This is a genomic window from Streptomyces sp. BK340, from assembly GCF_007827595.1.
GTDB lineage: Bacteria > Actinomycetota > Actinomycetes > Streptomycetales > Streptomycetaceae > Streptomyces.
This window is the reverse complement of record NZ_VISR01000010.1, coordinates 171,701-226,834: the sequence shown is the minus strand read 5'-3', so window position 1 is coordinate 226,834 and position 55,134 is coordinate 171,701. Positions and strand designations below refer to the sequence as shown.

Below are 55,134 nucleotides of genomic sequence, written 5' to 3'. Positions count from 1 at the left end.
GCAGAACCTGCGGTTGCGGTTCTTCTCCCTCAACCCGGCCTCCGCCCGGAAGGCCGCCGAGCGGGTAGCGAGGGGCGATCGTCCCGGCTACCGCGGGCTGGCCGCCGAGTGTGACGGACGGCTCGTGGGGCTGGCCGAGTACGAGGTCCTGCCGGGCGGCAGCACGGCGGACATCTCGGTGGCCGTCGCCGACGACTGGCACCACCTCGGTGTGGCCACCCTCCTGCTGGAACACCTCGCCGACGCCGCGCGCACGGCGGGCGTCACCGCCTTCAGCGCCGACGCCCTGGCCGAGAACCACGACGTGCTGAAGGTCTTCCACGACCTGGGGCTGCGCGTCACTCGCCACTTCGACGGACCCGAGGTGCACTGCACGGTCGAACTCACCGAAGACGAGACCTACTTGAGCGCCGTGGAGTCCCGCGGCCGACTGGCGGACATAGCCAGCCTGCGGCCGTTGCTGCGCCCCGGCACCGTCGCGGTGATCGGCGCTGGCCGCAGACCTGGGTCGGTCGGGCGCGTGATCCTGCGGAACATCCACAACGGTTCGTACGCCGGGCGGCTGTTCGCCGTGCATCCTGAGGCGGTCGCGGTCCCCGGGGTGCACGCCTGCCGGACCGTCGCCGACCTGCCACAGGTGCCGGACCTGGCTGTGATCGCTGTTCCGGCCGCGGCCGTTGCCGAGGTGGCCGAGGAGTGCGGGCGGGCCGGCGTGCGCGGCCTGCTCGTAGTGTCCGCGGGCCTGGACGTGCACCAGAGTGGTGCTCTGATGGGCGCGTGCCGACGTCATGGCATGCGGCTCGTCGGCCCGAACTGCCTCGGCCTGGCCAACACTGAGGACGGCGTCCACCTGGACGCCACCTTCGCCGCCCGGCACCCCGGGCCCGGCACAGCCGGGGTCGCCGTGCAGTCCGGCGGTGTCGGCATCGCGCTGCTGGACGGGCTGGCCCGGCTCGGCATCGGGGTGTCGACCTTCGTCTCGCTCGGCGACAAGTACGACGTCAGCGGCAACGACATGCTCCAGTGGTGGGAGGACGACGGCCATACCGACCTGGCGCTGTTGCACCTGGAGTCCTTCGGCAATCCCCGCGCCTTCTCGCGCACCGCCCGCCGCCTGGCTCGCATGATGCCCGTACTGACCGTGGACGCCGGCCGGTCCGAGGCCGGACGGCGGGCCGCCGCCTCACACACGGCGGCGGCAACCCCGACCATGACCCGGCAGGCCCTGTTCACCCAGGCCGGCATCACCGCCACCCGCACCATCGGTGAACTCCTCGACACCGCCGCCCTCTTGCACGCCCAGCCGCTGCCTCACGGTACGAAGATCGCCGTCGTCAGCAACGCGGGCGGGGCGGGCGTCCTGGCCGCCGACGCGTGCGTCGAAGCCGGGCTCGTCGTCCCGCGGCTCGCTGCCAACCTGGTCGAGGAACTCCTCGCCCTGCTGCCCGAGGGCGCCACCGCAGCCAACCCCGTGGACGTCACCGCGGCCGTCGGCGAGGAGCAACTGAGGGCATGCATCGGCCTTCTGGCCCGGCACGGCGCAGTGGACGCGGTTCTGGTGAGCCTGGTCCCTACGGCGGTCGCGGCGGCCACTGGCGAGGACCTGGTGCGCGCTCTGACCTCGGCCCCTGGCCCGCTCGCCCGCGCGGTCGTCGGGGTGCTGCCCGCGCAGGCGGCACGTGTCGAGCTGCTGCCGACCGCCGGCGGGGGCAGCGTGCCCGCGTATTCCGATGCCGAGGACGCCGCCCGTGCCCTGGCCCACGCCGCGGCCCGCGCCGACTGGCTCGCCTGCCTGCCAGGCACCGTACCGGAGTTGCCAGCAGTGGAGACCGGGCGGGCAAAGAGCCTGACCGCCGCGTTCCTGGACGGGCATCCGGAGGGAGGCTGGCTGGATCCGCAGGCGACAGCCGCGCTCCTCGACTGCTACGGCATCCCGCAGATCCCCTGGTCCTGGGCCCGGGACGAGGACGAGGCGGCCGCCGCGGCCGAGCGGCTCGCCGGACCGGACGGACGGGTCGTCATGAAGGCGTACTGGCCCGGTCTGCTGCACAAGAGCGAGCAGCACGCCCTTCACCTCGATCTTCAGAACCCCTCCCAGGTCAGGGCGGCCCATCGCGACCTGGTCACCCGGTTCGGCGACCGGATGACCGGAGTGGTCGTCCAGCCGCTCGCCGAACGCGGCACCGAGTTGTTCGCCGGGGTCGTCCAGGACGAGGTCTTCGGGCCGCTCGTGGTGTTCGGCCTCGGCGGTACCGCGACCGAACTGCTCGCCGACCACGCGGCCCGTCTCGCCCCGCTCACCGACCTCGACGTGCACGACCTGCTCACCTCGCCGCGCTGCTCCCCGCTGCTGTTCGGCTACGCCGGCAGCCCCGCAGCCGACCTCGGCGGCCTGGAACAGCTGCTGCACCGGCTGTCCCGGATGGCCTCCGACCTGCCCGAACTGACGGAAGCCGACCTCAACCCCGTGCTGGCCGGGCCGCACGGCGTCACCACGCTCGACGCCCGCGTCCGGCTCGTGCCGCGCCACCCCCACGATCCGTATCTGCGCCGCCTGCGCTGACGGGTCCCCTCCACCGAGGGAGGTCAGCCATGAAACCCACCAAGGTCGGCGCCGTCATGACCGACGACGTCGTCACGGTCCGCTACGGCACCCCGTTCAAGGAGGTCGTACGCCTACTCCGCGAGCACCGCATCAGCGGCCTGCCGGTGATCGACGAGGACGACAAGGTCATCGGGGTCATCTCCGAGACCGACCTGATGCAGCGCCAGGCCCGTCCGTCGGAGTCGGGCGGCCGTCTCGGCACCTGGCTGCGCAGGCTGGGCCACGGTGCCCGCACGAGCGCCGCCCGCAGCCGGGCACGCACGGCCGGCGGGCTCATGTCGGCACCGGCCGTGACCGTCCCCGCGGAGGCGGCCCTGCCGGAGGCCGCCCGGCTGATGGCGCGACACGGCATCGAACGGCTGCCGGTGGTCGACGAAGAGGACCGGCTGGCCGGCATCGTCACCCGCCGCGACCTGCTCCAGGTCTTCCTGCGCTCCGACGAGGAGATACGGCACGCCGTGCAGCACGAGGTGTTCGCCGACGCACTCTGGCTCAGCCCGGACATCGCCGAAGTCGCGGTGTACGACGGTGTGGTCACGCTCACCGGACAGCTGGAGCGTCGCAGCGACGCCGCCCTCGCGGTCGGCCTGACGCGCCGACTGGACGGTGTCGTCGACGTTGTGGACCACCTCACCTACCGCTTCGACGACAGGCACGCGCAGCCTGCCGGACCGGCCGACCGCGGCGTGGCCGACGGCTGGCTGGGCCGACCGTGAGGGGCTGAAGCACACGCCACCCCTTGGCTTGATCGACTGAGAGGCAACTGAGAGTTTGCTGTGCCAGGCTGACGCGCCCCTTACCCCCTCAGGAGCGCCTGAATGAGTCTGATCAACGGTCTGCCCAGCCATGTCCTGCTGGTCCATGTGGTTGTCGTGCTGATACCCCTGACCGCTCTGGCCCTGGTCGCGGCCGCGCTGTGGCCGCGCGCCGCCCGGCGGCTGGGTCCGCTGCTGCCCCTTCTCGCACTCGTAGCCCTGGTCAGCGTGCCGCTGACCACGCACGCCGGCGAGTGGCTGGAACGGCACGTGGACGACGATGCCCTGGTGCGCCGGCACACCGAGCTGGGCGACGGCCTGCTGCCGTGGGCGTTGGGCCTGTTCGTGCTGGCGGCGGTCGTGTGGTGGACGGGGCGGCGCGCTCCGGCGGAGCCTGGACAGGGCGGCGGCACGCGCTGGTCCGCACTGCCCGTACGGATCGCCGTGGGCGTGCTCTCACTGGCCGTTGCGGTAGGGGCGGTGGTGGACGTCTACCGGATCGGCGACTCCGGGGCGAAGGCAGCCTGGCACGACTCCTACTCGAAGACGGCGACAGGATCAGAAGGCGGCTCCTGAACCGGCGCGGGCCCGCTTGCCCGCGTCGCGGGGCAGAACGCGCCAGTTGTGCGGGCGCGGGTCGGCGAGGCTTCGGAAAAGGCCGCGGTCGAAGAGGATGCCGGCGTGGTCGCACTCGACCAGGAAATGCGCTGTCGGTGACCGTGCCTACGCGCCGAGGAAGTTGAGCAGGGCTGGCCGGGTCCGGTTGGGCGGCCGGTCCGAGAGACCGGGAATCTCGGTCGTCATGTACCCGGACTCCTCGTTCGTGTCGCCGTATTGGGGCCGATCGGCACTGGTGGCCCGGCGGTTCCCGTGGTGTGCTGGAGGTGGCGGGAAGGACCCGTTGGAGACGCGGGGAAGCGGCCCGCAGCCGCGCACCGCGCAATCCGGATCCACGAGAAGCGGATGGCCCTTCCCGCCCTGTCATGCCGTGGCCGGGTCGGTGGTGCCGCGTGCCGCGGCGACCCGGTGCCGGACGATCTCGTCCTCGACGCGTTCGACGAGGGTGTCGACCGCGGCGGCGACGGACGGGGACAGTCCCGGTCCGAGTGAGGCGTCGGCGACCTCGACGGCGTACGCGACCAGGCGGCCGGGCAGCCGGTCCAGCTCCCACGCCACCTCCAGGGCCTCGCCGAGTCCACGCGGGTGGAGCTCGTCGGGCCGGGCCAGTCGGCGGGCGTCCAGCTCGAGGCGGTGGATGCGGCCGGGGTGACTTGGCCGGGTGTGCGCCGCTTCGAGTACGACGGTCAGGTCGGTGTGGTCCCACAGCTGGATCAGCCGCCCCGGATCGAGGTCGCACTCCGCCAGGACGGTGCCGGGAGGGAAGGGCCTCTCCACCGCCCGTTCGCGCAGTCGGGACAGTACGGCCCGGCCGACACCGTCGTCGTGCCGGGACGGGTCGCCGACCGCGATGATCGCGATTCGCGTAGAGGTGCGCATGGTGTGTCTCCCTCCACTGCGGGTACCTCCAGCCTGCGGTGCGACCGACGGGGTGCCCATGAGCCGAAGGTCCCCGGACGGGCCCGCGCGGCCCGTGGTGAATGGCCGGTGACGCGCGCACGCTGGGGTCAGGAACCATGAAGGGAGCCGGTGCGATGACCTCCGCCACCACCATGAACGCGGCGCTCCCCGCCGAGTACCGCGAACGGCTGATGCGCCTCGCCCGCGAGGTCTCCTTCGAGGCCGGGAGCCGCCTGTTCGAGGAGGGTCGGCACGCCGACCGCTTCTGGATCGTCCGAACCGGCACGGTCGCCCTCGACCTGAACGTGCCCGGCCGCCGCCCCGCCGTCATCGAGTCGGTGGGTCACGGCGAACTGGTCGGCTGGTCCTGGCACTTCCCGCCGTACTCCTGGCACCTGGGCGCCGAGGCAATGAGCCCGGTGCGGGCCTGGGAGTTCGACGCCGAGGCGGTCCGGGCGATGTGCGCCACCGACGCCGACTTCGGCCGGGCGATCGCCGTCTGGGTCGGGCAGGTGGTCGCCCAGCGGCTGCACGCCTCCCGGATCCGGCTGCTCGACCTCTACGCGCCCTACGGCAGCGGGGGCCTGACATGACCTCCGGGCCTGGCCGGCGTTCCGAGGAGAAGAGCATGCCCGGCGGTCCGCACCGGGTGAGTGACGTGATGACGCGCGCCGTCGTGGCGGTGGGCCGCAAGGCTCCGTTCAAGGACATCGTCGAGCACATGGAGCAGTGGCAGGTCAGCGCTGGTTGTCGACGGTGTCGCGACAATGACCGGGCGGGTCCGGGACGCCGCCCGGATCCCGCTCGCCGCCCGCCTGGCGCGGGGCGTCGAGGGCGTGGTGGGCGTGGACTGCCGACTCACCGCGGTCGGCGAGGAGTGAGACTGCGGGGGGCGCCAGACACCGCGCATGCGGCCGTCGGCGACGAGCCGACGGCCGCACCCGCTCGGTGTTCAACCTCTGCCTCCGCTCAGGTTCCCCCACTGGGGTCCGATCTGCTTCCACTCCGCGTCCCATTCGGCCAACCGCCGCCGGATGAGCCGGGTGCGGACCACCCATCCGGCGGCCCAGACCGCGGCGCCGGCCGGTGGGGCGACGAGGGCACCGGTCATGGCCGCCTGCAGCGTCGCCGCGGCACCGGTGACGGGTGCGGACACCACCCGGTCCGTTCGGTCGGTCCACACGGTGACCCGGGTGCCCGCCGGAGCGCCCGGGAAGGCCTTGGCCTGGCCGGTGTGCACCGAGCCATCCGAGTCTGTCCAGCGCACGGCGGCCCACACCCGCCCGTGGTCGTATCCGCCGGTGGTGTCTGAGGTCCTCGCCGCGTCGTCGGTGAGTACGGCTGACACGGCGTGCACTCGGGCCGCCCGCGCCGAGAAACCGGATTCGACGGCCTGTGCCGCCACCACGCCCGTCAGAACTCCGGCGAGAACCGCGACCGTCCAGGTGACGAGCACGATCCAGGCCTCGACGACATCGCTGTGCCGCCGCAGCGGGTTCCGTCGCCAGCGCCACAGCCTCGCCGTGGGGCGCTTCCGTGCCATCATCGCCGCCTCCTGTCCCGTGCCGACGGCTCTGCCTCACGACGTGGGGGCCCGACTGGGGTCCGGAAGGTCGGGGTCGAGGTCCGGGTGGCGGCGTGGGCCGGTCAGCGCACATCGCACGTCGACCACGCCGGCTACGGCCCGGGCAAGCCGGGTGGCCAGCGGAATCAGGACGGTTGAGTGAACCCGGCCGGCGAGAGTGACGACACCGTCGTGCACCTCGACCCGGAGCGCTCGGGGGTGCGTGCCGAAGAGCCGTACGACGACCTCGCGCCGCACCTCCTCGGCGATGTCCTTGTCGTCCCGCAGGAAGACCTTGAGCAGGTCGGAGCGGCTGACAATGCCCTTCAGAGTTCCCCCCCGGCCGACGACCGGCAGCCGTTTGACCCGGTTGCGCGCCATGATGCGGGCAGCGTGGGCGAGGCTGGCATCGGGCGCCACGGTGACGGCGGGGGCGTTCATCAGCTCGCCTGCGGTCACCGCGTCCGCTTTGCGGACCTCGTTGAGGTCACACATCTGCCCATGTCGCACGACGTCTCCGTCGCTGTACTCCTCTTTGGGCAGCAGATCGGCCTCGGAGACGACGCCGGCGACGTGCTCGGCGTCGTCCAGCACCGGAAGGGCGCTGACCCGCCACTCGCGCATGACCTTCACGATGTCCTTGTAGGCCGCGCCGGTGCGCAAGGCGACGACCCGGTGGGTCATCACGTCGTTGACGACGGTCGGAGTGCCGTTCATGGCGTCCTCCATGGGCTCGGCTGCCGCCATCGGACACCTTCAGGCTGCGGCCTCGGGCCGTCCCAGTCATGGGCCGAGTGGGCCCGACAGGCTACCCCCGACGGCCCCCCCCACCCCGCCGAGAGAACGCCTACTTCGCGGGCAGCGGGACGTGCCACTCCAGCGTGGCACCCCCGCTGTCGGGACTGGTCACCTCCAGCAGCCCGCCGAGCTGTTCCGCTCGCTCAGCCATGTTCCGCAGCCCGCTGCGGCGGCCGTCGGCCGGGATGCCCACACCGTCGTCCGAGATCTTCAGGCGTACCTCGCGGCCGTCGGTCGTCAGTCCCACGTCGGCCCGGCCGGCGTGCGCGTGCCGCGCGATGTTGGCCAGTGCCTCGGAGAGCACGGCCACGACATGGTCGGCGATCTCGCGCGGCACATCGGTGTCGAGCAGGCCCTCCATGCGCACGCCGGGCGCGACGCCCAGGACCGGCGCGGCCTCGCCTACCACCCTGACGACCCTGGCCCGCAGCCCGGTGCCGGTGGCGTCCTGGCGGGTCCGCAGGCCGAAGATCGCCGACCTGATGATCTTGATGGTCTCGTCCAGGTCGTCCACGGCTCGCAGCACCCGCTCGGAGGCCTCCGGGTGCTCGATGAAGCGGCCGGCGCTCTGCAGCGTCATCCCGGTGGCGAACAGCCGCTGGATGGCGAGGTCGTGCAGGTCCCGGGCGATCCGGTCGCGGTCCTGGAGGACCGCGATCTGCTGGGCGTCCTGGCGGCGCTCGGCCAGTTCCATCGCGATCGCCGCCTGCGCGGCGAAGCCCAGCAGCATCTCGGTCTCCTTGCCGGAGTACACCGGCCGGCCGGCCTCGCGGGCCAGCAGCACCACCCCTCGCACGCCGCCCTCGCCGGTGCCGATGGGGACGGCCACGGCGGGTCCGAGCCCGTGGAAGCGCGGGGGTTCGGGAGAGACCCGGTCGTCGTGGGTGACGTCGTCGCTGGTGACCGGGGCGGCAGCGGAGAACGCCAGTCCCATCAGGGTTTCGTCCAGTGGCAGCACCAGTCCCCGGTGCGCTTCCGCGTCCACTCCGACGGCGATCTCCACGCTGAGCGACCGGCTGCCCCCCAGAGGCATCGCGACCGCGGCCAGGGCCGAGCCGGAGATCTCCCGGGCGCGTTCGGCGATCAGGTCCAGGGCCTCGGCGCGATCACTGCCGGACATCAGGCTGTGGGTGATCTCCGCGTTCGCCCTCAACCAGCGCTCACGCAGTCGGGAGTCCGCGTACAAGCGGGCGTTGTCGATGGCGACGCCGGCGGCCACGGCCAGCGTGGCCAGCACCGACTCGTCCTCCTCGTCGAACTGCAGTCCGCCGCGCTTCTCGGTCAGGTACAGATTGCCGAAGACCTGGTCGCGCACGCGGATCGGCAAGCCCAGGAAACTGTTCATCGGCGGGTGATGGGCCGGGAAGCCGTACGAGGCCGGATGCTGGGACAGCTTCTCCAGACGCAGAGGTTCCGGGTTGCGAATCAGCTCGCCGAGAATTCCGTGACCCTCGGGAAGTGAACCGATCGCGGCGATCTGCTGCTCGGTGACACCGACAGTGTGGAACGCCGACAGGGTCCTGCCATCGGGTCCGATGACGCCGAGGGCCGCGTATTCGGCGTCCACCAGGGTCGCGGCCGCCTCCACGATGGAGCGCAGGGCCTGCTCCAGGTCCAGTTCCCGGCCGACGGAGAGAATCGCCCCCAGCAAGCTGTGCACACGGTCACGGGTCCCTCGGGCAGCGTCGATCCTGGCCTGGAGCTCCTCCAGCAGTTCGTCAAGCTTCAGCTGTGGCAGCAATTCGCGGAGCTGCTCCGGGGTTCCCACCGTGCTCCTCCCGGTCCCTCGGCTCCTCCCGGGCCCTCGGCGTGCGGGCGCCCGGCACCGGAGGCTCGTCTCCACGGTATCCCTGTCCCGCGGGGGACGACATGCCGAAGCGGCAACCGGCCACCCCGCCCAAACGGCCCGGTGCCCTCGACCGGGCGCGGGGGCCGATCGGCCCCGTCGTGGGGACCGTGGGCACCTCCCCGACGGTGCGGTCCCGGCCGACGCTGGAACCGTATGCAGACCGCACAGCCGAGGAGCGCCGCGATGGTCCGTTACGTGTACGACTTCCGGGACGGTAACCGTGACCTGGCCGACCTGCTCGGCGGCAAGGGCAGCAACCTCGCCGAGATGACCCGGCTGGGCCTCCCGGTGCCGTCGGGGTTCACCGTCACCACCGAGGCCTGCCGCTCCTTCCTCGCCACCGGCGAGGAGCCGGAGGGTCTGTCGGCGGAGGTCTCCCGGCACCTGTCGGCGCTGGAGACCGTCACTGGGCGGCGGCTGGGGCAGCCGGACGATCCGCTGTTGCTGTCCGTCCGCTCCGGGGCCCGCTTCTCCATGCCCGGCATGATGGAGACAGTCCTCGACATCGGCCTGAACGACGCCTCCGTGCTCGGCCTCGCCAAGGCCTCCGGCAACGAGCGCTTCGCCTGGGACTCCTACCGTCGACTCGTCCAGATGTACGGCAGCACGGTCATGGGCGTCGACCCGGCCCTGTTCGACGAGGCCATGACCCTGATGAAGGAGGCTCGCGAGGCCCCCGACGACCTCCATCTCGACGCCTCCGACCTGGCCTGGCTGGTGGAGACGTACAAGCGCCTCATCCGCGACGAGACGGGCCGCGACTTCCCACAGTCCCCGGCCCTGCAACTGCAGCAGGCGATCCTCGCCGTGTTCCGGTCCTGGAACGCCGAGCGCGCACGCCTCTACCGGCGGCGTGAGCACATCCCGGACGACCTGGGCACCGCGGTCACCGTGCAGCGCATGGTGTTCGGCAACCTCGGCCCCGACTCCGGCAGCGGCGTCGCCTTCACCCGCGACCCGGCCACGGGCCGCCCTGGCCTGTACGGCGACTACCTGCCGAACGCGCAGGGAGAGGACGTCGTCGCCGGCATCCGCGACACCCTGCCCCTCACCGAACTCGAGCGGCTGGACCCGCGCTCCTACCGTCAGCTCCGCAACCACGCACAGACGCTGGAGCGGCACTATCGCGACCTGTGCGACATCGAGTTCACCATCGAGCGCGGCACCCTGTGGATGCTGCAGACCCGGGTCGGCAAACGTACGGCCGAGGCCGCCTTCGCCATCGCCGCGGAACTGGTCGAGGAGGGACTCGTCACTGCCGACGAGGGCCTGAACCGCGTGCACGGTGCACAGCTCGCCCGGCTGATGTTCCCCCGCTTCGACACCGACCAGGCCGGCACGCCGATCGCCCATGGCGTGGCCGCCTCCCCGGGAGCGGCGGCCGGTGCGGCCGTGTTCGACTCCGCGGCGGCGGTACGGCGTGCCGCCGCCGGCGAGCAGGTGGTGCTGGTGCGCGAGGAGACCACGCCCGACGACCTGCCCGGCATGGTCGCCGCGCAGGCGGTGTTGACCAGCAGGGGCGGCAAGACCAGCCACGCGGCCGTAGTCGCCCGTGGGATGGGCCGGGTCTGTGTGTGCGGCGCGCAGGACATCATCGTCAACAGCGACGCGCGGCGCTTCACCGCCCGGGACGGCACGGTCGTCGAGGAGGGAACCGTCATCTCGGTGGACGGCTCCACCGGCGCCGTGTACGCGGGCGCGGTCCCGCTCGTCGCCTCGGCGACGATGCGTTATCTCGAGTCCGGTGAGCAGGCGGACAGCGTGGTCGCCGCCGTGGCCCGCGCCCTGCAACACGCCGACGTGGTGAGGCGGTTGGAGGTCCGGGCCAACGCGGACACGCCGGCGGACGCGGCCCGCGCCCGACGGTTCGGCGCGCAGGGCATCGGGCTCTGCCGCACCGAGCACATGTTCCTCGGCGAGCGGCGCAAGCTGGTCGAGGAGATGATCCTCGCCCGTACGGAAGCCGAGCGCGACAAGGCTCTGGCGGCCCTTCTTCCGCTCCAGCGACAGGACTTCACACGCATTCTCGAGGCGATGGACGGCCTGCCCGTCACCATCCGGCTCCTCGACCCACCGTTGCACGAGTTCCTGCCCGACCGTACCGGGCTGGCCGTACGCGTCGGCGCTGCCGAAGCCGCGGGCCGCCCAGCGGACGCGCACGACGTGGAGTTGCTCGACGCGGTGAACCGGATGCACGAGGAAAACCCGATGCTCGGCCTACGCGGGGTGCGGCTCGGACTGGTCGTGCCGGGGCTGGTCGCCATGCAGGTGCGAGCGGTCGCCGAGGCGGTGGTCGAGCGGACGCGCGCCGGGGGTTCGCCCCAGGCGGAGATCATGGTGCCGCTCGTCGGGGCGGTCGAGGAACTGCGGCTCGCCCGCGAGGAGGTGGCACGGGTGCTGGCCGACGTCGGCGAGGAGACCGGCGTACGGGTCCGCTGCCCCGTCGGCACGATGATCGAGCTGCCCAGGGCCGCGCTCACGGCGGGCCGGATCGCCGAGGAGGCGGAGTTCTTCTCCTTCGGCACCAACGACCTCACCCAGACCACTTGGGGCTTCTCCCGCGACGACGTCGAGGCGGCCTTCTTCTCCGCCTACCTCGACAAGGGCGTCTTCGCCTCGTCACCGTTCGAGACGCTCGACCGCGACGGCGTGGGCCGGCTGGTCCGGATCGCCGTCGAGGAGGGCCGCGCCGCCCGGCCGGACCTGGAGACAGGCGTCTGCGGCGAGCACGGCGGTGACCCGGAGTCGATCCACTTCTTCCACACCGTCGATCTGAACTACGTTTCCTGCTCGCCGTTCAGGGTCCCGGTGGCACGTCTCGAGGCCGGCCGGGCCGCTCTCGGCGGGATCGACAACGGTGACAGCCGGTTAACGGCGCCGGGGCGTCAGGCCCCTGAGGGAGGACCGAACGACACTGCAAAAAAGCCAGGCACCCACGAAGAAGCCAGCCATGATCCGTGACAACGAGCCGCCACATCGCCGCATCGAGCTAGACCGTGCCGAAGCGCTGCGGCTGCTGGGCAGCGTGTCCCTGGGGAGAGTCGTCTTCACCCGGCAGGCCTTGCCCACCGTCCGCCCGGTCAACCACGTCCTGGACGGCGGCGACATCATCATCCGCACCCATGAGGGCGCGGCCCTGACCTCTCAGGCACAACAGGACGCCGGCATCGGTGTGGTGGTCGCCTACGAGGCCGACGCCATCGATCCGGACACGCGTCTCGGCTGGAGCGTGGTGGTCACGGGTTACGCGCATGTGGTGACCGACGATGAGGAACTGACCCGTATCCGGGGGCTGCTGGAGCCATGGGCGGCCCAGCCGGGCGTGGACCACGCGGTGCGTATCCATCCCGACCTGGTGACAGGGGTTCTTCTGGCCGCAAGGCCCGACTGGTCGACGGACGGCTGATTTCGCCGACTGCGCGGGACCACGAAGGAGGCGGCGCGCGTACGGCCGTACGCGCGCCGCATTTCAGAGCGGGAGCGGCTCATTCTCATCTGGCGCAAGCAGGATCCCCCGCGATCAGGCAGCAGCCCGGTAGGCGCTTCGCCCCGGCGAGCAGGCGGAGCCCGGCTCAGCCGGACCGCCACCAGCTGACACCTTTCCCGGGCGGACCCACGCGGGAGCGTTCGTTGAGCGGCGCGTGGATGGAAAGGCTGACCAGCTACTCGCGGCACGCATGCGTGCTCGCCGCTTCGGGGCCGACCGTCCCCGACGAGAGCCGACCGGCCCCTCCAGCCAGGACGCCTGCCGCCGCACGCTGAAGGTGCCCGGGGCGAATCACGCACAGCCGCATGGTTCGCAGCCGGGGCCGGGAAGCGGGTCCTGCGCGGCGAAAGCAGGAGGGTGAGGCGAGGTTCATGGACGAGACACTGCCCCTCGGCCGGATCGCCGGAGTGCGGGTCGGCCTGCACTGGAGCGTCCTGGTCATCGTCGCCCTGGTCACTGTCGCGCTGGCGCACGGCCGCTTCCCCGCCGCCCACCCGGGTCACTCCGCCATCGCGTACTGGGCTCTCGCCGTCGTGACCGCTGTCGTGTTCCTCGTCTCGCTGCTCGCGCACGAGCTGGCGCACGCCGTTGTCGCCCGCCGCAACGGCGTCCAGGTGGAGGGCATCACCCTGTGGATGCTGGGCGGCGCCGCCCGGCTGCGCGGCGAGGCCCCGTCGCCGGCCGCCGAGTTGCGGATCGCCGGCGTGGGTCCGCTCACGAGTCTGCTGGCCGGTGCCGTGCTGGCCGGTGCAGCCGTCGGGCTGGAGGCGCTGCACGCGTCCGGGTTGGTGGTCGAGGCAGTCGCCTGGCTGGCCGCGATCAACGTCCTGCTGGCCGTGTTCAACGCGCTTCCCGCCGCCCCGCTGGACGGAGGACGGCTGCTGCGGGCGTACCTGTGGCACCGCACCGGTGACCGATTGAAGGCCACCCGGGGCGCTTCGGCGGCGGGCCGGGCACTGGGCTGGTTCATGGTGCTGACCGGATTCACGGACGTGCTGTTCACCGGAGACCTGTCCGGCCTGTGGCCCACACTGATCGGCTGGTTCCTGATCACCGCGGCCACCGCGGAGGCCCGGCAAGCGCAGATCCGCGGCGTACTGGACGGCGTCCCGGTCCGGCGGGTCATGACGCCCGACCCGGTCACCGTCCCGGCGACGGCGAGCCTCACCGACTTCCTGGCCGAGGGCCCCTTCGGCCCCTACCGGCACTCGGCGTTCCCGGTCCTGGCGGCGGACGGTTCGGTCTCCGGCCTGATCACCGTGCGGCGCTTGGACGCGACACCACCGCAAGCGCGTGCGCACACGACGGTCCGCGACGTGATGCGCCCGCTCGGCGAGGTCGTGACAGCCACTCCGGAGGAGCCCGTGCTCGACCTGCTTCCCCGCCTGGAGGAAAGCCCCGTACGCCGTGCCCTGGTGCTCGACAACGGCCGTCTCGTCGGCATCCTCACCATCGCCGACATCACCCGCGCCCTGGCCTGGCCGACCGCCGCCGTACATCCCGGCCCCACTGGCGCCGGCATCATCCCGAGCCTTCGAAGGAGAAGTGATGACTGACACGATCCTGCCCACAGCCCCGCCCGTCCCACTGCCACCCGGTCGCGTGGAGGTGCGCCCCCTCGGGAACCAGGCATTCACGGTGACGATGCGGGGCCACGCCCTCGTCACCGATCAGCCCCTCGATGCGGGTGGTGGCGACATCGGTCCCACGCCCGTCGAACTGTTCGTCGTCTCACTCGCCGCGTGCGTCGCCCACTACGCGGGCGGAGTGTCAGGAGCGCCGCGGCTGCCGGACCCCCGATGCTCAGGGCTCCGGATGTCGTCTTCGGTTGTCGGAAGGATTGCCGGTGTTGTCAGGAAAGTTCGGGTACCACGGCCACCGGGCACGCCGCGTGGTGCAGTACGCCGTGGGCGACCCGGCCGAGCTGGAGTCCGAAGTGGCCGGGGCGGCGCCGGGCGCCGACGACCAGCAGGTCGGCCTCGTGGGAGGCGGCCAGCAGGGCGTCGCGGGCATGGCTCTCGACGGTGCGGCGGTGCACTTCGAGGTCGGCCGGTGCGTCGCGGAGGGCCTCCTCCAACGCCTCGACGGCAAGCTGCTGGAAGAGGTGCGCCGGCTCCCCCACGAGCTGGGGGTGGCCGGTGGTCGCGTGTGCGGGGCGTCGCCAGGCCCGTACGGCTTCCAAGGGGACTCCGCGCAGCACGGCTTCCTCGGTGGCGAACCGTACGGCGGCCGAGCCCGTCGGCTTCTCGCCGACGCCGAGGACGATACGGCCTCGGGTCCCGGAGCGGGCCTGGTTGTCGTGGCTGCCGCGCAGCACGATCACCGGGCAGTGCGCGTGCCCGGCGACCGTCAGGCTGACGGAACCGAGGAGCGCCTCGGCGATCCCGCTGCGGCCCCGGCACCCCAGGATCACCGCGAGCGCGCTGCGGCTCTCTCGTACGAGTCCGTACTCCGGCTCCTCGGGCAGCACGTCGGTGGTGACCTTCACCCCGGGTTGGCGGTGCTGGGCTCGGTGTCGCGCGGTGCCCACGACGTCCTGGGCCATCACCTCCTCCAACGGCTTGCCGAGTTCCTGGGCGAGCAGGGCGCCTTCGTACCGTTCCCAGAGCGAGGCGTACACCAGCCGGAGCGGCGCCCCACGGAGGGCGGCCTCGTCGGCCGCCCAGTCCACGGCCCGCAGGCTCGGTTCGGAGCCGTCGACGCCTACGACGACCGGAAGGTCCATCGTGATCACCGTCCCGTGCCGAGGTCGAAGGGCTCCTTGACGACCAGGGGCTCGCCGAGCAGCCGCGCGGCTACTGCCTTCATGGGTTCTCCTCGGGTGAGTCAGTCGTGCGCGACCACGGCAACGGGCGCGACCACGTGGTGCAGAACGGCGTGTGTGACATGGCCGATGTGGGCACCGAGAGGGCGGGTGCGGATACGCCGGCCGACGACGGCCAGGGAAGCGTCACTGGAGGCGTTGACGAGGACCTCCGCGGCACTGCCACAACGGCTCGCCTCGATCACCTCGACGTTCGGGTACTTCTGCCGCCAGGGACGCAGCGCCTCGGTCAGGACGGTGGCCTGCCGGCGCTCGAGCGAGTCGTAGAGTTCGGCGTCACCGGAGAAGCGGTAGAAGGAGGTGGGCGGCTCGGGCCAGCCGTGCACGACTCTCAGGGAGGCGTCCCGGCGCACGGCGGCGTCGAAGGCGAACTCCAGGAGCGTCTCGTCCGGGTGGTCGGTGTCGAGGCCGACGACCACGGGCCGGAAGGCGGTCGCGGCCGACGGGACACCCGCGGGGTCCGTCCTGTGCTCGTCGGCTGCCTGTTCTCCGGCCCGGACCAGTACCACCGGACGTGCGGCGTGGGCGATGACGGCCAGGCTGACCGAGCCCATCACGAACCCGCCGACCCCGCCGAAGCCGCGTGAGCCGAGCACCAGCAGCTCTGCGGCGTCCGCCGCCTCCGCCAAGGCCTCGGCCGGCTTGCCGGTGACCCGATCGGTGATCACCTCGACACCTGGGTGGCGCAACCGGAGGCCCTCCGCCGACTCACGTGGGATCCTCTCGGTCCAGTCCTCATCGGTCTCGCTGCCGGGCAGTGCTTCCCGGGCCCCGGGCACGCGCTCAAAGACATGCAGGAGCTTCAGCGGCAGGGAGCGCAGGCTTGCTTCACGGGCCGCCCATTCGGCGGCGGCCCGACTTTCCGGTGAGCCGTCGAGACCTACGGTGATGGTGCGGGTCATGGTCTCCACCTCTCAGGGCGAGGGATCCGATTCCAGAGTGGGGACACAGCCGCCGCGGGGTCAGGGGCCGCAGGTCCCTATGCGGGTCCGATCGGCCCTGGTGGCCGGGGCGCCCTGACGACGCCGCCCGTGGTGAATGCCGGAGCTCACCGTCATGGGGCGGAACGGCCCTCTCGGCGAAGCCCAACCGAACGGCCCGCCCGAGGGGCCAGGTAGCCCCTGGCCACCCTTCCCGCACCGGCACAGGCTGGTAACGGCAGGACGCACGCAGACCTCACGGAGTCATCATGTACGGCACCCGGCACATCGTCAGCGATGTCATGACCCACACGGTCGCCGCCGTCGGCCGGCGGGCCCCCTTCAAGGAGATCGTGCAGATGATGCAGGACTGGCGGGTCAGCGCCCTGCCGGTGATCGAGGGCGAGGGCCGGGTGGTCGGCGTGGTCTCCGAGGCCGACCTGCTGCCCAAGGAGGAGCTCCGGGACAACCCCGATGCGCACTATCTCCAACTGCGTCAGCCGGTCGACGTGGCGAAGGCCGGAGCGGCCACCGCGGCCGGTCTGATGTCCTCCCCCGCCCTCACCGTACGGGCGAACGCGACCCTGGCCGAGGCCGCACGGATCATGGCACGGGGCGGGGTCAAACGGCTGCCCGTCGTCGACGAGATCGGGCTGCTGGAGGGAGTCGTCAGCCGTGCCGACCTGCTCAAGGTCTTCCTGCGTGACGACGAGGACATCGCCGAGGAGGTCCGGCGCGAGATCGTGTCCCATCTCTTCCCTCCGCCGGCCTCGGCCATCCAGGTGGAGGTGCACGACGGAGTTGCCACACTGACGGGCCGCGTCCGTGACACCGCGCTGGTCCCCGTGGCCGCGCGCCTGGTGCGGTCCGTCGAAGGGGTGGTCGACGTGCAGTTCGACCTCACGCACAACGACCACGGAGTCAGTGGGGCCGGTCGGCCCTAGTTGTATTGCAGACCGTCAAGAACCACATCTCGCGGCTGCCGGCGCCAAGCTGGGCGTGCAGCGCCGGGTCCAGGCGGCGGTCCTCGCGTCCCACCTGGAGCCTCACGACTCCGAGAAGCACTCGGACCGCTGAGGGTGCGGTACCGGGGGTCAGGCGGCGGTGAGGAGGTTCTTCACCTCGACCACGTCGGCGATCTCCGCGACCTCGGCCACCAGCCGGGCCCCGGTCGCCGACGGCACCCTCCCCGCCAGTTCGACGGTGCCGTCGTGCACGGTCACCTCGACGGCCTTCAGTTCGCCCGGCGAGCAGACGGCCCGGATCCTGTCCTCGACCTCCGCCTGTATCCCGGCGTCGTCCCTGATCAGGGCCTGGAGCAGCGCGTCGCGGCCCACGACGCCGACGAGCCGGCCCTCGCGGTCGGTGACCGGGATCCGCTTCAGGCGGGACAGCGCGGCAAGCCAGGCGGCCTCGGCGACCGTCGCGCCCGGCAACACCGTGATCGCGGGGCTGGTCATCAGATCGGCCGCCGTCTCGCCCCGGGCCTTGCCGTACAAGCGCCGTTCCCGCAGCCTGCCGACACGCCCGGGACGGTGGCCGGAGGCTTCGAACGCGACCTTCGCCAGCAGATCCGACTCCGAGACGACTCCCACCACGCGGTCCTCCGCGTCCACGACGGGGACGGCACCGACCTGCTCGCGCGCGAGCAGGCGGGCGATCTCCCGGTACGGCAGGTCGTCCCGCAGCGAGGCGGCGGGCACGTCCATCACGTCCCGCACCAGCGGCAATCCGGCGTGCACTGAGCCAGGCTGTCGCGAGGACGGTGCGGCCTGCGGTGCCTGTCCCGAGGAGGTATCGCTCACCGGTGCCGACGGCGGCTGCTCTCTCATCTCCGCTTGTTGGGTCGCGGCGACGGCCACGGCGCCCAGGTAGCGCACCAGCCTGTCCTGCCGCGCGGTCTCGCCAGGGCTCCAGGGTCGGGAGGGCAGGGATCGTCGGGCGTCTGCCCCCGTGGAGAAGTTCTGGTGGTGGTTCACGGCGGCCTCCGGACTCTGTCGGGTTGCCTACCGTTCCAGTCTTCCGCTCTGAGACTCTCCGCCTAGAGCCGAACGGCCCTGGTGGGACGGCGTGACGGCCCTATCCGGTGCGCGGCGGGACGGAGACGGTGAAACTGAAGGGGCAGCCGACCGGCAGGAGGCTGGCTGATGAGCCTGCGCGACTTCCTGGAGCGGTTCCGGCCGACCGGTACGCCAGGAGCGGCCGCCGTCGGCGTGCCCGCCGACCGGGCAGCGGAGCGTGCCGCCGAACTGGAGCCCGCCCTCGGACGACTGGCGGCCGTTCAGCAGGAGGCCGCCCGCATCCGGGCCGCCGCGGACGAGGCGGCCGAGACGATCAGGCAGGACGCCTCACGCGAGGCGGCGAGCATCGTGGCGGCTGCCCGGGAGCAGGCTCTCGAAGTACGACGTAAGGCCGCGGTACCTGGCCTGCAAGACGCACTCCGGGAGGCGGACGCCGTCCGCGCCGCCGGTGACCGGGACGCTGAGGCGGTTCGGGAGCGGGCCCAGAAGTGCATGCCCGATCTGGTGGAACGCGTGGTGGCCGACGCCCTGCGCCTGGCGACCGGGGCGGGCGCGGCGCCATGAGCGCGGAATGGGTGGCCGGAGCGGTCCGGGCACGGGCCCTGGCCCGCCGGTACCCGGGTGCCGCCGGAGCGCGGGAGATCGCGGCATGCGCCACCCTCGACGAGGCCCTGCAGCGACTGGTCGCGACGCCGTACGTGAAGTACGCGCGAGCGACAGCCGGACTGAGCGAGGCCCAGCGGGCGGTGTCCGCCACGCTGCTGTGGCACCTGAGAGTGCTGGCGGGCTGGCTGCCTCGGGGCGGGGCCCGCCTGCTTGTTGCGCTCGCCTCGGGGTTCGAGGTTGCCAACGTGGCCGCCCGGCTGTCCGCGCCGCACGGTCGGGGCTCAGGCGTCCCGGAGCCATACCGGCTGGGGGCGCTGGAGACCGCTTGGCGGCGCCTGGACGAGGCCGGGACTCCGGCGGAGATGCGCGCCGCGCTCGCCGCCTCCCCATGGGGCGATCCGGGCGGCGACACACCATGGGCCCTGGTCACCGGCATGCGGATGGCTGCCGCACGGCGCACCGCCGTCGCGGTACCGCAGGCCCGCGAGTGGGCCGTCGGACGCGCCGCCCTGCTGACGGCACGTGAACTGTTCGTACACGGCCGCTCCCAACCGGAGCCGGTGCGGCGCGACGCGGCCCGGCTCCTCGGGGCGCGCGCGCCGGCTGCCGCCTCGTACCAGGAGTTCCGCGAATGCCTGCCGTCTCCGGCCCGTCGGCTCCTGGCGGATGTCGAGGAACCGGACGGACTGTGGCGGGCGGAGACGCACTGGTGGCGATCGGTCCGGGAGGACGGCGCCGCCCTGCTGCACGACGGCCGGTACGGACCCCGCGTGGTCGTCGGCGCGGTCGCGGTGCTGTCCGTCGACGCCTGGAGGGTACGGGCGGCCCTGGAGTCGGCCGCCCGGGGCGGGCGGCTCGGGGAGGTGTTCGATGCCCTGGCCTGAGGCGATGACGCCGGTCCGGATGTGCCGTGTGGCGGTGGTCGTGCCGCGGGCGGCGCTGCGGGACGCGCTGGTGCGGATCGCCCAGGCGGGCTGTGTGGAACTGGACCGCGTCGAGGAGACGGCTCCGGGTCCTGCGGCACTGCGGCTGCGGCGCGTTCAGGGGCGCGGCGAGCCCGCCGGGCCTCGGACCCGTGGCACGGCCGTCCTGGCCGTCGCCGCCCCCGATCTGGACCGGCTCGAAAAGCAGCAGGACGTGAGCCTTTTGGCGGGCGAGGCCCAGCTGGAGGAGCGTGCGGAGGGCGCCGTACGACAAGGGGAGGTGGCGGCGCTCGCCGGGTGGTGCCCGGCGACGGAGGTGCCCCGCGTCGCGGAACGGCTGGCAGCGGCGGGCGGCGCGCTGATGCCGTTGCCGTTCCCGCGCGGCACCGATCCTCCGACGCTGCTGCGGCCCGCCGGAGCAATCTCGTTCTCGCCGCTGGTGACGACATACGGCACACCGCCGTACACGGACCTGGACCCGTCGTGGCCGGCGGGCCTCGCGTACATCGCGATGTTCGGGATCATGTTCGGTGACGTCGGCCATGGGGCACTGCTGCTCCTCGGAGCGCTGGCGCTGCGCCTCGGACGGCCCCGGCGGCTTGCCCCGCTGCGCCGGCTGTGGCCGTTCCTCGCGGGCGCCGGGCTGGCCGCCGTGCTCGCGGGCGCCGCCTACGGGGAGTTCTTTGGGCCGACGGGCCTGCTGCCGGTGCTGTGGCTGGCCCCGCTGGACGCCCCCGCCCGCCTGCTGGCCGCCGCGGTGGTCTTCGGGGCGGGACTGCTGGCGCTCGCGCATGCCGCCGGCGCCGTCAACCGTGTGCGGGAGAGCGGCTGGGTCACGGGGTTGTACGCGGCGTCCGGCTGTGCCGGGTTGCTGTTCTATCTGGGGCTCGCGCTGGCCGCCGCCGGCCTGGTTCTGCGCGTGTCCCCTCCCGCGGTGGCCGGGGCGGTGCTCGCGGTCGCCGGGCTGTCGCTGGTGGCGCTCGGCCTGTTTCGCGCCACAGCGGGAGGCGGCGCAGGACTCGCCGAGACAGTGGTGCGGCTTTTCGACGTCGTCGTGCGCACGGGCACCAACACCCTGTCATTCGCACGGCTCGCGGCCTTCGGCCTCACCCACGCAGCCCTCGCCGACCTGGTGTGGCGCGGTACGACGGGCCTGGCCGGACGCGGCGCGGCCTGGGTGGTCGGCGCCGTGGTGCTGTTCGCCGTGGGGACGGCCCTCTCGTTCGGCCTGGAGGCCCTGGTGGCCGGGGTGCAGGCCTTGCGGCTGGAGTTCTACGAGCTCTTCTCCCGGCTCTTCGAGACAGAGGGCCGTCCCTTCCGTCCCTGGCACGTTCCTCCGGCGGAACCCGCCGACGCACTCCTACGAAGGTGATCCCATGCTCACCTGGCTGATCGTCCTGCCGGTCCTCGTGGCGGTGCTCGGTGCCGTACGGCTGATGCGGCAGCGCCGGACCAGACACGCGTTCCGCTGGCTCCTGGCGACGAACCTCGCCCTGTTGGCGGGCGCCTGCGTCGTCCTGGCCACGGCACTCGCGGGGCCCGCCCAGGCCTCGGCCCAGGCCGCGGCCGCAGGCGGCGTCAACGGCTCCGCCCTGATCGGGGCCGCCATCGCGGTGGCGGGGGCCTCGATCGGGGCCGCCATCGCGGTCGCCTACACGGGCGCCGCCGCGCTCGCCGCGCTGAGCGAACGCCCGGAGATGTTCGGCCGGGCGATGGTGATCGTCGGCCTGGCGGAGGGCATCGCCGTGTACGGGCTGGTGGTCGCGATCCTGCTGATCGGCAAGGCATGACCATGGGGACCGTGGCCGCGATCGGCGCGTGGACCAGCGTGAGCGGGCTGGCGCTTGCCGGGGTCGACGTGCTGGTCGCGGAGGACCCGGAAGCCGTCCGCCAGGCCTGGCAAGGCCTCCCCGGCACCGTCGGCCTCGTGATCCTGACGGCTTCGGCCGCTCAGGCACTCGGAACCGCGGTCGCGGAGCCGGAGCCCTCCCGGCCGCTGACGGTGGTGATGCCCTGATGACGGCATCCGTGGACGCGCTGGACCCCGTACGCGCCGAACTGCTGCGAGCGGCCCGGGCAGAGGCCGAGGCCGTCCTGGACCGTGCGCGGGCCGACGCCGACGAGACGCTTCGCCTCGCGCGCGGCACCGCGGAACGGGTGCTGGCAGAGGCCCGGGACCTCGGCGCCGCGGACGGGCGCACCGCAGCGGCCCGGGAGCGGGTCCGCGCGGTCGAGAACGCTTGGAGCGTGGAACTCGCCGCCCGTGCCGAGGTCTACGCGGACCTACAGGTCAAGGTCCGTGCGGGTGTGCGGAAGGCACTGGCTGAAGGGGCTGTCCCGACGGAGCGGCTTTCGGAGACGGCGCGGGCCCTGCTGGGGGCCGACGCGCGGGTGTCCGCCGCACCGGGCGGCGGTGTGACCGCCGACGTGCCCGGCCGCCACGTCGACCTGTCCGCGGACACTCTCGCCGACCGCGCCCTGGAACGAATGGGCACCCAGGTCGAGAGCCTCTGGGGTCAGCCGTGACCGGCCCCCGGGGCGCCGCGCCCGACCCTCCCGGCAGCGGGACCCCCAGGGGCAGCGCGGTCGCACCCGACACCCGGACAACCGACCAGCCCAACGCCTCGCCCCGCCCACCGGACACGGCCGCGTCCGACACCTCGGCAACCGCCCGACCGGACCGCACGCCCGTCGCAACGCCCCCGGCCACAGTAGGCACCTGCGCAACCGCCCGACCGGACGGCCTCTCCAGCCTGCGGATCCTGCGGGTAGCCGGGCCGCTGGTGGAGATGGAGTGCCCTGCCTCAGTAGCCATGCACGACCTGGTTCTGCTGGGAGCCGCCCGGCTGCCGGGCGAAGTGGTCGCCATCCACGGCGACATGGCCACCGTCCAGGCCTACGAGTACACGGGCGGGCTGGCACCGGGGCATCCCGCCGAACCCCAGGGTCGGCCGCTGTCGGTGTCGTTGGGGCCCGCGCTGCTCGGGGGTGTCTTCGACGGCCTGCTGCGTTCCCTGTCCGGCGCCGGCGACCTCCTCCTGACCGGCGGCACGGGCGGCGCGCCGGACGGGCATACCTGGCCCTTCACTCCACGGGTGGCCGACGGGACGCAGGTGGCGGCCGGTGACATCCTCGGCGAGATCGGGGCGACCGTACCCCTGCGGCTGCTTGTCCCGCCGGATTGCTCGGGAGAGGTGACGCGGGTCGCCGCGGCGGGCGAGTACGCCTCCGGCACGGTGCTCGCCGAGGTCGGCGGACACGGGGTGCGGATGGCACAGCCCTGGCCGGTGCGCAGGCCGCGCCCGGTTGCCGAGCGCCTGCCCGCCGACGTGCCGCTGCACACCGGGCAGCGTGCCGTCGACCTGCTCTTCCCGGTGGCCCGCGGTAGCACGGTCGCCGTCCCTGGCGGATTCGGCACCGGTAAGACCATGCTGCTGCAGCAGATCGCCAAGTGGTGCGACGCCGACGTGATCGTCTACGTCGGTTGCGGCGAGCGCGGCAACGAGATGGCGGACGTCATCGAGGAGCTCTCCGAGCTGGCCGACCCGCGCACCGGTGGGCGGCTGTCGGAGCGCACGGTGACGATTGCGAACACCTCCAACATGCCGATGATGGCCCGCGAGGCGAGCGTGCACACGGGTGCCACGGTCGCGGAGTACTTCCGCGACATGGGCCTCGACGTCGTCGTCATCGCCGACTCGACCTCCCGCTGGGCGGAGGCGCTGCGCGAGTTCGCGTCCCGCATGGGCGAACTCCCCGCCGAGGAGGGCTATCCGGCCGGCCTGGCCTCGGAACTGGCCGCGTTCTACGAGCGGGCCGCGGCGGTGCGCACCCTCGGCGGTGCGACCGGGTCCGTCACGGTGATCGGCGCCGTGTCCCCGCCGGGTGGCGACCGCGCCGAGCCGGTCACCGCGCACACCGAACGGTTCGTGCGGTGCCTGTGGAGCCTGGACCGCGACCTCGCCTACGCACGCCACTACCCGGCTGTCTCCTGGGTGGATTCCTTCTCCCGGGACGCCTCCGTGCTGGCCTCCGCGCACGCGCGGGCCGGTGACCCGGACTGGGCGAGAAGGCGGGGACGGGTGGCCCGGCTGCTCGCCGAGGCGGACCGGCTGGCCGACCTGGTCGAACTGGTCGGCATCACGGCACTCCCGCCGCGCGAGCGGATCAGCGTGCTCGCCGGGCGGCTGCTGCGCGAGGCCGTGATCCAGCAGAGCGCCCTGTCGCCGACGGACGCCTACAGCGCGCCCGAGAAGACGGCGGCCCTGGTGGAGTCCACGCTGGCGGTGATCGACCGCTGCTTGGAACTGGCGGAGTCCGGTACGGGAGCGGACGCCGTCGAGGCGGTCGACTTCACTCCGCTGCTGCGGGCCCGTGAGAGCGCGGGCCCCGCGGAGACCGCTCCGGTGGCGGCGGCCCGCGACACCGTGCTGGGCCGGCTTGCGGAGGCGGGGGCATGAGCGCGTTCGCGGACGTCGAGTACACGGGGGCGCGGGAACTGCGCGGCCCTCTGGTGGTCGTGGAGGGCGTGCGCGGGGTGGGCTGGGACGAGTTCGCGACGATCGCTCTCGACTCGGGTGAACGGCGGCACGGGCTGGTTCTGGAAGTGGACCGGGACCTCGCCGTGGTGCAGGTCCTTCAGGGCACGGCCGGCATGCACCGGACCGGCACCCGGGTCTCCTTCTCGGGCACTCCTCTGCGCATCCCGGTCGGCACCGGGTGGCTGGGGCGCGTGTGCAACGGGCGCGGCGATCCCGCCGACGGCGGGCCGCCGGTGCTGGGCGGAACGGATGCGGCGGTGGGCGGCGCACCGATCAACCCCGTACGCCGGGAACCCCCGAACGAACCTGTTCTGACCGGCGTGTCTGCCGTGGACGTGCTCACCACACTCGTACGGGGCCAGAAACTCCCGCTGTTCTCCGTGGCCGGGCTGCCGCATCTGGAACTGGCCGTGCAGATCGCGGCCCAGGCCACGTGCGGCGGCGAGGCGTTCGCCGTCGTCTTCGCCGGCATGGGACTCACCCATGCCGACGCGGCGTTCGTCCGCGCCGGGCTGGCGGAGCGCTCCGCGGCGCGGGAACTGGTCCTGCTGCTCAACACCGCCGACGACCCGGTCATCGAACGGCTGCTCACCCCGCGGCTCGCCCTGACGATTGCAGAGCACCTGGCCTTCACGGAGGGCCGCCACGTCCTCGTCGTGATGACGGACATGACGGCCTACTCCGAGGCGCTGCGCGAAGTGTCCGCCGCACGCGGCGAGATCCCCGCCCGCCGGGCCTATCCCGGCTACCTGTACAGCGATCTTGCCTCGCTCTACGAACGCTGCGGCAGGATCAGAGACCGACCGGGGTCGGTGACCGTCCTTCCGGTGCTCACCATGCCGGCGGGTGACATCACCCACCCCGTCCCGGACCTCACCGGCTACATCACGGAGGGGCAGATCGTGCTGTCCGCCGAGGTGTACGCGGCCGGGACGTATCCGCCGGTCGACCCACTGGCCTCACTGTCCCGTCTGATGCGCAAGGGAGCCGGGGCGGGCCGGACCCGCGCCGATCATCCGGACGTGGCCGCGCAGCTGATCGCCGCTCTGGCCCGGTCCCGGCAGGTGCGGGAACTCGCCGACCTGATCGGACGGCCGGCGCTCAGCCCGACCGACCTGCGCCATCTGGACCTGGAGGACGCCTTCCGGCAGCGGTTCCTCGCCCAGTCCACCGACGAGAACCGCTCGCTGGACGAGTCCCTGGACCGGGCGTGGGAGGTGCTGCTGACGCTGCCGCGCAGCCAGCTCGGCATGATCCCGGCAGACCTGCTGGACGCCCACCAGGCCTCGCCCCGAGCCGACATGGGCGGGCGGGAGACGGCGCCATGAGCGGGCGCACAAGCCGGGTACCGGCCGGGCGGGCCGGACGCCTGCGACTGCGCCGCAACCTCGCCACCGCGCTCCGCGGAGCGGATCTGCTGGAACGCAAACTCAGGCTGCTGCTGGACCGGGAGCGCACGGCACGCCGGGCGGCGGAGGAGGCCGGCCGGGTGTGGCGGGAACGGCTGGCCGAGGCGGACACCTGGCTGGTGCGCGGAGTGCTGCTCGGCGGCGAAGGGGCGCTGACCGATGCGGTACCTGCCGGCCGTGCCCGCGTCGATGTCGGGTGGGCGACATTGATGGGTGTACCGCATCCGGCGGCCGTGTCATGGACGGATCCCGTCCGTTCTCCCGAGGAGACGACACCGCCGAACACCGCGCTGGCGCACGCCGAGAGGACGTACCGCGCGGCGGTCCGTGCCGCCGCGGAGCACGCCGTTCACCAGGCCGCCGCAGACCTGCTCGCCGCGGAGGCCGTACGGACCCGGCAGCGGGTCCGCGCCCTGCGCCGGCACTGGATCCCCCGGCTGCGGCGCGACCTTGCGGCGGTGGAGCTGGCGCTGGAGGAGGCCGAGCACGAGGAGGCGGTCCGGCGCCGCTGGGCCGCTTCACGCGGCGCTCGATGACTGCTGCGGGGACACACAGCAGCGTGGTCGCCCAGTGCGCGGATAATCGGAGCTTGGTGAGGGTGTGCCAGTTCTTCAGGCTCGGACGGCAGGGCCTGCACCCTCATCTGCTACCGACGCCCCGCCAAGTGAGATGAGCTGTTGGCGCAGGTCCCACCGGGATGAGCAAGGAAGGGGTACGCCGCGGGCAGGGCAGCTCTTGCGCGATTGAGCCGTTCGGCCCATGGCCCGGCCGGGTCAGCAGGCCGAGGGTCTTACAAGGCGCTCTACTTGCTCTCGGACTTCGAGGGGAGCCGGCCCATGACAGGACATCCGCACTCCGTCGAGCGTGTGCTTTCCGCGCCCATCGATCTCAACGGGACTGGGCGCTATGTGCACTGGGGAGTGGTGCAGCTGTCTGTCGCCAACGTCGTGGTCATCGGTTTGATGCTGGTCGTCTTCGTGGCGGCCCTGCTCCTGCCCTTCCCCCGAGGGCGAGGCCGAGGATGAGCGAGGTGGGAGGAGGCTGGACCGGAGCGGTCCGGCGGCGGGCGGTGCGGGCACTGCCCCCGGACAAGCTGCTGCCGGACACCCAGCCCGCGTACATGGCCTCATGGATCTACGTCTTCGGTGTGCTCACCGTGGCCGCGCTGATCGTCGTCCTGGTCACCGGCGGGGTGCTGGCCCTGAAGGGGCCCGCATGGTGGCACGTCTCGGGGACCGGCAAGTACGTGAACGGCCTGCACCTGTGGAGCGTCGAGCTGTTCATGTTCTTCATGGTCATCCACCTGTGGGGCAAGTTCTTCATGGCCGCCTGGCGCGGTCGGCGGGCGCTGACCTGGGTCACCGGTGCGGTGTGCTTCTTCGCCTCGATCGGCACGGCCTTCACCGGCTACCTCGTCCAACAGAACTTCGACTCCCAGTGGATCGCCGGGCAGGCCAAGGACGGGCTCAACTCGGTCGGCATCGGCGCGTTCTTCAACGTGCTGGACTTCGGCCAGATGCTGATGTGGCACATCGTCCTGCTGCCTTTCGCCCTCGGCCTGCTGGCGGTCTGGCACATCCTGCTGGTCCGGCTGCGCGGGATCGTGCCGCCGATCGACGCCGTGCCCGATCCCGCGGACGGGCCCAGGCAGGAGGCGGCGCAATGACCCAACGCGCCCGCAAGCGCGCCGTGCCGGACCCGGCCGCTTTCCCCACCAGGACCTACGACCTGGTCAAGGAGTTCACCATCGCACTGGTGGTGGTCGCGCTGCTCACCGCGGGCCTGGCCGCCGTATTCTCCTCTCCCGACGTCAAGCCGGTCACGCTGGCCTCCTGGTCGAGGGCCGACAGCGCCGACTTCACGGCGACCGCCGTGTCCGAGCTCGGCGGCACCAGCGGCACGGCCGAGTACGGGCCGCCGTACAATCACACGCCGGGCGCGGCGCAGAAACTCGGGCCGGTCGGGCTGCAGAGCGCTGCGGGGGTCCGCATCCCGGTGGACACGGCAAACGACTTCGTGCTGCGTCCACTGCGCGATGCCCCGGAACCACCCGCCGTCAGCGCGGGCCTCGCCGCCTGGGCCGCCGCTCCGCCGGCCCGGCGCCAGGCATGGACCTCGGCCTACTCCGACGCCCTGACCAAGGCCGGCGGCGGCGCCCCCGCGAAGGGCGATTACGGCCCGGTTCCTGTCCTCATCGCACGCCTTCTCGGTCTGGCCCGCAGCGGCGCACTGGATGGCGAACTCCAGGCGGATGGCAAGTTCTACCAGACCGACTACACCCGTCCGCTGCTCTTCCTCTCCGATGGTTCCTACCTGGAGTCCCTTGCCCGTGCCGAGCACCTCGGCGGCGACCAGTGGGGGATGATGAACGAGACCGGGAACTACCCGGGCCAGGCATGGCTGTGGCTCTACACTTTCTGGTATCAGATCGACCCCTTCAAGTCCTCCGGCAACGCCGACGCGCTGATCTGGGGCCTGATGGCCCTGCTCAGCCTGGGCCTGATGCTCGTGCCTTTCATCCCCGGAGTGCGATCCGTACCGCGCTGGACGCGGGTGCACCGGTTGATCTGGCGCACGTACTACCGCGAACAAGCTGTGGAACGGGACCGGCAGGAGTGATCCTCGCTCTCCGACGTACGCTCGCTGCGGGCGGTTGGTGCGCACCCGACGCCGGTACGGGAAGGGACAACCGCCGCAACTACAGCGGCAAACACAAGGCTCACGGGAGCGGCCCGGGCGCGCCGCCGTCCGCCACAACCAGCTCGTCGACGAGCTCCGTGAGGCTGGCCTCGGCGCCATCGGGGGTCTCGGCTTCGTCGGCCTGGACACCGATGCCGACGATCCCGTGGTGGTCACCGACGGCTTCAAGGCCGCCCGCAACAAGCCGCTCACCCGCGCGCGGAAAGAGGCGACCAAGCTGATCGCCGCCGAGCGGGCGGCCGTCGAGTACGCCTTCGCCCACCTGAAGAGCAGACGATCTTGAGCGTGGACAGCCGCCCGCGACCAGCGCCAGTACACGATCAACGGCCCACACCACCCCGTGACCAGCAGCTTCAGGTTGAACAAGGCTCACAGGCGACGGCGGGCCCGCGTGGGCCCGCCGGAGATGGACGTCGTTCCGTCAGGTGCTGTGGCGGATCTCGACGTGCTTGGCCTCCGCCTTCTCGGCGCCCAGACCCACGCTGACGGTCAGCATGCCGTCGGTGTAATCGGCCTTGACGTCGTCCTCGTCCGCGCCGGGCGGCAGCGTCACGCTGCGGCTCATCTCGCCGTACCGGAGTTCGCTGTGGTTCTTGTCCACCTCCCGTTCGGTGCGTTCGGCCCGAACCGTCAGCACCCCGTCGCCGATCATGACGTCGATGTCCTCGGGCGACATGCCCGGAAGCTCGGCGCGCATGACGTAGCGATCCTCCTCCATGTAGTCCTCGATACGGAGCGCGGGCATCGTGAACCGGCTGGGAATGGTCTCGAACCAGTCCGGTATCTCCGGGAACGGGAACCTCTGCCTGCGGGTCAGTGTGGTCATCGCCGTACCTCCTCGGCGGTCTCGCGTCTGCTGACACCTCCAGTGCAGCGCGTCCGGTCCCCCCGCGCTGAGGCCGAACAGCCCATGTCCGGGTCCCCGAAGTCCCTCTCCTCCCGCGCGTTAGCGGTCAGACTGGCAGGGAAGGGACCACGACCCCGGCGGCGATCACCATGTCCGACGTCACCACCACCGACCTCTACGAAGTGACCATGGCCCTGTCCTGCCTGCGCGAGGACATGCGGGCACCGGCCACCTTCAGCCTTTTCGCCCGCGACCTCCCGCCCGGCCGGGGTTTCCTGGTCGCCGCGGGCCTGGAGCCCGTCCCGGTCCGGGCCATCCGATCCCAGGCCTTGGAGGAGCAGACCGCGAGGGTGCGCGCGGACATCGAGCACCGCATGCTCTCGGGAGTCACCCCCCTATCGCCTCGCACTCCTCGTGACCTTCGCCTTCGCCGAGCACACGCCGACCGGTGGGCCCGACGGGCCTGACCCCGGGACCAATGGCCCCTGGCACCTCGTTCGAACCGGGACTTGCAATGGGATCGCGGCAGTTCTCCGCGCCGCCGCAGCAAGGAGGCGAGGATCATGACCACGCCCGCGCCGAGGACCGGTCCCGGGGGGAGTGGCGCCCCGATGTACGCCCGCGTGGGCGACGAGATCGTCGTGCGCGGCACCACGGCCGGCGTCGTGACCCGAGATGGTGAAGTCGTCGGCGTCCACCATGCCGACGGCAGCCCGCCCTACGACGTGCGCTGGACCGACAACGGCCGAGTCAGCCTGTACTTCCCCGGGCCGGACGCCTACGTCCGGCACCTGGCGCATCAGTCGGTTCCGGCGGACGCGCCGCCCGAGGCGCTCTCGGCACCCAGTGGTCACGAGCCTGGAGGCGACCATGTCCACGCAGAGTGACCGGCGGCCGATCGTCGTCGGTGTCGAGGCCGACCCGACCAGGCGGATGGCGCTGGCCTGGGCGGCCGACGAGGCAGCGCGCCGGCACCTTCCGCTGCGCCCGGTCCGCGCCGAAGGCGTACCGACCCGGGGCTACCGGGGAGGGGAGGTCCCTCCGTCCTGGGAGGAGTGGAACGAAGAGCTTCACCGCGGCGGGAAGCAGGTCCTCGCGGACGTCGTGGACTTCGTCGCGGCCCGGCATCCCGAGGTCGAGGTGGACGCCGTGCTCGCCGAAGGCGACCCCGTGTGGGTGCTGCGCGAGCAGAGCCGCCATGCCACGGCCGTCGTGCTGGGCTCGCAGCACCTGAGCCGGGCCCAGGAGGTGTACAGCTCCGCGTCCGTAGCCCTGCCCGTCATGGCGCACGCCCACTGCCCGGTGGTCGTCGTGCCGGAACCGGAGCATGTCACCCAGGAGCCCGAGTACTACGTCGTCGGCGTCGACGGCAGTGAACATTCGGCCGCCGCGGTCGACCTGGCCTTCGAGGAGGCCGCCCTGCGCAGTGCGGAGCTGCGCGCCCTGTACGTCTGGCAGCCCGGACCGCTGAGGATCTTCGACGAACGCGCGGCCCAGCAGGAGTGCCGCCGGCTGCTCTCCGAAACCGTGGCCGGCCGCCAGGCCCGCTACCCGGAAGTGGATCTACGCCACGAACTGGTCGTCGGCCATCCCGTGCAGGTCCTCACCGAGGCCTCGGCGCACGCGCTGGGCCTGGTGGTGGGCACCCGAGGGCGCGGAGGCTTCACCGGCATGCTCCTGGGGTCGGTCAGCCAGGGTGTGCTGCACCACGCCCGCTGTCCTGTCATCGCCGTTCCGACACGTGTGTGAGTCGTTTTCACCCCCGGTAGCGAAGGGAAGCCGCCGTGACCGCACAAACCATCGACACGAACACCGTCACGGCTCTCGTGGCGGACGCCGCCGCGGCGCCCTCGCAGCACAACACACAACCCTGGGCCTTTCGATACCTGCGCGGCATCGGCGTCCTGCGCCTGTACGCCGACCCGGCACGTACCCTGCCGCGGACCGATCCGGACAGAAGAGGCCTGCACCTCGGCTGCGGCGCCGCGCTGTTCAACCTGCGGGTGGCCGCCGCCGCGGCGGGGCTGGGACCTGACGTCAAGTTGCTCCCCGACCGGGACGACGCGGACCTCCTCGCCGAGGTGCACCTGTGCGGCACGGCGCGACCCGACAGGATGCTCGCCCGGTTGCACCCGGCGATCCCTCGACGTCACTGCAGCCGCCTTCCCTTCCGCGACGAGGACATACCCGCCGATGTGCAGGAGCGGCTGTGCGACGCGGCCCGCGCCGAAGGCACGCAGTTGCTGTTCCCGGGCGCCTGGCACGTGCAGTCGATCCTGGAGCTGGTGCAGGACGCCGAGGGCCGGGAAGCACTCGACCCGGGGGTGCGCGGGGAAACGGTGCAGTGGACGCGTACGGAGTCGTCGGGGGCCGCGGAGCCGGCCGACGGCATCCCGGCCGAGGCGTTCGGCCCTGGCCAGCACGTGACCGCGGCCCCCGTGCGCGACTTCGCCGCCGGCCGTCCGATGGCGGGGCGTGGCTGGGCGTCCTTCGAGAAGAACCCGCACATCGCCCTGCTGGGTACGGCCCACGACGGGCCTGCCGACTGGCTGCGCGCAGGCGAGGCACTGCAGCGGGTCCTGCTGCAGGCCACCGCGGACGGACTCGTCGCCTCGGTGACCTCCCAGCCCCTGGAATGGTCGGAAATCCGATGGGCGGTCCGCGATCCCCTCTCCGACATGGCCCACGTGCAGATGGTGCTCCGGCTCGGCTACGGCCCGGAAGGCCACCCGAGTCCGCGGCGACCGGTGGCCGAGGTGCTCGACGTCGTCTGAAGGACACGCAGCCGGGACTCGATGGCTGGGAGGAGTCGCATGAGGGTCTCCGAGGTGATGACGGCTCCGCCGGTCTGCGTCGCACCCGGCGACTCCCTGGCCGAGGCGACCCGGATGATGGCTCGGTCCGCCGTCGGCTCCCTCCTCGTCGTCGAGGAGGGAGCGCTGCGCGGCATCGTCACCGACCGCGACCTCGCCGTACGTGGCCTGGGCGGGGGCCTGGACCGGGACGCACGGGTGGACGCGGTGATGTCGGCGCCGGTGGTCACCGTCGATGTGGACGACGACGTTCAGGTGGCCTACGAGACGTTCCGCCGCACGGGGGTACGCCGGCTTCCCGTGCTGCACAAGGGCGAGGCGTCGGGGGTGCTCACGATCGACGACCTTTTCCTCGATGTCTTCCGGCGGCTGGCCGACCTGCTGGGACCGGTCGCCTGGAGCGTGCTGCAGGAGCCGCCGGGGCCTCCCCTGGCAGGTGGAACTTCGTATGAGCCCTGAACCGGCCCATCACGGATCGGCCGCCCTGCACGAGGGCCGCGCGCCGGCGTCTGGCCCGGCCACGGAACCCGGCGAGCCGGTCCGAGCCCGACCGGACGTCTCCGCCGCGGCCGTGCCGTCGCTGCCGGTCCCGGAAGTCTTCGCCGCCCTGGACGGCGCTCCGCGTGGTCTGACACCGGCCGAGGCAGCCGCACGGCAGGCCCGCTACGGCCCCAACGACCTGCCCGCCGTGGGGCGGGTGCGCCTGTGGCCGCGGCTGGCGGCACAGTTCACCGATCTCTTCGCGGTGGTGCTGCTCGTCGCCTCGGCCATCACCTTCCTCGCCTACGCACTGGAGCAGCCCCGGGATCCGGCGACGCTCCAGCTGGCCTTCGCCATCCTCGGGGTGGTGCTGCTGAACGCGGGCATCGGTTTCGCCCAGGAGTACTCCGCCGAACGCACGGCGCAGTCCCTGCAGGCGATGGTGCCGCACGCCTGCCGGGTGCTGCGGGACGGTGAACGGCAGGAGCTGCCCGCGCGGGACCTGGTACCCGCTGATGTCGTGGTCCTGGAGGCCGGGGACGCAGTGCCGGCCGACTGCCGGCTGGTGGAAGCGCAGGAGCTCGCCGTCAACAACGCGGCCCTGACCGGCGAGAGCGACGCTGTCGCGCGGGTCGCCGATCCCGTGCCGCAGGGACCGCTGCTGGAAGCCCGCAACTGTGTGTTCATGGGCACTGACGTGGTCGCGGGCACGGGCAAGGCAGTCGTCTTCGCCACCGGGGCGGCCACCGAGTTCGGACGCATCTTCCGGCTCACCGCGGCCGCACCACGGCAGAAGACCCCGCTGCAGCAGCAGGTCGCCGCCATGGCGCGCCGGGTCGCGGGCGTCGCGCTGGCGACCGGGGCCATCCTCTTCGCGGTGCGCGTGCCCAGCGGACAGCCGTTCGTCGACACGTTCGTCTTCTCGCTCGGCGTGATGGTCGCCCTCGTACCGGAGGGCCTGCCGGCAACGCTCTCCGTGTCCTTGGCGATCGGCGTCCGCCGGATGGCCCGCAGACACGCACTCGTCAAACAGTTGCTGGCCGTGGAGGCGCTGGGGTCGACCAGCGTGGTGTGCACCGACAAGACGGGCACACTCACCCAGGCCGAGATGACCGTCGTACAACTGTGGGCCGACGGCGTGGCGCACGCCGTGGCCGGCGTGGGATACGCGCCTGTCGGCGAGGTCACGGATGCCGGGCCGGTACGGGAACTGCTGCGGGCGGCGGCGCTGTGCTGCGACGCCCGGCTCGTGCCGCCGTCCGGCCCGCACGGGTGGTGCGTGCTCGGTGACACCACCGAAGGCGCGCTGCTGGTGGCCGCGGCGAAGGCGGGCCTGGACACCGCGGCGGAAGAGGCCCGTACGCCCCGGGTGGCGGAACACCCCTTCGACTCCGTCCGCAAACTGATGTCCACCGTCCACCGCGATCCGGACGGAACGTATGTCGCCTACGTCAAGGGTGCGCCGCTGGAGCTCCTCGCCCGGTGCGACGCCGTCGACCGGACCGGAACGCCGGTACCTCTGACGGAGGCCTCCCGCGCCGAAGTCGTCGCTGCCGCCGACGGCCTGGCAGGGCAGGGCCTGCGGGTGCTGGCCGTGGCTCGCCGCCGGGTCGCCGGTCCGCGACCACCCCTGGAAGACGTCGAGTCGCGACTGACCCTGCTGGGACTCGCCGGAATGTACGATCCGCCCCGGCCGGAGGTGCGGGACGCGGTGGACGCGTGCCAGCGGGCGGGGATCCGGATCGTCATGGTCACCGGCGACCACCCACTGACCGCGGAGGCCGTCGCCCGCCGCGTCGGGATCGTGCGCGGCCCGGATCCGACCGTCGTGACGGGGGCCGCGCTGGACGCGCTGGACGACGGCGGACTGGACGCGCTGCTGGCCGGCTCTGCGGAACTGCTGCTGTGCCGGGTCAGTCCCGAGCACAAGATGCGGGTGGTCACGGCATTGCAGCGGCGCGGCGAGGTCGTCGCGGTCACCGGGGACGGCGCCAACGACGCGCCCGCCCTCAAGCACGCGGACATCGGCGTCGCCATGGGCGCGTCCGGCACCGACGTGGCGCGTGAGGCCGCGGTCATGGTGCTGATGGACGATTCCTTCGCCTCCATCACCACCGCTGTGGGACTGGGCCGTTCGGTGTACCGCAACATCCGCAAGTTCCTGATCTACCTGTTCAGTCACAACATCGCCGAACTCGTGCCGATCCTCGCCGCGACGTTCGCCGGTTTCCCGCTGGTGCCGATCACGGCGGTGCAGATCCTGGCCATCGACCTCGGCTCGGACGTGCTGCCTGCCCTGGCGCTCGGTGCCGAGCCGATGGAGAAGGACGTCATGGACAGCCCACCGCGACCGCGCCGGGAACGGCTGTTCTCGACCGCCGTCATCGGCCGGATCCTCTTCCTGGGCGGCATCCAGGCCCTCGGCGTGTGCGCTGTCTTCTTCTGGCACATCCACGCTTCAGGCATCCCGTACGCGCACTTCACGAAGAGCGATCCCGTCTACCGGGAGGCGATCACCATGGTCCAGGCCGGCATCGTCGTCAGCCAGTTCTTCAACGCGCTCGCGGGGCGCACCGACCGGCAGAGCGTCTTCCGGGCCGGACTGCTGAGCAACCCCTGGCTGATCGGCGCAGGGTGCTTCGGCATCGCGCTGATGGCCGCCATCAGTTACGCGCCGCCACTCCAGGCGGTTTTCAACACCGCGCCGCTGGCCCCCGCCGACTGGGCGGTTCTGGCCGGGTTCGGTGCTCTGCTGCTGGCTGCCGAGGAATCCCGCAAGTGGGTGCTGCGACACCGCAGGACGCTCCCGAAGGGAGGAAAACGATGAGAGCGATCATCGTGGGCTGCGGCCGGGTCGGTTCCACCCTCGCCGCGCAGCTGGTCGCCGAGGGCCACGACACGCGTCTCGTGGACTGTGACCCCAAGGCGCGCAGGCTGCTGCCGACGGGCTTTCCCGGCGGCTTCCTCGTGGGCAACGGCTTCAGCCGTTCCGTGCTGGAGGCGGCCGGAGTCGGCCACGCGGACGCGCTGGTCGCGGTGACCTCGGCAGACAACAGCAACATCGTCAGCGCGCGAACCGCGAAGGAGACCTACCGGGTCCCGGTCGTCCTCGCCCGGATCAACGATCCCCGCCGCGGAGACATCTGCCGGGAGTTGGGCATCCCGACCGTCTCCAGCGTCCGCTGGGCCGTCAGCCGCTTCCACCAGATGCTGTTGCACCGCCACCTCACCTCCGAACGCACCTTCGGCAACGGCGAGACCCTGCTGGTCCGTTCCGAGCTGCCTGCCTATCTCACCGGCCGGCGGCTGGCCGAGTTCGACGTCGACGGCGAGATCCGCGTCGTGGAGATCACCCGCGCCGGCCGCTCACTGCTGCCCGCTCACGGTGTCTGCGCGGAGCCCGGGGACCTGGTCACGTTCGCCGTCGCCGCGACCGCGCTCGGCCGGCTGCGCGGCTTCCTCGACAAGGAGCTGGGAACGTGAAGGTCCTCATCGGCGGCGCCGGCCGACTCGGCACCCAGATCGCCCAGGTGCTCTCCGCCGCCGACAACGACGTGATCCTCGTAGAGCAGGACGACGGCCGAGTGGCCGAGCTCGCGACCCTGCCCCGCGTCCGCCTGGTCGCCGGTGACGCCTGCGACCCAGCTCTCCTCGAGCACGCCGGGGCGTTGACCTGCGACCTCGTCATCTCCGCCACGGGACGGGACGAGGACAACCTGGTCATCAGCCTGATCGCCAAGCGACAGTTCGGAGTGGGACGGGTGGCCGCACGCATCAACGACGCGGAGAACGCCTGGCTCTTCGATCAGCGGTGGGGTGTGGACGTCGCGGTCCCCTCCGCCACCCCGCTGATCTCCCTCATCGAGGAGGCCACCGGGGCCACGGACACGGTGGCGCTGCTGCGGCTGAGCAAGGCGGGCGTCGAGGTCATCGAGACCGCGATCACGGAACAGTCCCGGGCCGCTGGGCGCGCCCTGGGTGAGATCCCCCTGCCGGCCGGCACCGTCGTCGCCACCGTCGTCCGCGACGGCCGGCCCACGGTTCCCGGCCCCGAGGTGCGGCTGCTGCCGGGCGACGAACTCCTGCTCGTGTCGCACGAGGCGACCGAGCAGGAGATCCACGCGGCCTTCCAGTAGTGGGGAACCCGCACCGGACCGGGGCCACAACCACTGCTTACCCGGGCCTCGGGTCACTTCTTCTCGGAGCGCACGATGACGACCGGACAGCTCGCATGCTGCGACACATGCTGGCTGACGGAGCCGAGCAGGGCGCGCGCGAACCCACCCCTGCCTCTGCTGCCCACGACCAGGACCTCAGCATCTTCGGCGGCCCGCAGCAGGACGTCGGCGGGGTTGCCGTGCACCACGTGGGTCCTGACCGCTTCGGCCCCGTCCGCACCGAGCACCTCGGTCAGTTCCTGCCTCATCTTCTGCCGGGTCTCGTCCTCGTCGACGTCCATGTCCACGGCGGGCGCCGACCACCCGTACAGGCCCGGCAGCTCCCACACCGCCACCGCGTCCACGGTTCCGCCGACCAGGCCCGCGTAACGCACGGCCCAGCGCACGGCCTCGTACGAGGACGGCGACCCGTCGACACCGACCACCACCTTCGGCTCGGTTGCATCGTTGTCCATGCGTTCCACCTCTCCTTCGACGTGCGCACACCTGGCCGCCGGATCCACCTCTGTTCTCCACGCTGCGGGACACATCGCAACGCCGCCAGAGAAGGGCCTCCGGCGGCATGACGGACGATGCTGTCGTCAGCGGCCGCAGCTCGTCACCCAGCCCAGCTCCATGCGTTCCCACTCGCGAGTCGACGGGAGAGGCGGCGATGCTTCTGCCGACGGCCCGCCACACTCCCTAGGTGTATTGACCCGCAGCGTTGTTGACGCGGTTGATGGGCGGGTGTCCGCCCGGTGCGGTGTGGCACCGGTGGTGGTTGACGCGCGAGCCGGGCCACCAGTGTGCGGTGGGGCCGCGTCGTCCCCGGCTTCCCGGCAGCGCCGCCGGTCGGCGCCTCGAAGCAGTCACCGCCTCTGTGGCACCACCGCGACCGGGCACAGGGCGTGGTGAAGCAGCGTGTGGCCCACCAGGCCGAGCTGGAGCCCGAAGTGGCCCGTCCTGCGGCGTGCCCCGATGACCACGAGATCCGCGGCCGCCGACCGATCCACCAGCATCTTGCCTGCGGGGCCCTCAAGCGTCGCCCGGCGTGTCCGGACGTGCGGATGCTCGGCGATCGCCGCTTCGAGCAGAGCGTCCATGAGGGCGGAGGCTCGCTCCTCGTAGTCGTCGGTCGGTGCTGCGGCCGGTAGCCGATCGCCGCTTCGGTCGTAGGCGGGCCGGCGCCAGGCACGCACCACGTCCAGGATGCAGCCGCGCACCTCGGCCTCGCGGAAGGCGAACCGCACGGCCTCGGCGCTCGTGTCGGCCTCCCCCAAGCCGAGCAGGATCCGCTCATGTGTACCCGCCAGGCCCGCCCGATCGCCCCGCACCACAACCACCGGGCACTGCGCGCGGGCAGCGACGGCCAGACCGACCGACCCGAGAAGCATTCCCTTGAGCTGGCCACGCCCGCGCGACCCGGTCACCAGGGCGAAGGCATCGTTGCCGTCGCGCACGAGAGCGGCCGCGGCGTCCTCGGGAACGATGTCGGTGGTGACCTTCACATCCGGGTTGCGCCGCTCGGCGCGGTCGGCAGCGGAGGCCACGATGTGCTCGGCCAGCACCCGTTCGGAGGGGCGCTCCTGACCCAACGAAGGCAGTCCGCCCTCGTAGCGCTCCCAGAGGGAGGCGTGCACCAGCCTGAGCGGAAGACCGTGGCGGACCGCTTCGTCCACGGCCCAGTCGACCGCGAGCAGACACGAGTCCGATCCATCGACGCCCACCACCAGAGGAAGTGCCATCTTCCCCACCACCTTTCATGGGGCTGTCACGCCGTGCAGCGCATGGCGTGACCTTCACCGTTGCACCGGGGCCCTCGGAGTTGCGAGAGGCGCTTCGGCCCGCGCCGTGGGACCTTCGGCCCCTACGGCCCGTGATTCCGTTCGTATGCCTGTCGTACGGAGGTGGCGGCGCGGTCGGTCAATGCGGGCAGGACCGACCGCACCGCTTCGCTCAGACCCGTGCCGAGTCGGACGTCGGTCACCTCCACGGCATGCACCACGAGCCGTGGCGGCAGCTGGTCGAGGGCTTCCGCCAGTGCCAGGCACTCCCCCAGGCCGAAGGCATGCGTGCTCGCCGTACCCCGTGAGATACCGGCCGCTTCCGCCGCTGTCAGGGTGTGCAGCTCGCCCGGACGGCTCGGCCGGCCTCGGAGGGCTTCCACGACGACCACGGTGTCCGCGCCGCGCCAGAGGTCGAGCATGCGTGCGGGTTCCCCGTCACTGGCCACCAGGACGGTGCCGTCGGGAACACGTCCCCGCAGTTCCTCCACCACCGCCGGCCCGGCCCCGTCGTCACCGCGCAGGGGGTTGCCCACACCGATCACCACGACCCGGCCGCTCATGTGCGTTCCACGGTCAGGTCGAGGAAGTGTGCGGCGCAGGAGATGCAGGGATCGTGATTGCGGATGGCCCGTTCGCACAGGTGGGTGAGTTCCTCGTCGTCAGCGCCGTGCCCGGCCGTGTCCAGGCGTGCTTGGACCGCCCTGCGCACGTCCTCCTCTATGGCCGTCTGGTTCTGGGCCGTGGGCGGGACGATGCGGGCTCCGGTGAGCGTGCCGTCCTCGTCGAGGGCGTAGCGGTGGTACAGCAGCCCCCGGGGGGCCTCGGTGGCCCCGGCTCCGGCTCCCCGGCGCGGCGGGACCTCGACGGCCGGGCTGGGAGGTGGTTCGTATCCGTCGATGATCCGCAGGGCTTCCTCGATGGCCTGTACCACTTCCACGGCGCGTACGACGATGCTCCGGAAGGGGTTGTCGCAGACGGTGCCGGTCGTCGGGTCGCCCAGCTCGGCGTCCCGCGCTGCCTCGGCGGCGACGGGGTGCAGCCACCGGCCGTTGATCGCGTAGCGGGCCAGCGGGCCGGTCAGGTAGCGGCGGCCGTCGAGCGTGGCCGTCAGGGCGGTGGAGTGCGGTACCTGCCCTTCCTCGACGTGCTGTTCGAAGTCGGACAGGGGGAACTCGCGCAGTGCCGGTCCTCGGCCATGAGCGGCCATGACCGCCGGTGTTCCGGAGTCGATGGCATACCGGCCGGGGTCCCGCAGGGCCAACAGGTCGTGGTCGAACACAGTGTCGGGAAAGTCGAACGCCGCCACCCACCGGACGGTCTCCAGCGCATCCTCCCGGGCCTGTCGCAGCCGTTCCGCCAGTGGACGGAGTTCCTCCGGTGCCGGCGTGCGGTAGAAGCCACCGACGCGGACGTTGACCGGGTGGATGGGGCGGCCGCCGAGCTGTTCGAGGATCGCGTTGCCGGTTTGCTTGATTCTCAGACCGCGTTCGACGGCGGCTCGCTGATCGCGGGCGAGTTCCACGACGTCCGCGCGCCCGAGGAAGTCCGGGGCGTGCAGCAGGTAGATGTGCAGGGTGTGGCTCTCGATCCACTCACCGCAGTACAGCAGACGGCGCAGATCCGCGAGGGGGCCGTCCACCGTGACGCCGCAGGCGTTCTCGATCGCCTGGCAGGCGCTCATCTGGTAGGCAACCGGGCAGATGCCGCAGATGCGAGCGGTGATGTCGGGCGGTTCGGTGTGGCCCCGGCCGGTCAGAAAGGCCTCGAAGAAGCGTGGCGGTTCGTAGATGCGCAGCCGCGACTCGGTGACCGTGCCCTCCTGGACGCGCAGGTGGAGGGAGGCCTCGCCTTCCACCCTGGCCAGCGCATCCAGTCGCAGGACGCGGGTTCCGGGATGGTTCATGCGGGCCTTTCCGGGCGGTGTCCTGTCAGGCCGGAGGGGTCTTCTGCTCCTCGGCCGCGAGGTCGGGTACGGGGGCATACTCCGGCGACGCGGCGTTGAAGGTGCGGAAGACACGCTGGATGTCGCGCTCGCTCATCCCGTCGTGGCGCAACTGCGCGACCATCGAGCGCAGGTTGGGCCGGCTCATCGGTCCGAAGCAGCCGTAGCAGCCACGTCCGTAGGCGGGGCAGATGGCGCCGCACCCGGCGTGCGTGACCGGGCCCAGACAGGGGGTGCCGTGGGCCACGGTGATGCAGGTGGTGCCGCGCCTCTTGCACTCGAAGCAGACGCTGTGGTTCGAGATCTGGGGTTTCCGTCCGGCCAGGTGGGCGGTGATGACTTCGAGGAGCTGACGGCGGTCGATCGGGCAGCCGCGCAGTTCGAAGTCGACCGGAACGTGGGCCGAGATCGGTGTCGAGGTCTCCAGCGTGGCGATGTACTCCGGCTGGGCGTAGACCGCGGCGACGAACTCGTCGACGTCCGCGAAGTTGCGCAGTGCCTGGATGCCGCCCGCGGTGGCGCACGCTCCGATGGTCACCAGATAGCGGGAGATGCGGCGGACGTGCTGGATCCGCTCGGCGTCCTCGGCGGTGGTGATCGACCCTTCGACCAGGGAGAGGTCGTACGGTCCCCGGCCGTCCAGTCGCGCACGCTCCCCGCCGCCGCCCTCGACCGGGGTCATCTCCACGAAGTGGTCGATGCGTATGCGCTCGGTGAGGCCGAGGAGTTCGTCCTCGCAGTCGAGCAGGGTCAGCTGGCAGCCGTCGCAGGAGGCGAACTTCCACACGGCGAGCGTCGGCCGTGGATCGGTGACCATGTCACAACTCCCTCACGAGAAGCAGATCTGCCACGCGGTCGTAGCCGACGACCGGCCCGTCGCGGCACAGCAGGAGCGGACCGAGCTGGCAGTGGCCGCAGTGGCCGGTGGCGCAGTGCATGTTCCGTTCCAGCGAGACCTGTACGCGGTGCGCAACCAGGCCCCGCACCAAGAGGGCGCGTGCGGTGTGACGCATCATCACCTCTGGCCCGCACACCAGCGCGCAGGTCCGTTCGGGCCGCAGGTCGAGGCGGTCAAGGAGCGTGGTGACCACCCCCACCGCACCCTCCCAACCCGGGCCGGGGCGATCGACGGTCGCTTCCACCCGAGCTGGGCCGCGCCAGCTCTCGATCTCGTCCCGGTAGACCAGATCGGCAGGGGTACGAGCACCGATCAGGACCGCAAGGCGACCGTACGCGGCCGGCCGGTCCAGGACTGCGTGCACGACCGGCCGCAACGGAGCCAGCCCGATGCCGCCGGCGATCACCAGCACGTCGTGGCCGTCTGCCGCATCAAGGTCCCAGCCGGTGCCGTACGGCCCGCTGAGCCCGACGATGTCACCGGGACGCAGCCGGTACAGCGCGGTCGAGACCGCGCCCACCGCGCGCACGGTGTGCACGAGACCTCCGTGGCGGCCGCGCAGGGCGCTGGCCGAGATGGGCACCTCGCCGACGCCGAAGGCGTAGATCATCGCGAACTGGCCCGGCGCGAACGGCGGGAGTTCCTGTCCGGTCGGTACCAGTTCGATCGACCGGGTGTCGGCAGTCTCGGCCCAGGTGTCGGCGACGCGGTACGGCAGCGGAGGCGCCACGGTGCTCATGGTGACCCGCTTTCCTCCTCCGCTGCCCCGGACTGTGTCCAGTCGTGCAGGGCGGCGGCTTCCTCGGTGATGTCGATGCCGACCGGACACCACACGATGCAGCGTCCGCAGCCCACGCACCCCGACGAGCCGAACTGGTCGTACCAGGTGCCGAGCTTGTGGGTCATCCACTGCCGGTAGCGACTGCGCGAGGAGGCGCGGACCGGGCCGCCGTGCAGCTGGGAGAAGTCCAGGTCGAAGCACGAGTCCCACAGCCGCCACCGCTCCGCATGGTCGCCGGTGAGGTCCGTGACGTCCTCGGTGGTGGTGCAGAAGCAGGTGGGGCACACCATGGTGCAGTTGCCGCAGGTCAGGCAGCGCCCGGCGACGTCGTCCCAGCGGGGCGCGTCGAGCGTTCCGGCCATCAGCTCCCGCAGATCGGCCTCGGGCATGGTCCGCCCCATGCGATCCGTGGCGGCTGTGACGCCTGCGCGAGCTGTCTCCCTGGTTTCGGGGTCGGCCGGACGAGCGGGCAGCTCGGCCAGGATCTCCGCGCCCTCCTGGCTGCCGCTGCGCACCCAGAAGCGGTGCCCGTCCTCATCGACCACTTCGGTCATCACCAGGTCGTAGCCGGGACCGGCGGCGGGTCCGGTACCCATCGAGACACAGAAGCACGTGGCGCCGGGCTCCGTGCACTCGACCACGATCAGCAGAGCCCCGGAGCGCCGCCCCTCGTAGACGGGGTCGCGGTACGCCCCACCGGTCAGCACCCGGTCCTGGACGGCGATGGCCCGCAGATCGCAGGGGCGCACGCCCAGGAAGGCGTATCGAGGCGGCGCGGCCTGGTCGGCCGTGAGGACCAGGTCGCCCTCCACCCGGTCGGCGCTCCACTGCCGCACCCGCGACGGATGCAGGAAGGATTTCCACGACTGGGGTCCCGCCGCGTTCGCGAAGGCCGCGCCGTCCGAGCGCTCCCGCAGCCGGTACCGCCCGGCCTCCAGCTCCACGCCCCATCCGTACGGCAACTCGCCGGCCGACCTCAGCTCCGCCAACACGATCGCACCGTCCCGCACCGTAGGGCCGACCACGGTGAAACCGCGCCGGATCAGCACGTCCACGAGCTCGGCCATACCGTCCTTGCCCATCACGTGCCCGTCGGACGCGGGGTCCGGGGAGGCGTTCACATCGGCGTCGGCACTCATGACCGACCTCCTTCAGCCCTTGGGACGGCGCATGGGGCCTTACCGTCCCTTTCACCACGATCGCAGCATTTCCGGCACGGCGGCTCGCCGACAGTGCCGTGCGGGCAAGCGTGCGGGGTCCATTGGTCCCCTTGGCCCCAGCCAGGCAGGCGACCCCGTGTCCTCGGCGGGCTCCGAGGGCGGTTCCGAGCGATGGCTCACGCAGTGGCTCGCGTAGAGGAGGTACGTGTGCCCCTCGCGGCCCCCTCCCCGTACCTGGGAGGCAGACCGGCATCCATCGCCCGCAGACAAGGACGGCCGATGTGCGCGTACACCAGGCGTCCGATCCCGTTCCGGGCCGCTTCGGCGCCGACTTCCCGCACGGGAGCGTGCCCCCCGCGGAAGCGGATGGGACGATCCCAACTCGAGGCTTCTGCGAACATCAGGTCCGCGTCTGCAGCCCAGGACGGGAAGGTCCAGAACTCTGGTGCCCACTGGTCGGTCATGCGCGGTACCGGTCCGCGCTCCGTGGCGAGACGCCTCAGGGCGGAGCGGAGTTCGGACCAGCAGGCCTGCCGGTGCGAACCGCGGGGACGCCATGGCGCCCACGCCCGCAAGCGTGCGCCGGAATCGAGGCGCCATACCCGTCACTTCCCGGAACGCACCCCGGTCATCGTCTCAGGCAAGCAGTAACCGTGGACCTGAGCCGTCCGGCCACGTACAGGGGCCGTTCGACCCAGTGCGGGCGGGGCGGTCCGGAAGGATGGTCGAAGAAGGCCCGAAGGAAGGAGGGCCGGCATGCGGTGGGAGACCATCCGGAAGGACACCCTGCCTCGGATCGCCCCCAATCTGGGCGACTACGACAAGGAGTGTGCGGGCTTCTCGTGGTCGGAGGCGCGGGCCAGGTTGCAGGGGCTGCCCGGCGGCCGAGGACTGAACATCGCGCACGAGGCCGTGGACCGGCATGCGGCATCGGCCCGTGCGACAGCGGTCGCGCTGCGCTGTGTCAGGCGGGACGACTCGGTCACCTGCGTGACGTACGGCGACCTGGCCCGCTCAACGGCACGGTTCGCCAACGTGCTCCGTGGCCTCGGGATCGGTCACGGCGACCGGGTGGTGACGCTGCTGGGGCGATGCCCCGAGCTGTACACCGTGGTCCTCGGCACACTGAAGAACACCAGCGTCCTGTGCCCGCTGTTCTCCGCGTTCGGACCGGAACCGGTCGCCATGCGCCTGACGCTGGGCGACGCGCAGGTACTGGTCACCACGGCGGAGCTGTACCGCAGGAAGATTGCCGGGCAACGCGAGAGGCTTGCCACCCTGCGCTACGTGCTGATCGCGGGCGAGGGCGCGGACGACCTGCCCGGCACGCTGTCCCTCGCCGCGCTGATGGCCGACGCGGCCGACACCTTCACCATTCCGCCGACCTCACCCCACGACATGGCCCTGCTGCACTTCACGAGCGGCACGACGGGCACGCCCAAGGGTGCGGTGCACGTGCACGAGGCGGCCGTCGCCCACTACATGACCGCGCTGTACGCCCTCGACCTCCACGAGGACGACGTGTTCTGGTGCACAGCGGACCCGGGCTGGGTGACCGGCATGTCCTACGGGATCATCGCCCCTCTCATGCACGGCGTGACGGTCGTGGTGGACGAGGGCGACTACGACGCCCGGCGCTGGTACCGGATCCTCGCCGAGCAGCGGGTGAGCGTCTGGTACACCGCGCCGACCGCGCTGCGCATGCTGATGCGGACGACGCCGAGGACCGGGCCGTACGACCTGCCCCGCTCGTTCGATCTGAGCAGACTGCGGTTCATCGCCTCGGTCGGCGAGCCGCTCAACCCGGAGGCCGTGGCGTGGGGACGGGACGTGCTCGGACTGCCGGTGCACGACAACTGGTGGCAGACCGAGACCGGCGCCATCATGATCGCCAACTTCGCCGCCTGCGAGATCCGCCCCGGCTCGATGGGACGTCCGCTGCCCGGTGTGCAGGCGGCGGTGCTGCGGCGCGGCGAGGACGGCCGGGCCGAGGTCGCGGACGGGCACGTCACCGTACTGGAGGAGCCCGGTGTGGAGGGCGAGTTGGCGCTCCGGCCCGTCTGGCCGTCCATGTTCCGCGGCTATCTGCACGACGAGCCACGCAGCGCTGCGGCCTTCGCGGACGGCTGGTACCTCACCGGCGACCTGGTACGGCGCGACGCGGACGGCTGGTACTGGTTCGTCGGGCGCGCCGACGACGTCATCAAGTCGGCGGGACACCTCATCGGGCCGTTCGAGGTCGAGAGCGCCCTGATGGACCATCCGGCGGTCGCCGAGGCCGGGGTCATCGGCCGGCCCGATCCCGTCGCCGGGAACATCGTCAAGGCGTTCGTCACACTGCGACCGGGTTTCGAGGCGACCGCCACGACCAGGCAGGAACTGCTGGCCTTCGCCAGGCGCCGGCTGGGGCCTGCCGTGGCACCCCGCGAGATCGCCTTCGACCAGCACCTGCCGCACACCCGCAGCGGCAAGGTCATGCGCCGCCTGCTGCGGGCACGTGAACTCGGCCTGCCCGAGGGCGACACCTCCACCCTGGAGAAGGACACCTTGTCCCCGGAGAAGGACGCGTCCTCCCAGGAGAGGACGGAGCAGTCCGCATGAGCACCACCCGCACCCCGCGTGCCCCTCGGACCGCCTCCCGGCCGAGCCGTGAGGCCGCGCACCGTCTCGCCCTGCTGGAGTCCATGCTGCGTGTCCGCAGGTTCGAGGAACGCTGCGTGGAGCTGTACAGCGCGGCGCGCATCCGGGGTTTCATGCACTTGTACATCGGTGAGGAAGCCGTGGCCGTCGGCGTCAACGAGGCACTCACGGACGACGACGCGGTCGTGTCGACGTATCGCGAACACGGCCACGCGCTCGCCCGTGGGGTTCCGGCCGAGGCGATCATGGCGGAGATGTTCGGCAAGGTCACCGGCTGCAGCCGGGGCCGTGGCGGCTCGATGCACCTCTTCGACGCCGACCGCCGCTTCTACGGAGGCAACGCGATCGTCGGCGGCGGGCTCCCTCTCGCGGCCGGCCTCGCCCTCGCCGACCGCATGACGGGCCGCAACCGGGTCACCTGCTGTTTCTTCGGGGACGGCGCCTTCGCCGAGGGCGAGTTCCACGAGACGGCCAACCTCGCCGCGCTCTGGGGACTGCCCCTGCTGCTGGTCTGCGAGAACAACCTCTATGCGATGGGCACGGCTCTGGCACGCCACCAGGCCCAGACCGACCTCGCACTGCGTGCCGCCGGGTACGGCATGGTCTCCTGGGCCGTCGACGGCATGGACGTCTTCGCCGTCGAGGACGCCTCCCGGCGGGCGGCCGAAGGGGTGCGTGCCGGAACCGGACCGCACTTCCTGGAGATGCACACGTACCGCTTCCGCGCCCACTCCATGTACGACTCCGACCGCTACCGCGACAAGGCCGAGATCGAGCACTGGAAGGAGCGCGACCCGGTGGAGGGGCTCGCCCGGCGGATGCGGGAGGCGAATGAGCTGACCGACAAGGCCCGCACCGCCCTCGAGGACCGCCTGGCCGCCGAGATCGACCGCGCCGTCGAGGCCGCCGAGCAGGCTCCCGAAGAGCCCGTCGAGGATCTGCTGACGTACGTCACCAGCCCGGTGGAGGCGAGCAGACCATGACCGCGACCCACACCCGTCCTGCCGAACCCGCCGCTCCCCTCGACCGGAAGACGACCTATCGGGAGGCCATGCGCGAGGCCCTTCGCGAAGCGCTGCGCACCGACGAGCGTGTGTTCCTGATGGGTGAGGACGTCGGCCGGTACGGCGGCTGCTTCGGCGTCAGCCTCGGTCTGCTGGAGGAGTTCGGGCCGGAACGGATCCGCGACGCCCCGCTGTCCGAGTCCGCGTTCGTCGGCGCCGGCATCGGCGCCGCCCTGGCGGGCATGCGGCCGATCGTCGAGATCATGACGGTCAACTTCAGCCTGCTGGCCCTCGACCAGATCCTCAACAACGCGGCGACCCTGCTGCACATGTCGGGCGGCCAACTGCCCGTTCCGATCGTGATCCGCATGACCACAGGTGCGGGACGGCAGCTCGCGGCCCAGCACTCGCACAGCCTGGAGGGCTGGTACGCGCACATCCCCGGCGTGCGGGTCCTGGCCCCGGCGACCCTCACCGACGCCCGGTGCATGCTGGCCCCCGCGCTCGCCGACCCCGACCCCGTGCTGATTTTCGAACACGGCAGCCTGTACAACGTCTCAGGCGACCTGGCGGCCGACGCGGGGCCGGTCGAGATCGACCGAGCGGCCATCCGCCGACCCGGCACGGACGTCTCCCTGATCACCTACGGCGGCTCGCTGCCCAAGGCGCTGGCGGCCGCCGACGACCTCGCGAGCGGCGGCATCAGTGCGGAGGTCGTCGATCTGCGCACCTTGCGCCCCCTGGACGACGCCACCATCGGCGACTCGGTGGCCCGCACACACCGCGCCGTCGTCGTCGACGAGGGCTGGCGCACCGGCAGTCTCGCCGCGGAGATCTCCGCACGCCTCACGGAACGGCACTTCTACGACCTCGACGCCCCCGTCGAGCGGGTGTGCAGCGCCGAAGTGCCCATACCGTACGCGCACAGGCTGGAGGCGGCCGCGCTGCCACAGGTCGACGGGATCGTCGCAGCCGCGCGCCGCACGGTCGGCGAACCCTTCCCGAGCGGAGCCTGCGAGGCGCAACGGCGGCCGGTCACGGGAAGGCCAGGCTGAGATGACTGCGTTCACCATGCCCTCGCTCGGCGCGGACATGGACGAGGGAGTGCTCCAGGAGTGGCTCGTGGGCCCCGGGGACCGGGTGCACAAGGGCGACGTCGTGGCAGTCGTGGAGACCGACAAGGCGGCCATCGAGGTGGAGTGCTTCGAGTCGGGCACCGTGGGGCGGCTGCTCGTTTCGCCGGGGACCCGGGTGCCGGTGGGGACACCGCTCGCCGTGATCGAGGGCGAGGCCGCGTCCGGCGGGCGGACGGGAGCATCCGGGGACGCGGCGACGGCCAGGGGTGAGGCAGTCCCGCCGATGGCCGCCGAGCCGGTCGAGGGATCTCTCTCGCAGAAGACGCCCCTGCGGGCGGAGGCTGAACAGGAGCCCGCCACAGGGCAACGCCCGGCACCTCGGCGGAAGGGGGTCCTGGAGCCGGGGCCCGCCGAGGAGCCGGTGCGCACGGAATCCCGAAGGAAGCCCGGCAGGCAGCCCGTACGCGCGGCGGAGAGTCCCGCGCAACTGCCGCCGGAGCTGTCCGCCGAGGCGGAATCCGCCTTCGGAGCCGGACCGCTCGTGCGGCACCTGGCGGAGCTGCGGGGCGTCGACCTGACGACACTTCACGGAACCGGATCCGGCGGACGGATCACCCGTGCCGACGTGGAGCACGCCCCGCATCCCCCCGCGCTCAGGCTGCGGGCCACCCCGTACGCACGGAGGCTCGCCCATGACCTCGGCGTCGACCTGACGACGGTACGGGGTACTGGGGACGGCGGAGCCGTGCGTGCGGCGGACGTACACGCGGCCATGCGCGCACGCACCGGAGGAAACGAACCCGAGCGGCCGGCTCAGCACCTATCGGACGGCCGGCAGCGCACGCGTATGGCCCTACCGGCCGACGAACGGCCGGAACAACGTACGGACACCATGCGCCGTGCCATCGCCGGCCTCATGAGCCGCTCCAAGCGGGAGATCCCGCACTACTACCTGTCCACGACCATCGACCTCACGGCGGCCGAAGGCTGGCTGCGCCGGATCAACCGCGGTCGTTCGCCTGCCGACCGCCTCGTGCCCGCCGCCCTGCTGCTGAAGGCCGCCGCGGTGGCGGCGCGCGAGGTGCCGAGCCTCAACGGCTACTGGCAGAACGACGGGTTCGTCCCCGGTGCCGAGGTCAACCTGGGTGTCGCGGTCTCACTCCGGCAGGGCGGACTGCTCGCGCCAGTGATCCACCGCGCCGACACCCTGCCGCCCGACGCCCTCATGACCAGCCTCAAGGATCTGGTCCAGCGCGCCCGCCGGGGACGGCTGCGTGGCAGCGAGATGACCGGCGCCACCCTGACCGTCACCAACCTGGGCGACCAAGGCGTGGAGACCGTGTTCGGTGTCATCCATCCGCCCCAGGTGGCCCTGGTCGGCTTCGGTGCGGTCGTCGAGCGGCCCTGGGCCACGGGCGGCATGCTCGGTGTGCGTCCGGTGGTCACCGCGACCCTTGCCGGGGACCACCGGGCCACGGACGGTGCCGTAGGGGCGCGCTACCTGACGGCTGTCGACCGACTGCTGCAGAAACCGGAGGAGCTGTGAGTCGCCTGAAGCCCCTGACCGACACGGAGGCCACGGCGGTGGTCGAAGAGTCGATCATGCAGATCATCCCGGACGCCGACTTCACCCGGGTCGAACCGGACGACAAGTTCCGTGACGTGCTCGAACTGGATTCGCTCGACTTCCTCAGCCTGGTGGAACTGTTGTCCGAGCGCACGGGGATCCGTATCGACGATGAGGACTATCCGGAGCTGACCACGCTGGCGGATGCCACGCGGTTCCTGGTCGACAGGTCGAAGGACGGGACCAGCCCAGTGCCGTGAGCTTCCTGCCGCTGCGTCCGCACATCCGTACTGAGGTGAGGAGGAATCGATGTCGCACACGACTGAATGGAAGGTACGTCTCCATCTTTTCGAAGACGACGACGGAACAACGAAGGCGCACCTGGTGCTGGACACCGGTACCGCGGCGCTCACCGCCCACGGAAGGGCGCACTGCCATCCGGCGGACACGAACGTGCCGGAGATCGGCGACGAACTGGCGGCAGGCAGGGCCATGGTCGACCTCGCTCACCAGCTGCTGGAGACCGCGGAGCGCGACATCCAAGGCATGGCCGCGCCCCGACTCAGCACCCAGAAGACGGCTGTACGGCCTCTGTGAAACCCCGGCGGATCACAGATCATTCATGACACATCCGGCGGTGATGTGGCCGTTTGTTTCGTGGCATGCGCACGGGAGGTGATCAATCCACACTGGTCTTGAGGAGTAACCGGCCGGGGCGGGCCAGGCTCCACGGCTCTCCCGGTGGTCGGCGACACCCGAAGGAGATGGCCATGACCACTGCCCGAGAGATCATGCGCACCGGTGCGACCTGCGTCCAGGAGAACGAGACGCTGGAGGCTGCTGCGCGCAAGATGAAGGAACTGAACGTAGGAGCTCTCCCGATCTGCGGCCCCGACGACCGGCTCCACGGAATCATCACGGATCGTGACATCGTGCTGAAGTGTGTCGCCAAGGGCAAGGACCCCAGGACCATGACCGCCGGCCAGCTGGAGCAGGGCAAGCCGGTCACGATCGACGCCGGCGCCGATGCGGGCCGGGTCCTTCAGGCCATGGAAGAGCACAAGATCCGCCGGCTGCCAGTGATCGACAACCATCGCCTCGTCGGCATGATCAGCGAGGCAGACCTCGCACGTCACCTCCCCGAGGATCAGGTGGGCCATTTCGTCGAAGTCATCTGCGCAGCCCCCTGACCCCACCGGGTCGGCCGGGGCTCCCCATCGCACGGCACCGAGAGAGGAACGGCATGCTCGACAGAGTCCAGGACGTGCCCCCAGGCGTCGACGCCGTGAAGGCCATCGGCACGGTGTCGAAGGACGACTACAAAGCGGTTATCGAGCCGCTCATCGACGACGCACGCAGGGAAGGCCGCCGCATCCGCCTCCTGTGGGAAGTCGGCCCGGAATTCCGGTCGTTCACCCCGGCAGCCGGGTGGGAGGACCTCAAGGTCGGGATCGGCGCCATGCGCCTGTTCGAGGGATGCGCGGTCGTCAGCGACACCGGCTGGATCCGGGAGTCGACCCGGCTCGCGAGTTTCCTCATGCCCTGTCCGGTACGCGTCTTCGGCCGCCAGGAACGCGATGAGGCCCTGCGCTGGCTCGTCTCGCTGCCTGAAGGACCCGGCGTGTCCCACCAGCTCCTGCCCGAGTCCAAGGTGCTGGTGGTCGAGGTGGAACAACCCCTGCGCGCACAGGACTTCGACGCGCTGGCACAGACCGTCGACAGCTGGCTCGAGACCCACGACGAACTGGCCGGTGTCGTGGTGCACGCTCGCGACTTTCCGGGCTGGGAGAACATCGGAAGCCTGGTCCGGCATGTACGCTTCGTCCGCGACCATCATCGCAGGGTCAGGAGGGTCGCGCTGGCGGCCGACAGCAAGCTCGCCGGCCTCGTGCCTCACATCGCGAACCACTTCGTCCGAGCCGAGGCAAGGCAGTTCGGATACGCCCAGCTCGACGACGCCGTCGCCTGGGCCGCGAGCCCGCCCGACCGTCCTCCACACCCAGACTGCTTGACCTGATGAGGTTCGGACGCCTGCCCACATCCCAGTTGGTCCCTCACACCTTCGCTCTCGACCGGATGAAATACGCCTACGAGGTGTTCGCACAGGGCGCCACCACGGGAGCCCTCAAAGTCGTGCTGCACCGCGGATGAACGCGCCTGTGCTGAGAGGGGCTGCCACATCAACCCGCATCGGCGCGTGTGCACAGCACGAACCCGTCCGGATCTCCTGACGCCTCGATGACCACGTCGGCGCCCGGGCCTTCGGCCAGGTCGGCGAGCAGCTTCCCCGGCGATTCGGCGACATCGGCCCCCACACGGACGGCAGTGTCCAATCGGGCACCGGCCAGGTCCGTCACGATGATCCGGCGGGGCGAGTAGAGCCGGGCGACGACCACCGTGGCGAGCCCGACGGAGCCCGCGCCCACGACGACGACGGTGTCACCCGGGGACACATGTCCGTTCCGCACTCCGACGTCGTAGGCGGTCGGCAGGAGTTCGGCGAGCAGCACGGCGTCGTCGAGCGGAAGGTCGAAGGGGCGTCGGGTGGTGGAGTATTCGGCGAAGGGCACCCGCACCGACTCGGCCTGGGTTCCGTTGATCAGATTCCCCAGGATCCGTCCGCCGCCCTCGCCGCACTGTCCGTACTTGGCGTCGCGGCACGCCCGGCAGTGGCCGCAGGCCGAGACGGACGACACGATCACCTGGTCCCCGGGGCGCAGGTGGTGGACTTCGCCACCCACCTCCACCACCTCGCCGACGGCCTCGTGGCCGAGGACCGTCCCCGGCTTCACCTCGGGAAGGTCACCTCGCAGGATGTGCAGATCACTCCGCGGACGGCGGTGGCGTCGACACGGACGATCGCGTCGGTCGCCTCCTCGATCGCAGGGTCCTGGACGGTGTCCCAGGAGCTCTGTGCCGGGCCGTGGTAGACGAGCGCTCGCACGGTACTCACTCCCTCGGTCCCCCATCCACGGTCACCCCGCAGGACGGCCGGGCAACACGGCCGCCGGCGCATCTCAGTCCGGCTCCATGTAGGGGCGGCGGAGCACCGGGGCCTGGCCGGCGCCCCATGGCCGCACGGCTGCCAGCGCCTGGGCGACCGCGGACTCCAACGAACCACCGGTGTCCACCGCGACGGCGTCGGGCCATGGCGGCTCCGTGGCCGCCATCGCGGCGGCGATCTCGGGGCCGGCGTCGGATGCACCGGCAGCGCGCGTGGTCAGGCGGGCCGCTGACACGTCGCCCGGCACGCGGCAGTGCAGGGCCACCAGGTCGGCGCTGGTCCGTTCGGCCACGCGCAAGGCCGCCGCACGCTGTCCCGCATCGGACCAGGTGGCGTCCAGGACGACGGATTCTCCGCAGGACAGCAGGGCGGCTGCGCGATCGAGCAGGGCGCCATAGATTCTGGCCGTCCACTCGGGTGTGTACAGGCCCTCGCAGTAGCCGGCCGCCGCGGACTGCTCCGCGGGAATGCCCGCCAGTTCCTTGCGGAGGCGGTCGCTGCTGAGCAGGGTGACCCCCAGCCGGTCGGCCAGCGCCCCGGAGAGGGTGGACTTCCCGCTGCCCGGCAGTCCGCCGACGAGAGTGAGACAGACAGCGGAGGCGCGCAGCTGACGCAGTGCCGCAGAAGCAAGCCGCCGCGCCACCGCCTCCGCCCCGGGCGCGCCCTGACGGGCCTGGACCAGGGAGACCTTGGCGCGGACGAACGCGCGGTAGGCGATGTAGTGGTGCCACAGGGACGGGGGCGCCGGGTCTCCGGAATACTCGCCGTACTGGGCGAGGAAGTACGCCGCCGCTTCCGGGGCGCCGAGCCGCTCCAGGTCCATGGCCAGGAAGGCGGCGTCGTCCAGGCCGTCGACGTAGCGGAGATGGTCGTCGAACTCCAGGCAGTCCAGGACGCGGGGGCCGTCGTCGAGGCAGAAGATGTCGTCGGCGAGCAGGTCGCCGTGACCGTCGACCACCCGTCCCTGCTCGATGCGGGCGTCGAACAACGGCTTGCGACCGGCGAGATAGCGGCGCACCAGCCGCTCGACCTCCGTCACCCCGTCGAGCACGAAGCCGTCGGCAGCCAGCGCGTGCACCTGCTGGAAGCCGGCCTCCCACCGCGCCGACAGCGCGTCCCGCGTGCCCTGCTCGGCCACGTCGCGGCCGCGGGGCGCGTCCGCATGCCACGCGGCGAGGTTCCGTGCGACGGCCCGGAGGACGTCGTCGACGGCGACTCCTGCTCGGACCAGGCGGGAGAGGCGGCGGCCCGCCGGCATACGGCGCATCACCACGAGCGGTTCAGGCGCCTGTGTGTCAGGGCTGTGGAACTCGCCAACCCCCAGGTAGACGTCGGGGGCGAACCGGCGGTTGAGGGTGACTTCGCGCTCGCAGGCGGCCTGGCGAGCCGATGCCGTGGTGTAGTCCAGGAACCCAAGATCAACCTGCTTCTTGACCTTGTAGACGCGGTCGCCGACGAAGAACAGGATGGCCGTGTGGGTCTCGCAGACGTCTGCGCGCGGCAGCGGTTCGCCCTCGTGCCCGGACGCCTCCGCCTGAGGCACCGACCGCAGCACGGATGTCTCCCGGAACTCGGGCTCAGCCATGAGCGACCGCGCGGCGCCCACGGGCCGGTCCTGGTGCCGGCAGCGGCCACGCGTGCAGCGGGCGCGAGGTGAGCCTTCGCGTCTCGGCACCGCCGGTGGCCCGGTGGGCAGCGCTGAGACTCTCGGGCGAACCGTCGATGCCGACGGTGACGACTGGTTGCATGGCGGCGGCCTCCGTCTCGTACGAAGCTGGAAGCAACGGTGGACGAGTCCGATCGCGTGAATGGTTCCGGACGTCGCCTGCATGCCGAACGTGATGCGTTCTCTCATTCGATGATCGCCCGAGCCCCTCTGCGGCGCATGTGGACCTGTGGAGGAGAGCCCGGAACGGGAATCCGGCACGAGAGGAGACAGGGGCGGTGACGATTCCCCTGGTGGTCGGCGTGGACGGATCCGAGGCGAGCCTGGAGGCGGTCGACTGGGCCGCCGACGAGGCGGTCCGGCACGGGGTGCCGCTCCACGTCCTGCACGCGGCGGGTGGGGACCATGAACCCTCCGGCGTGATCAGCGCTGCCTCGGCACGTGCCACAAAGGGCGCTGGCCCCGTGCGGCTGTCGAGCGAGGTGGTGCATGAGGACGCGGCCTCCGCCCTGGTCCACAAGGGGCGCAACGCCTTCGCGCTGGTGCTCGGGTCGAGGGGGCTCGGAGACCTCACCGAGATGCTCCTGGGATCGGTCAGCCTCGCCGTGGCGGCACGAGCCGACTGCCCGGTCGTCGTGGTCCGCGGCACAGCAGAGCACCGGGACGCCCAGTTCGGAACCGTCGTCGTCGGCGTCGAGGACGAAGAGAGCAGCGGCACGGCCCTCCAGTTCGCGTTCCGCGAGGCCCACGTGCGACGGTGCCGACTGATGGCAGTGCACGCCTGGAGCGCGC

The 55,134-nt window shown here is 71.8% G+C and carries 55 protein-coding genes and 4 pseudogenes (2 of these 59 only partly in view); 41 read left to right on the top strand and 18 right to left on the bottom strand.

Annotation, left to right across the window (positions count from 1 at the left end; genetic code table 11):
• The 3 genes from FB157_RS20275 to FB157_RS20265 form a co-directional block, all read left to right on the top strand.
• Positions 1–2,563 carry the 3' portion of a GNAT family N-acetyltransferase gene (locus FB157_RS20275; protein WP_145881675.1) on the top strand. Its footprint begins 122 nt before the window's first position, so 2,563 of the gene's 2,685 nt are visible here — the last part of the coding sequence; its start codon lies off the left edge, out of view; its stop codon occupies positions 2,561–2,563.
• Positions 2,564–2,592: 29 nt separating this feature from the next.
• Positions 2,593–3,321, top strand: coding sequence for a CBS domain-containing protein (locus FB157_RS20270; protein WP_145881673.1), 729 nt, complete (start codon positions 2,593–2,595; stop codon positions 3,319–3,321).
• Positions 3,322–3,423: 102 nt separating this feature from the next.
• The gene (locus FB157_RS20265) at positions 3,424–3,936 is read left to right on the top strand and encodes a DUF2231 domain-containing protein (protein WP_145881671.1); all 513 of its coding nucleotides are present in this window, start codon (positions 3,424–3,426) and stop codon (positions 3,934–3,936) included.
• A 405-nt stretch (positions 3,937–4,341) separates the two neighbouring features.
• On the opposite strand, the gene FB157_RS20260 is transcribed toward FB157_RS20265, so the two are convergent.
• Positions 4,342–4,857 (bottom strand): hydrogenase maturation protease, encoded by a 516-nt coding sequence (locus tag FB157_RS20260; RefSeq protein WP_145881669.1) that lies wholly within the window; start codon positions 4,855–4,857, stop codon positions 4,342–4,344.
• 155 nt (positions 4,858–5,012) lie between these two features.
• Here FB157_RS20260 and FB157_RS20255 point away from each other — a divergent pair, with 155 nt between their 5' ends.
• Complete coding sequence (locus FB157_RS20255) at positions 5,013–5,471, top strand: Crp/Fnr family transcriptional regulator (RefSeq protein WP_145881667.1); 459 nt, start codon at positions 5,013–5,015, stop codon at positions 5,469–5,471.
• 150 nt (positions 5,472–5,621) lie between these two features.
• Positions 5,622–5,759 carry a BON domain-containing protein gene (locus FB157_RS48515; RefSeq protein WP_392283071.1) on the top strand — a complete coding sequence of 46 codons (138 nt, stop codon included), beginning with the start codon at positions 5,622–5,624 and terminating at the stop codon, positions 5,757–5,759.
• Positions 5,760–5,830: 71 nt separating this feature from the next.
• Here FB157_RS48515 and FB157_RS20245 read toward each other — a convergent pair whose 3' ends face one another.
• The 3 genes from FB157_RS20245 to FB157_RS20235 all read right to left on the bottom strand — a co-directional run bounded on the left by FB157_RS20245 (position 5,831) and on the right by FB157_RS20235 (position 9,008).
• On the bottom strand, positions 5,831–6,424 hold the full coding sequence (locus tag FB157_RS20245) for a hypothetical protein (protein WP_145881665.1): 594 nt from the start codon (positions 6,422–6,424) through the stop codon (positions 5,831–5,833).
• Between the two features lie 33 nt (positions 6,425–6,457).
• The gene (locus FB157_RS20240; RefSeq protein WP_145881765.1) at positions 6,458–7,159 is read right to left on the bottom strand and encodes a CBS domain-containing protein; all 702 of its coding nucleotides are present in this window, start codon (positions 7,157–7,159) and stop codon (positions 6,458–6,460) included.
• A gap of 130 nt (positions 7,160–7,289) precedes the next feature.
• Complete coding sequence (locus FB157_RS20235) at positions 7,290–9,008, bottom strand: GAF domain-containing protein (RefSeq protein WP_145881663.1); 1,719 nt, start codon at positions 9,006–9,008, stop codon at positions 7,290–7,292.
• A 264-nt stretch (positions 9,009–9,272) separates the two neighbouring features.
• Here FB157_RS20235 and ppdK point away from each other — a divergent pair, with 264 nt between their 5' ends.
• The 3 genes from ppdK to FB157_RS20220 all read left to right on the top strand — a co-directional run bounded on the left by ppdK (position 9,273) and on the right by FB157_RS20220 (position 14,132).
• On the top strand, positions 9,273–12,050 hold the full coding sequence (ppdK, locus tag FB157_RS20230) for a pyruvate, phosphate dikinase (protein WP_145881661.1): 2,778 nt from the start codon (positions 9,273–9,275) through the stop codon (positions 12,048–12,050).
• A complete protein-coding gene (locus tag FB157_RS20225) occupies positions 12,040–12,495 on the top strand; it encodes a pyridoxamine 5'-phosphate oxidase family protein (protein WP_145881660.1) in 456 nt (151 codons plus the stop codon). The genes ppdK and FB157_RS20225 overlap by 11 nt, the downstream gene beginning before the upstream one ends.
• 452 nt (positions 12,496–12,947) lie before the next feature.
• Positions 12,948–14,132 carry a site-2 protease family protein gene (locus tag FB157_RS20220; protein ID WP_186581584.1) on the top strand — a complete coding sequence of 395 codons (1,185 nt, stop codon included), beginning with the start codon at positions 12,948–12,950 and terminating at the stop codon, positions 14,130–14,132.
• Positions 14,133–14,428: 296 nt separating this feature from the next.
• On the opposite strand, the gene FB157_RS20210 is transcribed toward FB157_RS20220, so the two are convergent.
• A complete protein-coding gene (locus tag FB157_RS20210) occupies positions 14,429–15,301 on the bottom strand; it encodes a universal stress protein (protein ID WP_145881658.1) in 873 nt (290 codons plus the stop codon).
• Between the two features lie 101 nt (positions 15,302–15,402).
• On the bottom strand, positions 15,403–16,302 hold the full coding sequence (locus tag FB157_RS20205) for a universal stress protein (protein WP_145881657.1): 900 nt from the start codon (positions 16,300–16,302) through the stop codon (positions 15,403–15,405).
• A gap of 287 nt (positions 16,303–16,589) precedes the next feature.
• Here FB157_RS20205 and FB157_RS20200 point away from each other — a divergent pair, with 287 nt between their 5' ends.
• Positions 16,590–17,264, top strand: a complete 675-nt coding sequence (locus tag FB157_RS20200) for a CBS domain-containing protein (protein ID WP_145881655.1) — start codon at positions 16,590–16,592, stop codon at positions 17,262–17,264.
• 8 nt (positions 17,265–17,272) lie between these two features.
• Positions 17,273–17,397: pseudogene (locus FB157_RS48510) on the top strand (LuxR C-terminal-related transcriptional regulator); the annotation flags it as partial.
• 17 nt (positions 17,398–17,414) lie between these two features.
• Here the strand turns inward: FB157_RS48510 and FB157_RS20190 are convergent.
• Positions 17,415–18,062, bottom strand: a complete 648-nt coding sequence (locus tag FB157_RS20190; RefSeq protein WP_261386384.1) for a CBS domain-containing protein — start codon at positions 18,060–18,062, stop codon at positions 17,415–17,417.
• A 405-nt stretch (positions 18,063–18,467) separates the two neighbouring features.
• On the opposite strand from FB157_RS20190, the gene FB157_RS20185 reads away from it, so the two are divergent.
• The 13 genes from FB157_RS20185 to FB157_RS20125 all read left to right on the top strand — a co-directional run bounded on the left by FB157_RS20185 (position 18,468) and on the right by FB157_RS20125 (position 28,803).
• Positions 18,468–18,905 carry a hypothetical protein gene (locus FB157_RS20185; RefSeq protein WP_261386383.1) on the top strand — a complete coding sequence of 146 codons (438 nt, stop codon included), beginning with the start codon at positions 18,468–18,470 and terminating at the stop codon, positions 18,903–18,905.
• On the top strand, positions 18,902–19,831 hold the full coding sequence (locus FB157_RS20180) for a V-type ATPase subunit (protein ID WP_145881651.1): 930 nt from the start codon (positions 18,902–18,904) through the stop codon (positions 19,829–19,831). Before FB157_RS20185 ends, FB157_RS20180 begins: the two co-directional genes overlap by 4 nt.
• Positions 19,818–21,242, top strand: coding sequence for a V-type ATPase 116kDa subunit family protein (locus FB157_RS20175; protein WP_145881649.1), 1,425 nt, complete (start codon positions 19,818–19,820; stop codon positions 21,240–21,242). Before FB157_RS20180 ends, FB157_RS20175 begins: the two co-directional genes overlap by 14 nt.
• 4 nt (positions 21,243–21,246) lie before the next feature.
• Positions 21,247–21,660: an ATP synthase subunit C gene (locus FB157_RS20170; protein ID WP_145881647.1), complete on the top strand. Its 414-nt coding sequence runs from the start codon at positions 21,247–21,249 to the stop codon at positions 21,658–21,660.
• A gap of 2 nt (positions 21,661–21,662) precedes the next feature.
• Positions 21,663–21,887 (top strand): V-type ATP synthase subunit F, encoded by a 225-nt coding sequence (locus tag FB157_RS20165; protein ID WP_261386387.1) that lies wholly within the window; start codon positions 21,663–21,665, stop codon positions 21,885–21,887.
• The gene (locus tag FB157_RS20160) at positions 21,887–22,396 is read left to right on the top strand and encodes a hypothetical protein (protein WP_145881643.1); all 510 of its coding nucleotides are present in this window, start codon (positions 21,887–21,889) and stop codon (positions 22,394–22,396) included. Before FB157_RS20165 ends, FB157_RS20160 begins: the two co-directional genes overlap by 1 nt.
• A 227-nt stretch (positions 22,397–22,623) precedes the next feature.
• Entirely contained in the window at positions 22,624–24,330 is a 1,707-nt protein-coding gene (locus FB157_RS20155; protein ID WP_145881759.1) for a V-type ATP synthase subunit A, read from the top strand.
• Positions 24,327–25,739 carry a V-type ATP synthase subunit B gene (locus tag FB157_RS20150; RefSeq protein WP_145881641.1) on the top strand — a complete coding sequence of 471 codons (1,413 nt, stop codon included), beginning with the start codon at positions 24,327–24,329 and terminating at the stop codon, positions 25,737–25,739. Before FB157_RS20155 ends, FB157_RS20150 begins: the two co-directional genes overlap by 4 nt.
• Positions 25,736–26,356 (top strand): V-type ATP synthase subunit D, encoded by a 621-nt coding sequence (locus FB157_RS20145; RefSeq protein ID WP_261386382.1) that lies wholly within the window; start codon positions 25,736–25,738, stop codon positions 26,354–26,356. Before FB157_RS20150 ends, FB157_RS20145 begins: the two co-directional genes overlap by 4 nt.
• A 300-nt stretch (positions 26,357–26,656) precedes the next feature.
• The gene (locus tag FB157_RS20140) at positions 26,657–26,845 is read left to right on the top strand and encodes a hypothetical protein (RefSeq protein ID WP_145881639.1); all 189 of its coding nucleotides are present in this window, start codon (positions 26,657–26,659) and stop codon (positions 26,843–26,845) included.
• Complete coding sequence (locus tag FB157_RS20135; RefSeq protein WP_145881637.1) at positions 26,842–27,486, top strand: cytochrome b N-terminal domain-containing protein; 645 nt, start codon at positions 26,842–26,844, stop codon at positions 27,484–27,486. The genes FB157_RS20140 and FB157_RS20135 overlap by 4 nt, the downstream gene beginning before the upstream one ends.
• A complete protein-coding gene (locus tag FB157_RS20130) occupies positions 27,483–28,439 on the top strand; it encodes a hypothetical protein (protein WP_145881635.1) in 957 nt (318 codons plus the stop codon). Before FB157_RS20135 ends, FB157_RS20130 begins: the two co-directional genes overlap by 4 nt.
• A 34-nt stretch (positions 28,440–28,473) precedes the next feature.
• Positions 28,474–28,803 carry a hypothetical protein gene (locus tag FB157_RS20125; RefSeq protein WP_186581583.1) on the top strand — a complete coding sequence of 110 codons (330 nt, stop codon included), beginning with the start codon at positions 28,474–28,476 and terminating at the stop codon, positions 28,801–28,803.
• A gap of 138 nt (positions 28,804–28,941) precedes the next feature.
• On the opposite strand, the gene FB157_RS20120 is transcribed toward FB157_RS20125, so the two are convergent.
• On the bottom strand, positions 28,942–29,346 hold the full coding sequence (locus FB157_RS20120) for an Hsp20/alpha crystallin family protein (RefSeq protein ID WP_145881632.1): 405 nt from the start codon (positions 29,344–29,346) through the stop codon (positions 28,942–28,944).
• A 170-nt stretch (positions 29,347–29,516) separates the two neighbouring features.
• Here FB157_RS20120 and FB157_RS20115 point away from each other — a divergent pair.
• From FB157_RS20115 to FB157_RS20080, 8 genes and pseudogenes are all read left to right on the top strand, one after another.
• Positions 29,517–29,666: pseudogene (locus FB157_RS20115) on the top strand (nicotinate phosphoribosyltransferase); the annotation flags it as partial.
• 264 nt (positions 29,667–29,930) lie between these two features.
• Positions 29,931–30,254, top strand: coding sequence for a DUF1918 domain-containing protein (locus FB157_RS20110; protein WP_261386381.1), 324 nt, complete (start codon positions 29,931–29,933; stop codon positions 30,252–30,254).
• The gene (locus tag FB157_RS20105; RefSeq protein ID WP_145881630.1) at positions 30,238–31,116 is read left to right on the top strand and encodes a universal stress protein; all 879 of its coding nucleotides are present in this window, start codon (positions 30,238–30,240) and stop codon (positions 31,114–31,116) included. Before FB157_RS20110 ends, FB157_RS20105 begins: the two co-directional genes overlap by 17 nt.
• A gap of 35 nt (positions 31,117–31,151) precedes the next feature.
• On the top strand, positions 31,152–32,141 hold the full coding sequence (locus tag FB157_RS20100; protein WP_145881628.1) for an Acg family FMN-binding oxidoreductase: 990 nt from the start codon (positions 31,152–31,154) through the stop codon (positions 32,139–32,141).
• Positions 32,142–32,180: 39 nt separating this feature from the next.
• Positions 32,181–32,639 carry a cyclic nucleotide-binding/CBS domain-containing protein gene (locus FB157_RS20095; protein ID WP_145881626.1) on the top strand — a complete coding sequence of 153 codons (459 nt, stop codon included), beginning with the start codon at positions 32,181–32,183 and terminating at the stop codon, positions 32,637–32,639.
• Positions 32,629–35,487, top strand: a complete 2,859-nt coding sequence (locus FB157_RS20090) for a cation-transporting P-type ATPase (RefSeq protein WP_186581582.1) — start codon at positions 32,629–32,631, stop codon at positions 35,485–35,487. The genes FB157_RS20095 and FB157_RS20090 overlap by 11 nt, the downstream gene beginning before the upstream one ends.
• A complete protein-coding gene (locus FB157_RS20085) occupies positions 35,484–36,143 on the top strand; it encodes a TrkA family potassium uptake protein (protein WP_145881625.1) in 660 nt (219 codons plus the stop codon). Before FB157_RS20090 ends, FB157_RS20085 begins: the two co-directional genes overlap by 4 nt.
• Positions 36,140–36,796: a TrkA family potassium uptake protein gene (locus FB157_RS20080; RefSeq protein ID WP_145881623.1), complete on the top strand. Its 657-nt coding sequence runs from the start codon at positions 36,140–36,142 to the stop codon at positions 36,794–36,796. Before FB157_RS20085 ends, FB157_RS20080 begins: the two co-directional genes overlap by 4 nt.
• Before the next feature lie 53 nt (positions 36,797–36,849).
• On the opposite strand, the gene FB157_RS20075 is transcribed toward FB157_RS20080, so the two are convergent.
• From FB157_RS20075 to FB157_RS20045, 7 genes are all read right to left on the bottom strand, one after another.
• Positions 36,850–37,293: a universal stress protein gene (locus tag FB157_RS20075; protein WP_145881621.1), complete on the bottom strand. Its 444-nt coding sequence runs from the start codon at positions 37,291–37,293 to the stop codon at positions 36,850–36,852.
• Between the two features lie 393 nt (positions 37,294–37,686).
• Positions 37,687–38,562: a universal stress protein gene (locus FB157_RS20070; RefSeq protein WP_145881619.1), complete on the bottom strand. Its 876-nt coding sequence runs from the start codon at positions 38,560–38,562 to the stop codon at positions 37,687–37,689.
• A 122-nt stretch (positions 38,563–38,684) separates the two neighbouring features.
• Complete coding sequence (locus FB157_RS20065; protein ID WP_145881617.1) at positions 38,685–39,164, bottom strand: hydrogenase maturation protease; 480 nt, start codon at positions 39,162–39,164, stop codon at positions 38,685–38,687.
• Positions 39,161–40,507, bottom strand: a complete 1,347-nt coding sequence (locus FB157_RS20060; RefSeq protein WP_145881615.1) for a Ni/Fe hydrogenase subunit alpha — start codon at positions 40,505–40,507, stop codon at positions 39,161–39,163. The genes FB157_RS20065 and FB157_RS20060 overlap by 4 nt, the downstream gene beginning before the upstream one ends.
• A gap of 25 nt (positions 40,508–40,532) precedes the next feature.
• On the bottom strand, positions 40,533–41,363 hold the full coding sequence (locus FB157_RS20055) for an oxidoreductase (protein WP_145881613.1): 831 nt from the start codon (positions 41,361–41,363) through the stop codon (positions 40,533–40,535).
• Position 41,364: 1 nt separating this feature from the next.
• Positions 41,365–42,183, bottom strand: coding sequence for an FAD/NAD(P)-binding protein (locus tag FB157_RS20050; RefSeq protein WP_145881611.1), 819 nt, complete (start codon positions 42,181–42,183; stop codon positions 41,365–41,367).
• Positions 42,180–43,364 (bottom strand): 4Fe-4S dicluster domain-containing protein, encoded by a 1,185-nt coding sequence (locus FB157_RS20045; protein WP_145881609.1) that lies wholly within the window; start codon positions 43,362–43,364, stop codon positions 42,180–42,182. Before FB157_RS20045 ends, FB157_RS20050 begins: the two co-directional genes overlap by 4 nt.
• A gap of 777 nt (positions 43,365–44,141) precedes the next feature.
• On the opposite strand from FB157_RS20045, the gene acsA reads away from it, so the two are divergent.
• The 9 genes from acsA to FB157_RS19995 all read left to right on the top strand — a co-directional run bounded on the left by acsA (position 44,142) and on the right by FB157_RS19995 (position 51,823).
• Positions 44,142–45,986, top strand: coding sequence for an acetate--CoA ligase (acsA, locus tag FB157_RS20035; RefSeq protein WP_145881608.1), 1,845 nt, complete (start codon positions 44,142–44,144; stop codon positions 45,984–45,986).
• A complete protein-coding gene (gene pdhA / locus FB157_RS20030) occupies positions 45,983–47,008 on the top strand; it encodes a pyruvate dehydrogenase (acetyl-transferring) E1 component subunit alpha (protein WP_186581581.1) in 1,026 nt (341 codons plus the stop codon). The genes acsA and pdhA overlap by 4 nt, the downstream gene beginning before the upstream one ends.
• Complete coding sequence (locus tag FB157_RS20025) at positions 47,005–48,084, top strand: alpha-ketoacid dehydrogenase subunit beta (protein WP_145881606.1); 1,080 nt, start codon at positions 47,005–47,007, stop codon at positions 48,082–48,084. Before pdhA ends, FB157_RS20025 begins: the two co-directional genes overlap by 4 nt.
• 1 nt (position 48,085) lies before the next feature.
• Positions 48,086–49,651: a 2-oxo acid dehydrogenase subunit E2 gene (locus FB157_RS20020; protein ID WP_145881604.1), complete on the top strand. Its 1,566-nt coding sequence runs from the start codon at positions 48,086–48,088 to the stop codon at positions 49,649–49,651.
• Positions 49,648–49,932 carry an acyl carrier protein gene (locus tag FB157_RS20015; RefSeq protein ID WP_261386380.1) on the top strand — a complete coding sequence of 95 codons (285 nt, stop codon included), beginning with the start codon at positions 49,648–49,650 and terminating at the stop codon, positions 49,930–49,932. The genes FB157_RS20020 and FB157_RS20015 overlap by 4 nt, the downstream gene beginning before the upstream one ends.
• Before the next feature lie 49 nt (positions 49,933–49,981).
• Complete coding sequence (locus tag FB157_RS20010) at positions 49,982–50,269, top strand: DUF1876 domain-containing protein (RefSeq protein ID WP_145881602.1); 288 nt, start codon at positions 49,982–49,984, stop codon at positions 50,267–50,269.
• A gap of 173 nt (positions 50,270–50,442) precedes the next feature.
• Positions 50,443–50,862 (top strand): CBS domain-containing protein, encoded by a 420-nt coding sequence (locus tag FB157_RS20005; protein ID WP_145881600.1) that lies wholly within the window; start codon positions 50,443–50,445, stop codon positions 50,860–50,862.
• A gap of 53 nt (positions 50,863–50,915) precedes the next feature.
• Positions 50,916–51,689 (top strand): STAS/SEC14 domain-containing protein, encoded by a 774-nt coding sequence (locus tag FB157_RS20000; protein ID WP_145881599.1) that lies wholly within the window; start codon positions 50,916–50,918, stop codon positions 51,687–51,689.
• Complete coding sequence (locus tag FB157_RS19995) at positions 51,689–51,823, top strand: hypothetical protein (protein WP_398946964.1); 135 nt, start codon at positions 51,689–51,691, stop codon at positions 51,821–51,823. The genes FB157_RS20000 and FB157_RS19995 overlap by 1 nt, the downstream gene beginning before the upstream one ends.
• 41 nt (positions 51,824–51,864) lie before the next feature.
• Here FB157_RS19995 and FB157_RS19990 read toward each other — a convergent pair.
• The 3 genes and pseudogenes from FB157_RS19990 to FB157_RS48505 form a co-directional block, all read right to left on the bottom strand.
• Positions 51,865–52,616: pseudogene (locus FB157_RS19990) on the bottom strand (alcohol dehydrogenase catalytic domain-containing protein); the annotation flags it as partial.
• A 73-nt stretch (positions 52,617–52,689) separates the two neighbouring features.
• A complete protein-coding gene (locus FB157_RS19985) occupies positions 52,690–54,261 on the bottom strand; it encodes an AAA family ATPase (RefSeq protein WP_145881597.1) in 1,572 nt (523 codons plus the stop codon).
• A 19-nt stretch (positions 54,262–54,280) separates the two neighbouring features.
• A pseudogene (locus FB157_RS48505) lies at positions 54,281–54,424 on the bottom strand (universal stress protein); the annotation flags it as partial.
• Positions 54,425–54,620: 196 nt separating this feature from the next.
• On the opposite strand from FB157_RS48505, the gene FB157_RS19975 reads away from it, so the two are divergent.
• On the top strand, positions 54,621–55,134 hold the 5' portion of the coding sequence (locus tag FB157_RS19975; RefSeq protein ID WP_145881596.1) for a universal stress protein. It continues 305 nt past the right edge of the window; 514 of the gene's 819 nt are visible here — the first part of the coding sequence; its start codon is at positions 54,621–54,623; its stop codon lies off the right edge, out of view.

What these genes read in the sequence shown, in the direction of transcription:
- FB157_RS20270 (WP_145881673.1), top strand. Translation starts at nt 2,593, where the DNA reads ATGAAACCCACCAAGGTCGGCGCCGTCATGACCGACGACGTCGTCACG.
- FB157_RS20265 (WP_145881671.1), top strand. Translation starts at nt 3,424, where the DNA reads ATGAGTCTGATCAACGGTCTGCCCAGCCATGTCCTGCTGGTCCATGTG.
- FB157_RS20260 (WP_145881669.1), bottom strand. Translation starts at nt 4,857, where the DNA reads ATGCGCACCTCTACGCGAATCGCGATCATCGCGGTCGGCGACCCGTCC.
- FB157_RS20255 (WP_145881667.1), top strand. Translation starts at nt 5,013, where the DNA reads ATGACCTCCGCCACCACCATGAACGCGGCGCTCCCCGCCGAGTACCGC.
- FB157_RS20245 (WP_145881665.1), bottom strand. Translation starts at nt 6,424, where the DNA reads ATGATGGCACGGAAGCGCCCCACGGCGAGGCTGTGGCGCTGGCGACGG.
- FB157_RS20240 (WP_145881765.1), bottom strand. Translation starts at nt 7,159, where the DNA reads ATGAACGGCACTCCGACCGTCGTCAACGACGTGATGACCCACCGGGTC.
- ppdK (WP_145881661.1), top strand. Translation starts at nt 9,273, where the DNA reads ATGGTCCGTTACGTGTACGACTTCCGGGACGGTAACCGTGACCTGGCC.
- FB157_RS20225 (WP_145881660.1), top strand. Translation starts at nt 12,040, where the DNA reads ATGATCCGTGACAACGAGCCGCCACATCGCCGCATCGAGCTAGACCGT.
- FB157_RS20220 (WP_186581584.1), top strand. Translation starts at nt 12,948, where the DNA reads ATGGACGAGACACTGCCCCTCGGCCGGATCGCCGGAGTGCGGGTCGGC.
- FB157_RS20210 (WP_145881658.1), bottom strand. Translation starts at nt 15,301, where the DNA reads ATGGACCTTCCGGTCGTCGTAGGCGTCGACGGCTCCGAACCGAGCCTG.
- FB157_RS20205 (WP_145881657.1), bottom strand. Translation starts at nt 16,302, where the DNA reads ATGACCCGCACCATCACCGTAGGTCTCGACGGCTCACCGGAAAGTCGG.
- FB157_RS20200 (WP_145881655.1), top strand. Translation starts at nt 16,590, where the DNA reads ATGTACGGCACCCGGCACATCGTCAGCGATGTCATGACCCACACGGTC.
- FB157_RS20185 (WP_261386383.1), top strand. Translation starts at nt 18,468, where the DNA reads ATGAGCCTGCGCGACTTCCTGGAGCGGTTCCGGCCGACCGGTACGCCA.
- FB157_RS20180 (WP_145881651.1), top strand. Translation starts at nt 18,902, where the DNA reads ATGAGCGCGGAATGGGTGGCCGGAGCGGTCCGGGCACGGGCCCTGGCC.
- FB157_RS20175 (WP_145881649.1), top strand. Translation starts at nt 19,818, where the DNA reads ATGCCCTGGCCTGAGGCGATGACGCCGGTCCGGATGTGCCGTGTGGCG.
- FB157_RS20170 (WP_145881647.1), top strand. Translation starts at nt 21,247, where the DNA reads ATGCTCACCTGGCTGATCGTCCTGCCGGTCCTCGTGGCGGTGCTCGGT.
- FB157_RS20165 (WP_261386387.1), top strand. Translation starts at nt 21,663, where the DNA reads ATGGGGACCGTGGCCGCGATCGGCGCGTGGACCAGCGTGAGCGGGCTG.
- FB157_RS20160 (WP_145881643.1), top strand. Translation starts at nt 21,887, where the DNA reads ATGACGGCATCCGTGGACGCGCTGGACCCCGTACGCGCCGAACTGCTG.
- FB157_RS20150 (WP_145881641.1), top strand. Translation starts at nt 24,327, where the DNA reads ATGAGCGCGTTCGCGGACGTCGAGTACACGGGGGCGCGGGAACTGCGC.
- FB157_RS20145 (WP_261386382.1), top strand. Translation starts at nt 25,736, where the DNA reads ATGAGCGGGCGCACAAGCCGGGTACCGGCCGGGCGGGCCGGACGCCTG.
- FB157_RS20140 (WP_145881639.1), top strand. Translation starts at nt 26,657, where the DNA reads ATGACAGGACATCCGCACTCCGTCGAGCGTGTGCTTTCCGCGCCCATC.
- FB157_RS20135 (WP_145881637.1), top strand. Translation starts at nt 26,842, where the DNA reads ATGAGCGAGGTGGGAGGAGGCTGGACCGGAGCGGTCCGGCGGCGGGCG.
- FB157_RS20130 (WP_145881635.1), top strand. Translation starts at nt 27,483, where the DNA reads ATGACCCAACGCGCCCGCAAGCGCGCCGTGCCGGACCCGGCCGCTTTC.
- FB157_RS20120 (WP_145881632.1), bottom strand. Translation starts at nt 29,346, where the DNA reads ATGACCACACTGACCCGCAGGCAGAGGTTCCCGTTCCCGGAGATACCG.
- FB157_RS20110 (WP_261386381.1), top strand. Translation starts at nt 29,931, where the DNA reads ATGACCACGCCCGCGCCGAGGACCGGTCCCGGGGGGAGTGGCGCCCCG.
- FB157_RS20105 (WP_145881630.1), top strand. Translation starts at nt 30,238, where the DNA reads ATGTCCACGCAGAGTGACCGGCGGCCGATCGTCGTCGGTGTCGAGGCC.
- FB157_RS20095 (WP_145881626.1), top strand. Translation starts at nt 32,181, where the DNA reads ATGAGGGTCTCCGAGGTGATGACGGCTCCGCCGGTCTGCGTCGCACCC.
- FB157_RS20090 (WP_186581582.1), top strand. Translation starts at nt 32,629, where the DNA reads ATGAGCCCTGAACCGGCCCATCACGGATCGGCCGCCCTGCACGAGGGC.
- FB157_RS20085 (WP_145881625.1), top strand. Translation starts at nt 35,484, where the DNA reads ATGAGAGCGATCATCGTGGGCTGCGGCCGGGTCGGTTCCACCCTCGCC.
- FB157_RS20075 (WP_145881621.1), bottom strand. Translation starts at nt 37,293, where the DNA reads ATGGACAACGATGCAACCGAGCCGAAGGTGGTGGTCGGTGTCGACGGG.
- FB157_RS20070 (WP_145881619.1), bottom strand. Translation starts at nt 38,562, where the DNA reads ATGGCACTTCCTCTGGTGGTGGGCGTCGATGGATCGGACTCGTGTCTG.
- FB157_RS20065 (WP_145881617.1), bottom strand. Translation starts at nt 39,164, where the DNA reads ATGAGCGGCCGGGTCGTGGTGATCGGTGTGGGCAACCCCCTGCGCGGT.
- FB157_RS20060 (WP_145881615.1), bottom strand. Translation starts at nt 40,507, where the DNA reads ATGAACCATCCCGGAACCCGCGTCCTGCGACTGGATGCGCTGGCCAGG.
- FB157_RS20055 (WP_145881613.1), bottom strand. Translation starts at nt 41,363, where the DNA reads ATGGTCACCGATCCACGGCCGACGCTCGCCGTGTGGAAGTTCGCCTCC.
- FB157_RS20050 (WP_145881611.1), bottom strand. Translation starts at nt 42,183, where the DNA reads ATGAGCACCGTGGCGCCTCCGCTGCCGTACCGCGTCGCCGACACCTGG.
- FB157_RS20045 (WP_145881609.1), bottom strand. Translation starts at nt 43,364, where the DNA reads ATGAGTGCCGACGCCGATGTGAACGCCTCCCCGGACCCCGCGTCCGAC.
- acsA (WP_145881608.1), top strand. Translation starts at nt 44,142, where the DNA reads ATGCGGTGGGAGACCATCCGGAAGGACACCCTGCCTCGGATCGCCCCC.
- pdhA (WP_186581581.1), top strand. Translation starts at nt 45,983, where the DNA reads ATGAGCACCACCCGCACCCCGCGTGCCCCTCGGACCGCCTCCCGGCCG.
- FB157_RS20025 (WP_145881606.1), top strand. Translation starts at nt 47,005, where the DNA reads ATGACCGCGACCCACACCCGTCCTGCCGAACCCGCCGCTCCCCTCGAC.
- FB157_RS20020 (WP_145881604.1), top strand. Translation starts at nt 48,086, where the DNA reads ATGACTGCGTTCACCATGCCCTCGCTCGGCGCGGACATGGACGAGGGA.
- FB157_RS20010 (WP_145881602.1), top strand. Translation starts at nt 49,982, where the DNA reads ATGTCGCACACGACTGAATGGAAGGTACGTCTCCATCTTTTCGAAGAC.
- FB157_RS20005 (WP_145881600.1), top strand. Translation starts at nt 50,443, where the DNA reads ATGACCACTGCCCGAGAGATCATGCGCACCGGTGCGACCTGCGTCCAG.
- FB157_RS20000 (WP_145881599.1), top strand. Translation starts at nt 50,916, where the DNA reads ATGCTCGACAGAGTCCAGGACGTGCCCCCAGGCGTCGACGCCGTGAAG.
- FB157_RS19995 (WP_398946964.1), top strand. Translation starts at nt 51,689, where the DNA reads ATGAGGTTCGGACGCCTGCCCACATCCCAGTTGGTCCCTCACACCTTC.
- FB157_RS19985 (WP_145881597.1), bottom strand. Translation starts at nt 54,261, where the DNA reads ATGGCTGAGCCCGAGTTCCGGGAGACATCCGTGCTGCGGTCGGTGCCT.